45 protein-coding genes and 6 pseudogenes are annotated in these 48511 nt (G+C 42.3%); 18 read left to right on the top strand and 33 right to left on the bottom strand.

The genetic code is table 11. From position 1 onward, the window contains the following. Positions 1–217: 217 nt before the first annotated feature. A complete protein-coding gene (locus tag L693_RS0115960; protein ID WP_025718206.1) occupies positions 218–943 on the bottom strand; it encodes an RNA polymerase sigma factor in 726 nt (241 codons plus the stop codon). A 197-nt stretch (positions 944–1140) separates the two neighbouring features. On the opposite strand from L693_RS0115960, the gene clpP reads away from it, so the two are divergent. The 3 genes from clpP (at position 1141) to L693_RS0115975 (ending at position 2780) form a co-directional block, all read left to right on the top strand. After that, on the top strand, positions 1141–1737 hold the full coding sequence (clpP, locus tag L693_RS0115965) for an ATP-dependent Clp endopeptidase proteolytic subunit ClpP (RefSeq protein WP_025718208.1): 597 nt from the start codon (positions 1141–1143) through the stop codon (positions 1735–1737). Between the two features lie 58 nt (positions 1738–1795). Continuing rightward, positions 1796–2002: a hypothetical protein gene (locus tag L693_RS0115970; protein WP_025718211.1), complete on the top strand. Its 207-nt coding sequence runs from the start codon at positions 1796–1798 to the stop codon at positions 2000–2002. A gap of 112 nt (positions 2003–2114) precedes the next feature. Next, positions 2115–2780: an MBL fold metallo-hydrolase gene (locus tag L693_RS0115975; protein WP_025718213.1), complete on the top strand. Its 666-nt coding sequence runs from the start codon at positions 2115–2117 to the stop codon at positions 2778–2780. Between the two features lie 131 nt (positions 2781–2911). On the opposite strand, the pseudogene ytaF reads toward L693_RS0115975, so the two are convergent. Continuing rightward, positions 2912–3558 (bottom strand): annotated as a pseudogene (gene ytaF, locus L693_RS0115980) (sporulation membrane protein YtaF). 135 nt (positions 3559–3693) lie between these two features. Here ytaF and L693_RS0115985 point away from each other — a divergent pair. Then, on the top strand, positions 3694–4365 hold the full coding sequence (locus L693_RS0115985; RefSeq protein ID WP_025718214.1) for a DUF1232 domain-containing protein: 672 nt from the start codon (positions 3694–3696) through the stop codon (positions 4363–4365). A 196-nt stretch (positions 4366–4561) separates the two neighbouring features. On the opposite strand, the gene L693_RS0115990 is transcribed toward L693_RS0115985, so the two are convergent. From L693_RS0115990 to L693_RS0116035, 10 genes and pseudogenes are all read right to left on the bottom strand, one after another. After that, the gene (locus L693_RS0115990; RefSeq protein WP_231503670.1) at positions 4562–5902 is read right to left on the bottom strand and encodes an acyl-CoA thioesterase/bile acid-CoA:amino acid N-acyltransferase family protein; all 1341 of its coding nucleotides are present in this window, start codon (positions 5900–5902) and stop codon (positions 4562–4564) included. Next, positions 5903–6463 carry a MarR family winged helix-turn-helix transcriptional regulator gene (locus tag L693_RS0115995; protein ID WP_025718219.1) on the bottom strand — a complete coding sequence of 187 codons (561 nt, stop codon included), beginning with the start codon at positions 6461–6463 and terminating at the stop codon, positions 5903–5905. Between the two features lie 527 nt (positions 6464–6990). After that, positions 6991–7323 carry a hypothetical protein gene (locus tag L693_RS0116000; RefSeq protein WP_049825182.1) on the bottom strand — a complete coding sequence of 111 codons (333 nt, stop codon included), beginning with the start codon at positions 7321–7323 and terminating at the stop codon, positions 6991–6993. A gap of 14 nt (positions 7324–7337) precedes the next feature. Next, positions 7338–8558 (bottom strand): annotated as a pseudogene (locus L693_RS32130) (WXG100 family type VII secretion target). 141 nt (positions 8559–8699) lie between these two features. Further along, positions 8700–8972 (bottom strand): DUF6809 family protein, encoded by a 273-nt coding sequence (locus tag L693_RS0116010; RefSeq protein WP_025718223.1) that lies wholly within the window; start codon positions 8970–8972, stop codon positions 8700–8702. A 242-nt stretch (positions 8973–9214) separates the two neighbouring features. Further along, entirely contained in the window at positions 9215–10057 is an 843-nt protein-coding gene (locus L693_RS0116015; RefSeq protein WP_025718225.1) for an alpha/beta fold hydrolase, read from the bottom strand. Positions 10058–10172: 115 nt separating this feature from the next. Next, a pseudogene (locus tag L693_RS29360) lies at positions 10173–10375 on the bottom strand (3-methyl-2-oxobutanoate hydroxymethyltransferase); the annotation flags it as partial. Positions 10376–10382: 7 nt separating this feature from the next. Beyond that, positions 10383–10856, bottom strand: a pseudogene (locus L693_RS29365) (helix-turn-helix domain-containing protein); the annotation flags it as partial. 735 nt (positions 10857–11591) lie between these two features. Further along, on the bottom strand, positions 11592–12284 hold the full coding sequence (locus tag L693_RS0116030) for a pseudouridine synthase (protein WP_025718227.1): 693 nt from the start codon (positions 12282–12284) through the stop codon (positions 11592–11594). Between the two features lie 97 nt (positions 12285–12381). Continuing rightward, positions 12382–12579, bottom strand: a complete 198-nt coding sequence (locus L693_RS0116035) for a DUF3934 family protein (protein ID WP_025718230.1) — start codon at positions 12577–12579, stop codon at positions 12382–12384. 210 nt (positions 12580–12789) lie between these two features. On the opposite strand from L693_RS0116035, the gene L693_RS0116040 reads away from it, so the two are divergent. Further along, complete coding sequence (locus L693_RS0116040; RefSeq protein ID WP_025718232.1) at positions 12790–13224, top strand: VOC family protein; 435 nt, start codon at positions 12790–12792, stop codon at positions 13222–13224. Positions 13225–13289: 65 nt separating this feature from the next. On the opposite strand, the gene L693_RS0116045 is transcribed toward L693_RS0116040, so the two are convergent. Beyond that, positions 13290–13562 (bottom strand): Imm63 family immunity protein, encoded by a 273-nt coding sequence (locus L693_RS0116045; protein WP_025718233.1) that lies wholly within the window; start codon positions 13560–13562, stop codon positions 13290–13292. 144 nt (positions 13563–13706) lie between these two features. Between L693_RS0116045 and L693_RS0116050 the strand changes: the two genes are divergently transcribed. Beyond that, positions 13707–14138: a hypothetical protein gene (locus tag L693_RS0116050; protein WP_025718234.1), complete on the top strand. Its 432-nt coding sequence runs from the start codon at positions 13707–13709 to the stop codon at positions 14136–14138. Positions 14139–14214: 76 nt separating this feature from the next. Here L693_RS0116050 and L693_RS0116055 read toward each other — a convergent pair whose 3' ends face one another. The 7 genes from L693_RS0116055 to L693_RS0116085 form a co-directional block, all read right to left on the bottom strand. Further along, on the bottom strand, positions 14215–15132 hold the full coding sequence (locus tag L693_RS0116055; protein WP_025718235.1) for an aminoglycoside phosphotransferase family protein: 918 nt from the start codon (positions 15130–15132) through the stop codon (positions 14215–14217). A 314-nt stretch (positions 15133–15446) separates the two neighbouring features. Further along, positions 15447–16322 (bottom strand): N-carbamoylputrescine amidase, encoded by an 876-nt coding sequence (gene aguB / locus L693_RS0116060; protein WP_025718236.1) that lies wholly within the window; start codon positions 16320–16322, stop codon positions 15447–15449. Between the two features lie 29 nt (positions 16323–16351). Then, positions 16352–17383, bottom strand: coding sequence for an agmatine deiminase family protein (locus L693_RS0116065; protein WP_025718237.1), 1032 nt, complete (start codon positions 17381–17383; stop codon positions 16352–16354). 166 nt (positions 17384–17549) lie between these two features. Further along, positions 17550–18101, bottom strand: coding sequence for a phosphodiesterase (gene yfcE, locus L693_RS0116070; RefSeq protein WP_025718238.1), 552 nt, complete (start codon positions 18099–18101; stop codon positions 17550–17552). Positions 18102–18431: 330 nt separating this feature from the next. Continuing rightward, positions 18432–18812: a VOC family protein gene (locus L693_RS0116075; RefSeq protein ID WP_025718240.1), complete on the bottom strand. Its 381-nt coding sequence runs from the start codon at positions 18810–18812 to the stop codon at positions 18432–18434. Positions 18813–19176: 364 nt separating this feature from the next. Further along, positions 19177–20592 carry a glycoside hydrolase family 1 protein gene (locus tag L693_RS0116080; RefSeq protein ID WP_025718243.1) on the bottom strand — a complete coding sequence of 472 codons (1416 nt, stop codon included), beginning with the start codon at positions 20590–20592 and terminating at the stop codon, positions 19177–19179. Positions 20593–20805: 213 nt separating this feature from the next. Beyond that, the gene (locus tag L693_RS0116085; protein ID WP_081752154.1) at positions 20806–21714 is read right to left on the bottom strand and encodes an ROK family protein; all 909 of its coding nucleotides are present in this window, start codon (positions 21712–21714) and stop codon (positions 20806–20808) included. A gap of 456 nt (positions 21715–22170) precedes the next feature. Here L693_RS0116085 and ybaK point away from each other — a divergent pair, with 456 nt between their 5' ends. The 4 genes and pseudogenes from ybaK to L693_RS28205 form a co-directional block, all read left to right on the top strand. Continuing rightward, on the top strand, positions 22171–22650 hold the full coding sequence (ybaK, locus tag L693_RS0116090; RefSeq protein WP_025718247.1) for a Cys-tRNA(Pro) deacylase: 480 nt from the start codon (positions 22171–22173) through the stop codon (positions 22648–22650). 78 nt (positions 22651–22728) lie between these two features. Next, positions 22729–23916: an oxalate decarboxylase family bicupin gene (locus L693_RS0116095; RefSeq protein WP_025718249.1), complete on the top strand. Its 1188-nt coding sequence runs from the start codon at positions 22729–22731 to the stop codon at positions 23914–23916. Positions 23917–24087: 171 nt separating this feature from the next. Beyond that, positions 24088–24843, top strand: a complete 756-nt coding sequence (locus L693_RS0116100; RefSeq protein ID WP_025718251.1) for a COG4705 family protein — start codon at positions 24088–24090, stop codon at positions 24841–24843. 264 nt (positions 24844–25107) lie between these two features. After that, a pseudogene (locus tag L693_RS28205) lies at positions 25108–25404 on the top strand (hypothetical protein); the annotation flags it as partial. Positions 25405–25788: 384 nt separating this feature from the next. On the opposite strand, the gene L693_RS0116110 reads toward L693_RS28205, so the two are convergent. Then, positions 25789–26508 (bottom strand): YebC/PmpR family DNA-binding transcriptional regulator, encoded by a 720-nt coding sequence (locus L693_RS0116110; RefSeq protein WP_025718253.1) that lies wholly within the window; start codon positions 26506–26508, stop codon positions 25789–25791. Positions 26509–26727: 219 nt separating this feature from the next. Here L693_RS0116110 and L693_RS0116115 point away from each other — a divergent pair, with 219 nt between their 5' ends. Further along, entirely contained in the window at positions 26728–27339 is a 612-nt protein-coding gene (locus tag L693_RS0116115) for an undecaprenyl-diphosphatase (RefSeq protein WP_025718254.1), read from the top strand. Between the two features lie 52 nt (positions 27340–27391). Here the strand turns inward: L693_RS0116115 and L693_RS0116120 are convergent, their stop codons facing one another. Next, positions 27392–28810, bottom strand: coding sequence for a HAMP domain-containing sensor histidine kinase (locus L693_RS0116120; RefSeq protein WP_025718256.1), 1419 nt, complete (start codon positions 28808–28810; stop codon positions 27392–27394). After that, on the bottom strand, positions 28810–29478 hold the full coding sequence (locus tag L693_RS0116125) for a response regulator transcription factor (protein ID WP_025718258.1): 669 nt from the start codon (positions 29476–29478) through the stop codon (positions 28810–28812). The genes L693_RS0116120 and L693_RS0116125 overlap by 1 nt, the downstream gene beginning before the upstream one ends. Positions 29479–29680: 202 nt before the next feature. Between L693_RS0116125 and L693_RS0116130 the strand changes: the two genes are divergently transcribed. Together L693_RS0116130 and L693_RS0116135 are read left to right on the top strand one after the other, a co-directional pair. Continuing rightward, positions 29681–30604 (top strand): alkaline phosphatase family protein, encoded by a 924-nt coding sequence (locus L693_RS0116130; protein ID WP_231503674.1) that lies wholly within the window; start codon positions 29681–29683, stop codon positions 30602–30604. A 27-nt stretch (positions 30605–30631) separates the two neighbouring features. Further along, entirely contained in the window at positions 30632–31396 is a 765-nt protein-coding gene (locus tag L693_RS0116135) for a spermidine synthase (protein WP_081752155.1), read from the top strand. On the opposite strand, the pseudogene proS reads toward L693_RS0116135, so the two are convergent. Beyond that, positions 31369–32621 (bottom strand): annotated as a pseudogene (gene proS, locus L693_RS0116140) (proline--tRNA ligase); the annotation flags it as partial. The gene L693_RS0116135 and the pseudogene proS sit on opposite strands and share 28 nt — an antisense overlap. Before the next feature lie 129 nt (positions 32622–32750). After that, on the bottom strand, positions 32751–33794 hold the full coding sequence (locus L693_RS0116145) for a carbohydrate kinase family protein (protein ID WP_025718263.1): 1044 nt from the start codon (positions 33792–33794) through the stop codon (positions 32751–32753). A 356-nt stretch (positions 33795–34150) separates the two neighbouring features. Between L693_RS0116145 and trhO the strand changes: the two genes are divergently transcribed. After that, positions 34151–35044 (top strand): oxygen-dependent tRNA uridine(34) hydroxylase TrhO, encoded by an 894-nt coding sequence (gene trhO, locus L693_RS0116150; protein ID WP_025718264.1) that lies wholly within the window; start codon positions 34151–34153, stop codon positions 35042–35044. A 225-nt stretch (positions 35045–35269) separates the two neighbouring features. Next, positions 35270–36193, top strand: coding sequence for an AEC family transporter (locus L693_RS0116155; protein ID WP_025718265.1), 924 nt, complete (start codon positions 35270–35272; stop codon positions 36191–36193). A gap of 78 nt (positions 36194–36271) precedes the next feature. Here the strand turns inward: L693_RS0116155 and L693_RS0116160 are convergent, their stop codons facing one another. Genes L693_RS0116160 through L693_RS0116170 form a run of 3 tightly spaced genes read right to left on the bottom strand, consistent with a single transcriptional unit; the run spans position 36272 to position 41489 of the window. Continuing rightward, positions 36272–36496 (bottom strand): hypothetical protein, encoded by a 225-nt coding sequence (locus L693_RS0116160; RefSeq protein ID WP_025718266.1) that lies wholly within the window; start codon positions 36494–36496, stop codon positions 36272–36274. Further along, complete coding sequence (locus tag L693_RS0116165; RefSeq protein WP_049825183.1) at positions 36497–36775, bottom strand: DUF5132 domain-containing protein; 279 nt, start codon at positions 36773–36775, stop codon at positions 36497–36499. Positions 36776–36812: 37 nt separating this feature from the next. After that, positions 36813–41489 carry a cation-translocating P-type ATPase gene (locus L693_RS0116170; RefSeq protein ID WP_025718270.1) on the bottom strand — a complete coding sequence of 1559 codons (4677 nt, stop codon included), beginning with the start codon at positions 41487–41489 and terminating at the stop codon, positions 36813–36815. Between the two features lie 152 nt (positions 41490–41641). On the opposite strand from L693_RS0116170, the gene L693_RS0116175 reads away from it, so the two are divergent. The 3 genes from L693_RS0116175 to ppk1 all read left to right on the top strand — a co-directional run bounded on the left by L693_RS0116175 (position 41642) and on the right by ppk1 (position 44670). Continuing rightward, positions 41642–41857: a hypothetical protein gene (locus L693_RS0116175; protein WP_025718271.1), complete on the top strand. Its 216-nt coding sequence runs from the start codon at positions 41642–41644 to the stop codon at positions 41855–41857. Positions 41858–41948: 91 nt separating this feature from the next. Continuing rightward, on the top strand, positions 41949–42341 hold the full coding sequence (locus L693_RS0116180; RefSeq protein ID WP_025718272.1) for a hypothetical protein: 393 nt from the start codon (positions 41949–41951) through the stop codon (positions 42339–42341). A 190-nt stretch (positions 42342–42531) separates the two neighbouring features. Continuing rightward, the gene (ppk1, locus tag L693_RS0116185; RefSeq protein WP_049825184.1) at positions 42532–44670 is read left to right on the top strand and encodes a polyphosphate kinase 1; all 2139 of its coding nucleotides are present in this window, start codon (positions 42532–42534) and stop codon (positions 44668–44670) included. On the opposite strand, the gene ytfJ is transcribed toward ppk1, so the two are convergent. The 5 genes from ytfJ to L693_RS0116215 form a co-directional block, all read right to left on the bottom strand. Then, a complete protein-coding gene (gene ytfJ, locus L693_RS0116190; RefSeq protein WP_025718275.1) occupies positions 44664–45071 on the bottom strand; it encodes a GerW family sporulation protein in 408 nt (135 codons plus the stop codon). The genes ppk1 and ytfJ overlap by 7 nt on opposite strands. A gap of 75 nt (positions 45072–45146) precedes the next feature. Continuing rightward, positions 45147–45926, bottom strand: coding sequence for an ABC transporter ATP-binding protein (locus L693_RS0116195; RefSeq protein ID WP_025718277.1), 780 nt, complete (start codon positions 45924–45926; stop codon positions 45147–45149). A 173-nt stretch (positions 45927–46099) separates the two neighbouring features. Beyond that, complete coding sequence (locus tag L693_RS0116200) at positions 46100–47131, bottom strand: cupin domain-containing protein (protein ID WP_025718279.1); 1032 nt, start codon at positions 47129–47131, stop codon at positions 46100–46102. 93 nt (positions 47132–47224) lie between these two features. Continuing rightward, on the bottom strand, positions 47225–47932 hold the full coding sequence (locus L693_RS0116205; RefSeq protein ID WP_025718281.1) for a DUF421 domain-containing protein: 708 nt from the start codon (positions 47930–47932) through the stop codon (positions 47225–47227). 240 nt (positions 47933–48172) lie between these two features. After that, positions 48173–48511, bottom strand: a 339-nt coding sequence (locus L693_RS0116215) for a YheC/YheD family protein (protein WP_025718282.1), incomplete at its 5' end; no start/stop codon positions are given.

Here is a 48511-nt window from a genome sequence, read left to right on the forward strand (position 1 = left end):
CTAAGTGGGAAGTGATTATAAGCATGCAAACTAAAATAGGCCCCCATTCTGCAAGCGAAAATACTAATGTCCTCCCGGGATAGCTATAAATATCTTATCCGATTCACCGCCCCACAAAATTGCCGGAATACCCTCTATTTTCAACTTTTGCTTTATCATTACTTTATCCTCGCTTAAAACAGCCTATTGTAAGTTACCTTCCGGGTCAAAAAACAAACTACGCCGCCATCATACTTATTGTATGGGATTCAACTCGTTTTTCTGAGGTGTGACTCCAAAGCAGCTTATTATTGACGATACCAATCATCACGTCTGGCTCTACCACATCCTGATAAGAGAGCATAACCAATGTTGCAATATCTCCCATCTGATATGCAGCCGTCAACGCCCTTAGAAAAGTTTTCGATTTTTCACTGTCCGGTAAGGATAAGTCTCCTTTTAGAAATTCCTCCTGAACGGCTCCTAGCGATTTTCGTGCCCGATGAAGTGCAACTTTTACCGCTCCCTCCGTTGTACCCAGTATGTCAGATGTTTCATTAATCGAATATCCAAACACATCTCGCAGCACAAAAACAGTCCTCTGAAGCGGAGATAAATGTTTTATTAAAGACTGTAACGCGATTTCGATTTCAAAAGATCCATGTTCCGGCGCAGTTACTTTCGCTTCTTCCTTGTTCAATATCCGAGTGAAGACTGCTTTTCTTCGCATATCATCAATCCAGGTATTTTTAGCAATCCGCAGCAAAAGCGCTTTGGGATTTGTGTGTTCGAATTTATTTAACTTTCCTAATGCTTTTACCCAAGTGTCCTGAGCCAGTTCTTCCGCATCCCAATTTGACTTCGTAAGTGACAGACAGTAGCGCTTCAGGACCGCCTGTAATTCCTCAAAGTTGTGGATGCTCATTGTATTGTCAGTCATATGAATAGAATCATCTATGTTCATAGGCCTTCTCCTCCACGGTCTTATTCTCCCTTTGCTAAAGCAAAGCCATTTGCTACCTTCATTGTAAACGAACAAGAAGTTGGAGAAGTTACACCATCTACGCAAATCGTTTTCCCATTAAAACTCCGTATCTTTTTACGATCTCGGTTCGTTTACAAGAAGAAATCAACTGAACCAAGAAAATGGGGGTATCACAAATGAGTGCTTATGTTCCTTATGTTGTTGAGCAAACTGCTCAAGGTGAAAGATCGTACGATATCTATTCCAGACTGTTAAAGGATCGTATTGTGTTTGTAGGAGCAGCCATCGACGATCAATTAGCTAACAATATTATTGCTCAGTTATTATTTCTGGCGGCAGAAGATCCGGAAAAAGAAATTTATATGTATATCAACAGCCCAGGGGGCTCTACCTCCGCAGGATTTGCCATTTATGATACGATGCAGTACATCAAACCCGAGGTGCATACGATATGTACAGGGTTTGCCGCTTCGTTTGGCGCAATTCTTTTGCTGGCTGGCGCCAAAGGGAAACGTTCGGCACTGCCGAACAGTGAAATTATGATCCATCAACCGCATGGCGGCGCACAAGGGCAGGCCAGCGATATTGCGATCAGCGCAAAACGAATTTTATTAATTCGTGAAAAGGCAAACCGCATCACAGCTGAACGGACCGGCCAACCTTTGGAAAAGGTCGAAAAAGATATGGACCGGGATTTTTACATGTCCGCTCAGGAGGCATTGGAGTATGGGATCATCGATCAAGTGATAACTTCTTTTGAAGAGTATGCATAGGACTTGATGATTCCCTGATCCAGCTAAGAAACTACAAGAAAAAATACGAGGTGATTTCATGTTAGCAAGCTTGCAAGGCAAGGAAGTTACTATTCATTTCATCGATGGAACATGTGCATGCGACGGGGTATTGGATCAGATTGACGACAAGTTCGTTAAATACCTTACGCAATATCAGATGCTTGTCATTCCAATCACGTCCATTCGTACCGTATCCATAGACTCTAAAGAAAGACAGCCATATAGAGTTGGATTTGCCCCATAATTCTATTTTAACATTACTGGCACTCGCCGATCCGACAAGTAAAGTGATCCTTTCATGACTTGTGGAATCAACGAACCGCATGGGTGTAAATTATTTATGGAGGCATGATATTATGGAAATCTCAAAGGGAGTAGAAATGCTTCAGCTAGATTTTCATGGGAATATGATTCACCCCATTCTTTTATGGGGTCAAGAAATGGCTGTTTTAATAGACACAGGATTCCCTGGACAAATGGAAGATTTACGCTTGGCTATGGAAAAGGTAGGCGTATCGTTCGACAAACTAAAAGCTGTGATTTTGACACATCAGGATGTGGATCATATAGGTTGTCTTCCTGAGATTTTGCAGGAGTGTGGCAACAATATTAAAGTATATGCACATGAGCTGGATAAGCCGTATATTCAGGGAGAGCTCCCTCTTTTAAAAGATAGTCATCTTGAGAATCCTCCGAAGGGTAAAGTGGACGTTACCTTAATAGACGGCCAGGAATTACTGTTTTGCGGAAGGATTCAGATCATTCATACGCCTGGACATACACCTGGTCATATCAGCCTTTATTTAGAGCAAAGTAAGATTCTCATTGCTGGGGATTCGATGTATAGTGAAAATGGGATTCTCGCGGGAATTCATGCACCGACCACACCGGATATGAGAGAAGCTCGTATCTCATTGAGAAAGTATTTAGAACTCGACATAGCATCGGTAGTTTGTTATCACGGGGGATTAAGTAATGTACATGTGAATGACCAGATATTAAGACTTAGTCAAGGATTATAAAGTTAAAATTAAAGTTCCGGCAAGCTACAAATAAAAGCGATCATGCATACTAAGCATGGTCGCTTTGTTATTTCACCATTGCAAAAAAAGTGTCCGTTATTATTATGGAATCCTCCTTTCCAACTCTACACTTACCCAGAGAAAGACTTACAAGCAATCAAAATAATAATAACTCCGCTTAAGACTGTGCTGAACTGACCTAATGTGAAAGAGCCGATACGTATCGCCGACACTTTTTGTCCCAGCATCACGCCAAGCCAGACCGTGATATAGCTTCCAATTGCCGCAGTCAGAGAGATCGCAAGCGGGGACAGTCCCATCAGGCCGGCACCGATCCCATTCGTAATGGCATTAGCGGCAGTGCAATCCCCAGCACCGCTGCCTCAAAGTATCCTATAGACCCTGATTTATCTTTATCTACCATTTCAGGATTTTGCAGAATTCCTTTGAGTGATCCGTCTGAGGCAGCCTCCCTAGCTCCTTCACCGTCCTGGCTAGATGCTTGTTTTTTACGCGGTACTGCCAGCAGAATGATGCGGACACCAACAATGAACAGCAATAACGCTCCAATCAGGACGGGTAATACGCCCGGAAGAATCTTCGCTAGCCACTGGCCGGATATGATCCCTGTCATGCTAAGGATGAAACAGATAACCGCAATGATTAAATTTGATAAATAGTTAATACGGATACCCCGAATCCCATAAGATATTCCAACACCCAAATTATCCAGACTGGATGATATGGCAAAGCCAAAAATTAAAAGCCAAGCAACCATGGGTCTCTCACTCCTTGTTGTTTGTTTACAGCCATACTATTGAGCATATTGCAAAAAGGTGCTCATCATCTCTAAAAATGTTGAGATTCCCTCAACATTCGATACAACATCAACACAAAGTGAGGTGAACTGCAAATGTCCGATGAGAAAAGAAACGTTACACTGGGCGAGACACTGGTCTCCTTGCTGAAAGAACGCTCTTTATCTATGCGTAAGCTAAGCGCCGCTACCGGCATAGATACGGCCACAATATCGCGGATTGTTAACGGGAAGCAAAGAGCCAAGCCAGAACATTTGGAGGCTTTTGCCCTTCATCTTGATGTTCCCTCCGCTCCACTCTTCCAAGCTGCTGGTTATGGCGCCTCCGCTCCACCAATTTATCATAACCAATCAAACGATATTTTCTCCTCCATCAACAGTATTAAAGAAACCCTTCAAGCCTCCAACCTCATGGACCACCAGTTTACTGCCGACCAGGTTCAGAAGGAACTGAGCAAATACGAGCCCTATGTCCTAACCGAAGAAGGAGCGCGGATTATCCACAATGACTTTCCCGGTAAAGTAAAAAGCGTTAACGGCGCAGGCCCATTCATTGAAGAGCTCAAAAGAATGTATCAGCTCTACAGTAGCGATAACATTACTCCGGAGGAGCGCTCGATTCTCGGCAGCGGCTTGCTTTACTTTGTCTCTGCCACAGATATCATCCCCGATTATGTTTTTCCATTAGGCTATTTGGACGATGCAATCGCCGTACAAATTGTACTGGATCGCCTCCAGGATACCAAGAACAACAAGCCTCAGCCTTGACCCATGACCTGTTAGAGTATGATTGATCGTTCAAGAACTTATGCATGGGCTAACAAAAAGAGGCTCCTCTTTGCAGAAAATACTCCGCATAGGGGACAGCCTCTTTTTCTTTATCATACTTTTTGTTCCACATACGGTTGAAAACTAAAATAGGATCACCATTATGGTTTGGCTTGCCTAAGTTTGGAGACACGCCCTAATTCATGAAAAATTCTATTGTTTTCTGCCAAGAATCTGATTGACCAAAAGAATTTCCTTTTAAAGTACCACCACAAGTAAAAACGCCTCCACCCATTTTTAAGTTCAATGTTTCGCTTAAAGGTATTACAAACGGTATTGGTAATGGGTGACCTAAATCCTTATAGTCTAAAAGATTGTATTTGTATTTATAATTGTTTTTTTTCAAAATACTCATTATTTCTACACATGCATCGTGAGTATTCCAAATATTATCTTGCTGACCTGCAATCAGCAATAAATTTGCATTTGCATTCTCTATTTTTATTCGAGCCTCCTCTTTATTTCTTGCCCTTTCCACACTTTTTTTATATGTAGTAGTAAACCCAAAAGGTATATTCTTTGCTAAGCAATCACGCTGATGCTCATAAAAAATGTCATTATCAACTGGTATAAATGGTAATGATCTCCCTTCATATGACCATGATGAAACATTTTTACCACTCATCAAACCATCCAACGCTTGAAAACAATATGCATGAGGTGCAGAAGCCACAACTTTAGCAATGAAATCATATCGTGATGCCAAAAGTAACGCCAATTCTCCACCTTTAGATGTACCATGTACATATATTTCATTAGTACGTGTTAATGGATTCCTTTTAAGCCAAGAGAACACCTTTTCAAAATATTCAAGGGGAATTTCCTCGAGTTTTTTAGGCAATCCCTTTTCATTGAAATATCCAACGGTTAAAACATTAAAACCTCTAGATGCCAATGGTCCTGACAAAAGCGAAAGACCATTTCGTTCACCATCGGATCCACCCAATACTACAATCGTTTTATTATTTGAGTTTTCAGTGTAAAACAACTCTCCCATAAATTCATCAGTAATCTGTTGACTTTTCACTTCCGGTAACTTAAACATACGCTCTAGTCTTATGCATTCTCGATCTTGTCCATTTTCACATACTATGTCAATAAATACACTATCATCTATTGAAATATCAAGAGCGATATTCCCCCCCTCACTATTAATCTTCTGTAAAGAAGCTATAAGCCCCATAGTATCTATATAATCATAAGTTCCAGAATCAGGTTTGTGTTTTGATAAATCAACACTACCGTTTGAATCCGCAGTAAACCAAGCAAATGATTGATACTTTTCACTGACTGCCCATGGAAAATGCATGGATGCAGTTATTTTCAATTTGCTCTCTGGTGGTAACCCTGTGACACAAAAATCGATTTTTTCATCAATAAGTGCAACTCTTGATTGTACTTTTAATTTCATCTCGCAACCCCCAAAGATAGTATAGGATTTTGATGGAGAAATGTTATCCATTTCAATTCCCATCATTTAAAAATGTTTTCTCCGTATAATAAAACTATCTAAAGCTCGAATTTGTGCTTCTTGAAACCCTTCTAAGTCTTCAAATTTATAATTTACATCTTCCTCAAAACCAACGTACTCTTCGTTGTTGGTACCATATATTCTTTTCAATAAACTCCATAACACTTCCAATTCTTCAGTTGTGAATTCATTAAAAATATCTGCCATTAGGCATATTGCTTTCTCACCACATTCCAGCATGACTCTTTTCCCTAATTCCGTGATTTCTACGTTAATGGCACGTTTGTCCCGTTTGCTCGGTGTCGTAATCAGGTATCCTTTATTCTCTAAATTGACTATAAGCTTTTGTGCACTTTGTTTGCTTGTTTCTAACTTTCTTGCAATATTAACAAGTGTTGTTTCCTCCTCTGGCAAATGAGCTATTGCCAGCATGATCATGTACTGTCGTGATGTTAATTTCTCAAAATAGTTATCGCCTTGTATTTGCAATTTATTAGTAACGGAAAAAAAAGTAGTGTAAGTTTGCTGCATTAGATGTAACTCTCTAATAGCTTTAGAATATTCCATAAATATATCCTTTCTTTTTATTGTCACCATACTGACTATGCATATAATAACAACATTCTACATCATAGTCAACATGGTGACTATAATGTAGAATAGAAATTTCAAATATTTAATAAACAATTTCTATTTTAGTACTGGGTTCCCTAATCGTTATGAACGGTCATTCCGCTCATGTATCTTTTGCCTTGGCAACCATTTGAGAGTACAAGTTAAATATCATTAGGTCCTCCACTCTCGCCAGCAATTAGCTCATAATCAAACATTTATCGCAGAAAGATACACCTAGCGTTCCACTCAATATGCCGTAATAATCTGTTACTTATTATGGTTATCCTCTAGAGAGACGTATCCAGCAATTCTGACCTTAAACAAACTCTCAAAATAAATTGAGACAAATGCACTACAGCCTGATTAAGCATCCTGTTCATTTGTTTTTTCTCCATTTAGATATAAAAAACTTATTTCTCCTCATCGTTCGAGGTGAAATAAGTTTTGACTGAGTACATTTATCCAGATGAACAGGAGACTTACCAATCGACCTCTTCAAGTAGACGGCATAGCATCTTTTTTTCAAATTCATCTAAAATTTTAAAACCAGATATTTCTTCTTCATTTTCTCCAAGTTTTATCATAGTAGCAATTGCTAAGTCTCCCACCTTATAATTGCCTAAAAGCTTATCTTGAGGTTCCCTTTTTAAAGATAATCCATTTAACTTTTTTAATATTTCCTCTGCTCGAATACCTTCTTTTCCGATATGTGTCATTGCATGATATAAAACTATGGGGTTCTTTTCTTCTAGCAAATTTTCTAACTCATTTATTGAACATTTTCCTTCTTCTATTTTTTTTACTATATTCATTTTTTCCTCCTGAATTATTTTAAATGACTTGTTAGTAATTTTCTTTCTTGAATATAATTTTCAAATAACATATTTGCAATATCATTACGTCCCAAATCTTCAGCAATTTTTATTTCTCTCATATATGCATTTAATTCCATCTTCACACGATTTATCGTTTGAAAATGGTAACTCATTCCGGGGAATCCTTGCTTTGAATCGTCCAGGTAATGTGTATACTCATGAATTAACGCTCCTATAGAAGCGTCTTCATCTATTATTAGTTGGCCAGGCCCACTTTTGCTAGGAGAATAAGCCATTGTGTTGCCTTTATAAATAACTTCTACTCCCTCTGAATGTAATTCGTCAATAATTTTATTCCATTCTTGTGGATGTGACTCTCTTCCGGGTCCAATAACTTCTTTTAAAGGATCATCGGGATTTTTTCTAAATTTATCATCAATATCCCTATAAAATCCCCTTCCAGGAGCAGGGTGCTGTTCACCTTCTTTCAAGATATTGTTAATACTTTTAGCACCTTCATACTTAACGGATCCCTCCAAAATATTTTTGGGCTTAATTAGCGCTTTGGTCGATGTAGAACCTATCATCAATCCTGCTGTACCGATCATATTAGCCCAGTGTTCCTTTGACCACGCATTGGTAGGATTGAATGCACCCTGAATCATGCCCGTTACTCCAAATGTACCGAAATTGAGCATGTCATTCCATGAATCGTTTTGTTTGGCTGCTCGTTCCATGTATCCTTGATACATTCCTTTGGGAATACCGTACGTCATATAATCCATGAAGCTCCAGAATGAATCAAATTTTTTCTCATATCGTTCTGAATTAGCTGATACAAAATCCTGACCAAGCTCTGCTAAGCTATCCGCCGATTTCTGGAACGCATTTCGTGTATCTGGAGCAGGAATAGCACATGAATTAGGTGGAGGTGGTAAACAACTAGCGTCAATATTACCTGTTTCCAATAAATCAGTTAATTTAAACTTATCCGCATGATGGCGCAATTCTTTTGCAATAGAATCTGTAAGTGTAACAAAGTCATTCATATTCTTCTGAGATGTTTGGAATCTGTAATAAAATTACTCTTTTATTATACCCTCCCAGAATCGTTCCATAAACGAAATTTGCTGCAATAATTGACTATTCATCTGCATCACCGTTTGCTGCGCAAGCTCAAATTTCTTAGAGACAGTTATAAGTTGTTCAGGTGTCACTTTAATGGTTGTCATAATTTACCTCGGTTGAGTTCATTAAGACATAATAGCATTAGTCAAATTTATGGAAAACCATCTTTATTACTAATTTGTTACTTGAATTACATTGTTTTACACCTAAGACCACAGACTTATATGTCATTCCACGGTGCTTCCTCAAATGATTTTAACATCAATGATTTCCATTATCGTCAACGCCCCTGCTTTGTACCCAGAAATATAATCTGAGGCGGATAATATAGAAATTAAAACATCATGTAAATCGGATAGTTCTTCAACTAATTTATAATCTTGTTCCGACAATCTTGCTTTTAGAGTTTCCATAGAAGCGGATATTTTCTGATGGACTAGCTCAAGCTCAGGGTTTTTAGGTTTGGTTCGTTCGCTTGGGTACCATTTTCCATAATATAAATCCTCCAAGATACTCATATATTCATCTTCTCCCTTCTGTTCTGATAAAGAATTTGTGTAATTTTCAGATATGTAGATGCATTCTGTTTCCTAAAAAAGAATATCCTAATATAATGTCATTAGTAGTTTTTAGCGAATATTTCACTACTAATCATTAAAAAGCCCTATCCCGTAGGATAGAGCTCTACATTCATGATGACAACTTTCATAGTTGCATTTTCTACTCTAATTTACCTGATCTAATTGTTCGGCGGATTAAACTAATTTGGCATCGAAGTGTGTTTTGAGATAGAATCGATTATTAAATCCCAGTCGTCATAGTGAAGCTCATGCCCGGCACCTTCCAATGTCAGTAAAACTGCACCTGGAATTTCGTTAGCAAGATTTATTCCGTGTTCATAAGGGATAATCGGATCTTCAGTACCGTGAATCACCAGAGCAGGGACGTTTATTTCCCCTGTCCTAGCCAGATAGGATTCTCCACCTGACAGCATTGCGTGATTGTTCATGCTGGCTATATTGTTGCTTCTTTTCCATTCTTCTTTTGCTAATTTATAAACTTTATTCTCATCGAAAGGGTGTTTTGAACCTACTAAAATTCTTGATCTACCTATCACAAAATCGACGACCGATTGTTCGTTCGTCCAATCTATTGCCCCCATATTCGAGAAATAGTCCATAACCTTTTCCTCCATCGGTGGAAGATCTGAAGCAAAATTGGACGTTGCTAAAAGGGTAATGGTTAGAACTCTTTCTGGATGTCGCAGAGCTATCATTTGAGTCAGCATTCCACCCATGGACATCCCTACGATATGCGCTTGCTCAATCTTACAAGCATCCAACACTCGAATAGCATCATCTGCCATGTCTTCGAAAGTATAGGCCGGTTGACTAGGTTCATAGGTTGTAGAACGTCCAACATCTCGGTTATCATAGCGAATGACAAAGCGACCTGTCTCAGCTAAACGCTGGCAGAATTCTTCCTCCCACCAGACCAGTGAGGATTGAGCCCCCATAATCAGTAATATTGCCGGGTTAACTCGCTTTCCGAAACTGTCAGTACAAATTTCTATTCCATCGCTTTTTATGAGTTGTTCGTTCATATAAAATTCCTCCCCTCAATGATATATAAAACAAAAAAACGCAGAATATTAGTCTGTGTTTACAGTATAATCGAAAAATAATTTAGAAATGAACACAATAGTGATGGATTCGCAGTCACTTAACTCCATAAAGTACCTTCAGTTCCTCTTCCTTCATCGTAAATGTATGTTTTTCTTCACATCAGCAGTATAAGCTTGAATGGACTCCAATATAAACGGATTCAGCGAATGGTATTGTTTCACAAACTTAGGGAGCCGTTCAACACCATAGCCTAAAATATCATGATATACGAGAACCTGGGCATCCACATCCAATCCCTCCTCCTCAATTTAAATGTGACATATATTCAAATGCGGTTGTCCCATATACACTTTTAAAGTGTTTATTTAAATGGGTTAAATCAACAAAACCACATTCAGCTACTGCTGAGTAAGTATCTCTATTTTTTTCTATTAACTGCTTTGCACGTTCGATCTTGCAGTTAAGAAAATATTGGTATGGTGAAATTCCGGTATGAGCATTGAATACACGGATAAACTGAAATTTCGATAAATTTAGCTCTTTACATATCTCGTCAAGTTAAGTACATGTTCTAAGTTGGTATGAATCATATCCTTCGCTGTTCGAATTTGAACCTTCTCTTTCTTAATTGTCTGTAGAAAGATTGGTTTAAAAAAGGCTATCCGCCAAGGATAAAAGTAATTCGCTACGCAAAGTCTCATCTATTTCGCTTAAGACAGCATTAGAAAGACTTAGTATTTTTTGTTCAACTCTATAGTCATACACAATTGGCGTTGAATTCATGAGGAAAACTCCTTTTAGCGTATTCTCATGAAATATTACATCTGAAGATAAATGGCATATAGTATATTATTCCATGTATTGAATCCTTCGTAGCAACTTCGGCTGGCCCTAACTAGGCCCCAGATATGGATTTTAGTGTTTTCGTAGTTAAACCGATGTTTTCAACAAATAAAAGTACCCCTATGTAATTACATCTACTTTACGGGTGGTCTCAGCTTCGCTGGTACTATCTCTGATAACGAATTTGTCCTTATCATACAAAGCTTTCAAAAAAAGAGAATAGACACACAATTGGTTTCTTTCATGCTGTTTGCTATATCAGAATATCCCTTATCCAAGAGTTGCATCGTCAGTTTCTTGTTGTTCGCAGCTGTTCAAAAATTACTTAGCCCGAATCCTCCACTATTGAAGATGTCATTGACCTTCTCGCTTCGTTCAATTTGTTTGCCTTTCCCTACCTTGAGGCAATTCTGTATCTTTTTTTGCACAGTACATCCCTGATCCAAAAAAGTTGAGAAAGACAGTCTTTTTTTATTTGGCCAAACATGCAATTTTTAATCAAGTTTTTTCAGTATGGCCTTTTTACGCCATGATTTTCGGTATTGTGTTTCCTTTTGTGCTATGGCTGGTGGGTAAGGTAGGCGGCTCGTTGAAATTACGTAAAAAGTATCACTAAAGTGCGTTGGCTGTATGAACATACTGTCCTCAAATAAACTTTTGTTGTACTCATTATTGCAATTTAGCAAAAAGTAACTCCAGTTCCTCCCTCTCAAGATGTCTCCATTGCCCACGTTCCAGATGATCTAAGGTAATATTCATAATTCGAATACGTTCCAGTTTTAGCACTCTATACCCCAAGGCCTTGCACATTCTGCGAATTTGCAAGTTCAGACCCTGCGTCAAAATAATGCGGAACTCGTATTCACTTGTACGATCAACCTTGCACGGTTTGGTAAAGACGTTCAATATTTCAACGCCACGAGACATGGCCTGCGTAAACTCGTTTGTAACAGGTTTGTCTACAGTCACTACATATTCCTTCTCATGACCATACTCGGAACGCATCATTTGATTGACAATACTGCCATCGTTGGTTAATAGAATGAGTCCCTCTGACGCTTTATCCAGCCTGCCAATGGCAAAAACACGTGAAGGATAATTGACATAACGAATAATATTGCCCTCCACTTGTTCCGCTGCCGTACATACAACGCCGATAGGCTTATTTAGCGCCAAATATACAGGTTCACTACGGTTAACTGGAATAGCTTCCCCATCAATTAACACGATATCCTGTGGCTCTACTTCCGCACCCGCTTCACATACGCTGCCATTAATTGTAATTCGTCCTGCTGCAATCAGCCTGTTCGTTTCCCGACGTGAGCAGAATCCTGTCTCGCTGATGTACTTGTTAATTCTCATGATCCACCTGCTTCTGATAGTAATTAATTAAAAAAACACCTGATTGTTCTTGCTTAATCAGATGTTCGCCGTTTACGACAACTTATACTTTCCCGGCTTATTTGCTACTGTTGCCGCCGCTTTTATTCCTTGTTGGTCTAGCAGTACCGCCTTTTGTGCCACTTGCCGCTTTGCTTCCCGGTGCGCTTGTAGAAGCGCTTTTTGTCCTTACTGGCTTCGCTGTTTTATTCCAGCGTGTCCAACCCTTACTACCTGTACCTCTGCCGGTCCCGCCGCCCTTGCTTTTTCCACCCATATGATCACTCCATTACTTGTCGTTCAGATTTAACTAAGCTATCATACCATTACTTTGATCATAATGCCCATTTGTTTTAAAAATTGAACATGTTAAGCCGCAAATACTTTCGCAAAACGGATCATATTGTATTTTTGTTTGTTTGCAGGTAAATAATGAAATAAGGTCGTATAGTATGGAAAAATGATGATCCTTGAAGGAGTGAAACACATGTCTGTTGATGTTTATCTTAACTTTAATGGAAACTGTCGTGAAGCAGCGGAGTTTTATGCAGAGGTTTTTGGGACTGAGAAACCACAAATCATGACGTTCGGTGAAGCACCGCCCAACCCCGAGTATCCTCTACCGGAAGAAGCTAAAAATTTGGTCATGCACACGCGACTTCATATTGATGGAAGTAATGTGATGTTTTCAGATGTTTTTCCTGGCATGCCTTTTATTGCGGGAAATAACATCAGCCTCGCCATCGTTAATAAGGACGAAGAGAGAATTCGATCGTACTTTCATAAGTTAAAAGAAGGTGGGACCGTAAACATGGAGCTTCAGGAAACATTCTGGAGCAAATGCTATGGTAACCTGAAAGATAAGTTCGGAATTGAATGGCAATTGAGCTATGACAGTGAAGCACTACGCGATGAACACTAAAAAAGACGTTAACCCTGTCTTATTTTGCATGGGCATGGGTTAGCGTCTTTTCATTCATCGTGCATTTAACTGGCTTTCGACAACAAGTAAAGAAAATAAGGGGGAGTTGTATGATCCACTTTATATTTGCGAAGCAGGTTCAGATGAGCAATGATGTGAATGGTATCTTCGATGATACAATACATCACATCCTCTACATCTGTCGTAAGCTTATTGAGCATTTGTACGCCTCTTTTACACATCTGAAGCGTATAACCCTGTTTACCAACCTGCACATAGGGACTTAGGTCATCATAAATCGAGGTTTGTTCAAGCAGCTCTGCATGTATAACTAGCAAATATCATTACATCATAAGTGATGCAATAAGAAGTAAAATTCATTTTTTACCAACCATTAACAATTGTTTGTGTAGCATACGATAAAAAGATTAGAGGGGGTTTTCCCTTCGATATCTCAAACTGAAGGAGACAGGAGAATGAGAATGTATAGAACGTGGACGAAAGCATCGGCTATTCTATTCGTCGTGGTATCCCTGTTATTCAACGGAACGTATGCGCTCGCAGCATCGGCAACATCAACCTATGTCGTAACGTTTCAGCAGGCAACCCCGCTATCCAATGATCATGTTGGCAACGATTGGGCAATTGCTGCTCAGGTGGCTGGCAAATCCATTAGTGAAGATAACAGCGTAAAGGTGAAGGTCAAATCAGGTGGCAGCATCAAGCTGTATGCGTATGCTGAGGAACAGGACAAGGTTCCTGACGAAGGCGAAGCCAGCAAAAATGTAAAGGTCTCCACGATCTCTGCCAAAGGTTCTACCATTAAATTAAAGGTCACGGTTACTGAAAACCGTGGACGTTATTCAGGTAATCAAGCTGTTTGGGAATTTACGTACAAGATCAAGAAGCAATAATGTAACATGTATAAATAGACCGTCACTCTTTGGAGCGGCGGTCTTCATTTTTTAAAAGGGAACTTTTGCTTTTTTTTTAATCGCGGTAACTCGGCAAATACCATTTGGGGATATAGGTTTGAAAATCATCATATGCATTCAGTACCTCTTCAGCCCGCTGAACCATATCGTCAACCTCTTTTTGTCCAAACGAAATTGCCCAGTGGATGGATGAAATTTGGTTGCTTGCAATATACAAAGCCATTAATTTAAAAAATAAATCAGGTACATCGTTGTTAAAGTAACCGTTGATACGACCCGACGCGAATGAAGGGCTTAATGCCGCACACCAGGTAATACGATTGAATTCCTCCCAAGGGTCTCCATAATCCAATCTATTAAAATCAATGATCCCCAGTTCATCGGATTGCGTAACTACCATATTGCCTACATGATAATCACCGTGCTGAAACGTTTGAGGACGATGTTCTAATAGATGGCGATGCTGCTCAATAAAGCGAATGGTTTGATCTGCTCCCTTAAAAGGAATGCCGCTTCCCTTATAGTTGCTAATGTATCTGCTGATTTTGGCGTTATAATATTCGGCCCATGGCTCTTGGTCTTGCTTCGCCGGGTTTTCGTGCATTTTTCTTAGTATTTCTCCTGCTCGAAACCCGAATTGGTACTGGTCGTTAGCGTTTAAGGTGGGAATAATCTTCTCTGCATTTTCTCCCTCAATCCAGGTGAATAAAGAGTATACAGACTGTTCGTTGTTGCAAATCCCAAAACCAAGCGGCCGGGACATTAAAATTCCCTCCAAATGATCCAGCTTTTTTACGGCTTCAAACTCATGTTGTTTTCTTTCAAATTGGGTTATGTCTGATATTTTCAGCAGCAATTCTCTGTCGTCATTGGTTTGAACATAATATTTCTTATCGTTTGACCAGCCTTTATGAATCTCTTCCACATGGCTCCACGTCCTGGAGCCCGGAATGTCACTAAAGATTTGATTCACATGACACCTCCCACTGTTCCCCCTATTCCTCCATAGCTTACCTTTAATTTCGCAAGAAAATCAATACTTTCAATGATAGCGTGCACCCAATAAAAAAGGTTGAAAAGACAATGCTGTCTCGAGGTTTTGCTGAGCACGATCATTCCTTATGGCTTGATTTTTTATCCTACAATGCATAAATTCTAACGCTATTTTATGTACTAAGTCATAGTTTTAATCTATAGGTCCAATGAAGTCAGACATAAAAAAGGAACAAACCTGTGAGGAATGTTCCTTATTATGCAGACAAAGATTATACTTCTATTTTTATTCCACTACAATTTCAATTCACCATCATAGGTCGCAATCATTTTGTATAGCTCTGGGCGACGATCGCGGAAAATGCCCCATTCAATCCGTCCCACTTCCAGCTCATCCAAATCAAATTCGGCAGTGAGCACTTCCTCATCGGTGCGGCCAGCCTCAGCAATCTTGTTACCTTGAGGCCCGGCAATAAAGGACGAGCCGTAGAAGTTGATACTCGAATCCTCATCTGTTTCAGTTCCAATACGATTGGAGGCAATGACGGGAATCAGATTGGAAGCAGCATGACCCAGCATGCAGGTCTGCCAGTGATCCTTGGAGTCAATGGAAGAGTCCTGCGGCTCTGAACCAATCGCTGTCGGATAGAACAAAATTTCTGCGCCCATCAGCGCCATACAACGAGCTGCCTCAGGATACCATTGATCCCAGCACACGCCGACTCCAATTTTGGCATAACGTGTATTCCAGACTTTAAAACCGGTATCGCCCGGATTAAAATAAAATTTTTCCTCGTACCCCGGACCGTCCGGGATATGGCTTTTGCGGTATTTACCCAACACTTCACCGTCCGCATCAATTACAGCCAGGCTGTTGTAGCGCGCGTAGTTTTTCTTCTCATAAAAACTGATTGGCAGCACCACCTGTAATTCCTTGGCGATCTTTTTGAAATGGTTAATCGCCTTATTGTGCTCCAACTCGGTTGCATATACATAATAATCAGACTTTTCCTTCTGGCAGAAATACGGAGTCTCGAACAATTCCTGCAGCAAAATAATTTGCGCGCCTTGCGCCGCCGCTTCACGTACGAGCTTTTCGGCTTTGCTTATATTTTCTTCGATATTGGTAGAGCAGCTCATTTGGGTTGCTGCTACTTTTACTTTTCTCACTTTAGTCCTCCTCTTTGATGTTGTATTGCTTAACGTTTTACAGCAGGCATCTGCTGAGTTGTGCAGTGTACGTTTCCACCTTCACGGATAACTGCCATACCATCTACGGTGCGAATCTTGCGATCTGGAAAAACCTTTGCCAACACCTGCTGGGCTGCAAGATCGCTCTCAACGGCAGTGCCGCCAAACACCGGCAAAATAATACCACCGTTCACAAAGTAGAAGTTAATATAGCTCAGTGTCAATCGGCTATCTTCATAATCCACTCGTGGCGGCTGACCGATCCGAATTACTTCCAGCTTGCGACCCTTGGCATCTGTTGCTTGCTCCAGAATGCGCAGATTTTCTTGTGTAATTTCGTAATTTTCATCCTCAGGATCATCGCATACTTGCATAATAACCTTGCCTGGAGCAGCGAAGCAAGCAATATTGTCCACATGACCATCTGTTTCGTCGCCACTCAGTCCGCGTTTCAGCCAGATGATTTTCTCGGCACCTGTATACTCGCATACGTACCGTTCAATGTCTTCTCTGCTTAGCTCCGGATTACGGTTCGGATTTAACAAGCACTCTTCTGTTGTAATAAGTGTGCCTTCGCCGTCTACGTGCAAGGAGCCGCCTTCCATCACAAGCGGTGCATCAAACCGCGGAATGCCAAGCTTGTCCAAAATTTGCGGTGCAACCTGATCATCCAGGTCCCAAGGAGCGTATTTGCCGCCCCAGGCGTTAAACTTCCAGTTCACACCTGCCAGCTGACCATGCTCGTTCGTGAGAAAGGTAGGACCGTTATCGCGCAGCCATGCATCACTGTGCTCAATCGGCAGCAGCTCCACCCTTTCCCCGAGTTCAAGCGCCTGAACGCTCTGCAGATCAGCCGGATTTACGACCACAGTAACCGGTTCAAATTCTGCCATAGCGCGTACTATTCCGGCGTAGCCCGTGCATACATCGACATGCATATCCGGGTAAACCATAGAAGACTGTACTGGCCAGGAAATATACGTACGTTCATGTGGCGCCCATTCAGGCGGCATCTTATAATGTGAATCCTTAATTTGCATGGATTGAAGCTCTCTTTCTTTTTCATAATATGGAGCCTTATCTATAGCTGAACAACGATGTCTAATAAACAAGACGGACAGACTCCGCTCCTATCATACAATAATATGATCTTTCTCTCAATCAGAGGCAAAAAGTTTTGAACGTTTTACATTCATATGGGAGTAATTACTTTGAAAATGTGATGGCTTTCACCGTATTTCCTTCAAAATCCTTTACTGTAAACTGTGCTTCTTCCAGTACAGCATAAGATGGCGGATAGTTTTCCTTTGGCAACGAGATAGAGCCCGGATTTAGAATAAATACGCCTTTTTCTACATCCGCTACTGGAATATGGGTATGTCCCTGAATGAATACATCCCCCGCTTCCAGTGGAGGTAAGTTCCCGATACTGAAGCCATGTCCATGGGTGACATAGATGCGCCGCCCTTCATGGTATAACAAGGCATAATCGCCCATCATCGGAAATTCAAGCAGCATTTGATCCACTTCTGCATCGCAATTCCCGCGGACAGACACCGCAATATGCGGCTTGTACTGATTCAGCAAAGCAGCCACTTCTGCTGGGTTATATCCTTCGGGCAGCTGATTGCGCGGCCCATGGTACATATAGTCTCCGAGCAGGACAAGACGGTCAGCTTTCTCCTCCCTGAATTTTTCCAGCGCCAATTGCAACCAGTGCAGCGAGCCGTGAATATCTGATATACACATCAATTTCATGATTGTTCTTTCCTTTCTGAATAGGCTGTTGTAATTTGCTGTATAGTTAGAAAATATCCCTCTTAAGCCCATTATTACATTATTCCCTGAACAAATCTGTGCAAAAATGTTTCTTCCGTTGGGTAATATTCTTTTAAGACACAAAACTACAGCTCCGAATGAGCTGTAGTTTATTATTAATTCCTTCTATACTTGTGCTTATCATCTTATTTCTAGGATGGAGATGATTATATTCATGGCAGAGACCTTTGGCGTATAAACGCTCCTCAATAACTCTTTATCATAATAGCATTGTACAGGAGCCTGTCCTTACTCCGTTTATATTAGATATTACATTGAAATTTCTATCAAATTACCCTCTGGATCTTTAATTACGCTTTCATAATAACCGTCACCTGTTAATCTTGGCTGACCCACTACTTCATATCCTGCATGCATGAGCTGCTCTGTCTTTTCATTCACCAGTTCTTTACTTCCAACGGAAAATGCCACATGAGCCCAGCCTGTAGTATTGATCTGTGGCGAATGATCTACTCCTGTTTGACGCATAACCTCTAACCTTGCTCCATCCTTAAAGGTGATAAAATAGGACTCAAATCCTTTTGTCGCATTATAATACTTATCGTTAGATTTCCCGTCAAAGTATTGCTCGTAAAAGCTCTTCATTTTCTCCAAATCTCTGACCCAGATCGCTACATGCTCAATCTTCACTATTTTCCTCCTTCTGTGGCCCTCATCATAAAACTTCATTTATACTGGGCTCAACTTTTCAATGCTTTTCAGTAGCTTTCTGCGAAATTCATGGTCTACTTCTCGTGGCCTATATAGTTATTATTAATGTTTTAATAAGTCCTAATATATATCAGTAATTTACTTTTGTCCAATCTATTTATCACCAATTATCAATAAAATGTCGCTTACGAATCATTCATGAAAGCTCTGTCGCACTTAGCTTGACAATTCGGTTGCTAATGCCCTAAAAAATTAGCGACCGCTTCCCGTAAAAGAGCAGAAGCGGTCGCTACGTATAACCTTCGTTGTATGTTTAAAACTTAATCACTAGTTTATTTATAAATTAACGTTTAAGGCTTTTGCCGTTCGTGGCAATAACCTCTTTGTACCAGTGGAACGATTTTTTGCGATATCTTTCCAGTGTACCGCTGCCATCATCATGACGGTCTACATAAATGTAACCATAACGCTTTTTAAGCTGAGCAGTCGATGCGCTGACAAGGTCGATACAGCCCCAAGACGTGTAGCCCATAACTTCTACTCCGTCCTCAATCGCTTCTCCAACTTGAACCAAATGATCATTCAGGTAATTGATGCGGTAGTCATCTTCAACGGTTTTCTCGCCTTTTTCATTGGTGATAAGCTCGTCAACGGCGCCCAAACCATTTTCAACGATGAATAGTGGTTTTTGGAAGCGATCGTAGAACGTATTCAGTACATAACGCAGACCCTGCGGATCAATTTGCCAGCCCCACTCACTAGCCTCAAGATGCGGGTTGCTAACACCACCGAGGATGTTACCTTCACCTTTCGTTTTCTTGGCCTCGTCTGCTGTTTCACAAGTGCTCATGTAATAGCTGAACGAGATAAAATCAACGGTATGCTTCAAATTTTCAGCGTCATCTGGTTCAAAATGAATCGTGATTCCTTTTTCTTTAAAGAAACGTTTCATGTAGCCTGGGTATTGACCTCTTGCATGAATATCCGCGAAGGCCATGTTTCTGTGATCAAACTCCATTGCAGCGATCACATCGTCTGGACTAGGTGTCAGCGGATACGTAGGCATGCTCAGCACCATACAACCGATTTTGAAATCAGGGTTGATTTGATGACCGATTTTTACCGCTCTTGCACTCGCCACAAGCTCATGGTGAATGGCTTGATAAAGATCTTGCTCACTTAGCTGATCTTTTGGTGTGCTAATCCCGCCACTCATGAATGGTGCTTCAAGAATGGAGTTAATTTCATTAAAGGTCAACCAGTATTTTACTTTATTTTTGTAGCGTTTAAATACAGTTGTAGCATAGCGCTCATAAAAATCAACCAGCTTGCGGTTTACCCAACCGTCATATTCTCTGGACAGATGTAAAGGTGTTTCATAGTGAGACAATGTAACGAGAGGTTCAATCCCGTATTTATGAAGTTCGTCAAACAAATCATCATAAAATTGCAAGCCCTTTTCGTTAGGCTCCAGTTCATCCCCTTTAGGGAAAATACGCGACCAAGCGATGGACGTACGGAACACTTTAAAGCCCATTTCGGCAAAAAGCTTGATATCTTCCTTATAATTATGATAAAAATCAATACCAATCAGCTTCATGTTATCTTCTGTTGGCACATCCGTAATCGGTCCCCAACCACCGCGAGGAGTTACATCCTGAATGGACCAGCCTTTTCCATCCTCTTGATAAGCGCCTTCGAGCTGATTCGCAGCAACTGCTCCGCCCCACAGGAAATCTTTTGGAAACTGTGTACTCATATTTTCTCCGCCTTTGCTGATGTTTTTTCATGAACTAGGATAGAAATACGTTACCTCTATGCTGATGTGTTATAAAGTACTTCCAATTGAATCTTAAGATTTGTAACGCGTTTCATGTCAAGTATTTTTTTTCAGCGGCGGTGATTATCACAGTACATGTGAACACTACACTTTCAGAGCCTATAATGGTATGATCTCCAAAATTTCACTTCTCTATTTTCTTTTTTCCACTAATTGCAAATGGTATGTCAGACTTTCGAGGGTAACCGAAATCAACCCGTTCATGTACTCTTCATAGGTATCGTTTTTCACAAAAATCTCTGGCATATGTTCTTTGGGGATGTCCTTTAAACAGCCGTTATAAATATCGTCCAGCAAAGCCGGCTTGGATAGCTCTCCGGTCAAAGCGATAGATACAGGATCAATAATCGCAATAATGGAAGTTATCGTTTTGACTGCCAGTGGAACAAACCCTTGAGTGCTATTAAGCTGTTTAAGCTGTTCTTCTCTCGTCACATCAAAAGGTAAAAATGAAACTTCCCCGGCAAATTTGGTATTTCCCTTTAACAAATGTCCGTCAACAATAAAACCTGCTCCCGGAAAATGGTCCTTGGGAAAGTTAACAATGGCGAAGGTTTTATCCTCATCATAATTTTGCATGTTATAAAACCCGTAAACTGTCAGATTCATATCATTTTCCACGGTAACTTCCAACCCATATTTGTCTTGAAGACGCGGCCCTACCGGGACTCCGATGAGCAGGTCAATATCACAAACATCAATCACCCCTTGATGGACAACCCCTGGAACGCCAATACCAATGGCTTTGACATTTCCATAGTTATGAATCAGTTCTCCAATTTGGGTTTCTATTACCTCGTAATCAATCTGAGGCACAATTGAGGTCTTTTCTGCAATGATCTCACCCAGTAAATTGGCAACAGCGTAAGTAAGAGAAAGCACTCCGCCTTCCGTTTTTACGTTTAAACAGATGATATAGGAATAATCGGCGTTATATTTGTACCGTCTTGCCGGACGTCCACCGTTGGATTCTTCCAATTCCATCTCTAATACTTCTCCCGTTTGAAGCAGCTCTTTCAAAATATTCCCGCAGGTTGCCACACTAAGTCCTGTAATGCTGGCTATGGACGATTTGGTCGCATATTCCTTGGATTTTAGTGTGTTTTTGACTAACTCTACATTTATTTGTTTGACCCGAATGGTATTATTGGAGACTGGCTGGATTGTAATACACTCCTTTTCAAGGTTTTATTAAAACGGTTATAATAAGCTGTAATATAGCTTTTGGTTTACAAAAAGTCAATTTGCAGTCTTATTTGACACATATAGAGATGTGCATCTCCCTAGTCCTTTAAATCATTTGCTATACTATTCAGAAGTAACTGATGTTCAGTGTGCCATTTCTGAAGAAATCAAGTGAAATAGGGGGAATTCTGGTGTCAACTTTGAGAACAGCCAGGGATCTCTCTTTAAAAGAAGCAAAAGACTACGTGGATGCCTTGGAACGACTCTAGTTGCAACGATTACCTCGCACGAGTTAGGAAAGGAAGAAATAAGATGAGTACCAGCAAAACAAACGCTATGCGCATATTGGACGGGCAGCATATAAGCTACAATATTTTGAGCTATGATCATCAAGATGGCAAAATAGACGGTATGAACGTAGCCGAAAAGATCAAAAGAGCGCCGGAAGCGGTTTTTAAAACGTTGGTTGCACACAGCAAACAAAATTTGTTTGTTTTTGTAATTCCTGTACATAAAGAGCTTGATCTTAAAAAGGCTGCCAAGTCCGCGGGAGAGAAAAAAATCGAAATGCTTCCTGTTAAAGACCTGCAAAAGCATACAGGATATATTCGCGGCGGCTGCTCGCCGATCGGAATGAAAAAGCTCTATCCTACTTTTATCGACCAGCCCGCACTTGAATTGGAAACCATTGTTGTAAGCGCCGGGAAAATTGGAACCCAACTGGAGTTGAATCCGCAGAATTTGGCTCAAATTACTCAGGCACAGTTTGCAGATCTGACGCATACAGCATAAAACTCACCATACGGTCATAAAATCTTTATGCGTATTTTCTCTTATCCTTAGCTTCAACCTGGAGAGGAAGATCAAATCATGCATAATGATGGCTTGAAAAATAGCGGAGTCCCACAGCCCATCAGAAGCGATGGGGCTGGAGGCATCGACAAGGGCCCCCGTGATGTGATGAGGGATTTGCAAAATCCCGATATGCTGGTTCCACCCATAACGGATAATGGACTCATTCCGAACATGAGATTTTCTTTTTCAGACGCCCATATGCAGCTTAATTATGGTGGTTGGTCCAGAGAAATAACTGTCAGGGAATTACCGATTGCGACAACCCTAGCCGGGATAAATATGAGTTTGACGCCTGGAGGTGTCCGTGAGCTTCACTGGCATCAGCAAGCAGAATGGTCCTATATGCTGCTGGGAAGTGCCCGTATTACAGCAGTCGACCAGGACGGACGTAATTTTATTGCTGATGTGGGCCCAGGCGATCTCTGGTATTTCCCACCCGGCATTCCCCACTCTATACAGGGTCTAGAGGACGGCTGCGAATTTTTGCTGGTCTTTGATGATGGCAGCTTCTCGGATTTAAACACCCTATCCATCTCCGATTGGTTCGCACATACCCCCAAAGATGTACTGTCTGCCAATTTTGGTGTTCCAGAAGCTGATTTTGCGTCGATTCCTCAAGATCAAGTATACATCTATCAGGATGCCGTTCCCGGTTCTCTTCAAAGCCAAGCGGTTTCCTCTCCCTATGGTGCGGCACCTCAATCCTTTAAGTATAAATTACTAGCTCAGCCCCCGATTAAAACACCAGGGGGAAGCGTACGAATCGTCGATTCCTCCAATTTTCCAATATCCAAAACCATCGCCGCTGCTCTTGTTGAGATTGAGCCAGGAGCTATGCGGGAAATGCACTGGCACCCTAATAATGACGAATGGCAATACTATCTTGCCGGGCAAGGAAGGATGACTGTCTTTGGCGGTAATGGTGCAGCCCGTACGTTTGATTTCAGAGCCGGGGATGTTGGATATGTGCCTTTTGCTTACGGTCATTACATTCAAAATACAGGCTCCAGCACACTTTGGTTTCTTGAAATGTTTAAAAGTGACCGTTTTACAGATGTTTCCTTGAATCAATGGATGGCTCTTACGCCAACAGAACTGATTCAGAGCAATTTACATGTTGGCACCGATGTGACCTCTCAATTGCGCAAGGATAAATGGCCTGTCGTCAAATATCCGGGGTATTCTTTTTATCCGAAGGGGTAACCCCTGAAGAAGCCGGTGAACGTGCGTCTTGTGCATGCACTCAGAAAAAAACATATCCTCATTCATTTCTTACTGCTTTCTAATGCGAATTTAATGATCTCCGGATATAGTTACGCAAATGGCATTTTATAAAAATAAAATGCTGTAAAATTCGGGGAGTGAGAAATAAAGATGCAAAAAATCGCACAAGTTACGGCCATTTTTTGGATTATGAAGATTTGCGCTACTACGCTGGGTGAAACCGCAGGTGATTTATTGTCACAAACTCTTAATGTAGGCTATGCCATTAGTTCCATGATTTTGTTTAGTATTTTTTTAATTAGTCTTATTTTCCAACTTCTTTCCAAGAAGTATCATCCATTTCTTTATTGGACTGTTATTCTTACAACGAGCACTGCTGGTACAACCATGTCAGACTACATGGATCGTAGCCTAGGGTTGGGTTATGCAACCGGATCATTCATTTTAATTTGTATATTGTTAGCCATTTTTTCATTTTGGTATTTTAGTGAGCGATCATTGAATGTCAATAATATTACTACACGGAAAGTAGAAGTAATTTATTGGATTGCCATCTTGTTCTCGAACACTTTGGGTACTGCTTTAGGTGATTTTTTGGCGGATAGTTCCGGCCTTGGATTTGTAGGAGGAGCGGTTTTAATAGGTAGTTTGCTGGGTATTATTTTACTATTAACTTATTTTACAAATTTTTCACGAGTATTTCTATTCTGGATAGCATTTGTATTAACACGTCCTTTTGGAGCGACATTTGGAGACTTTCTTACCAAATCACACGCAAAGGGAGGTTTGGATTTAGGCACTATGGGATCTTCGCTGGTACTGGTTACAATTCTTATAGCTTTAATTATCTATATTACTCTAAATGCTTCTAAAATGAAAGAATCACCGGAGTTAAACGCAAGTTAATCATTTGTACCGATTCGTTATCCATAGCTGCTTTATATACAAAGATATAGGCCTCCGGCTTTAGCCGAGCCTATATCTTTTTTAGCATTGTCTGTTCACAATATAGTAATTCGCATCACTACTCCTCATCATTTTCTAATCTAAATTTAAATTTTTTAGGTTTTTTCACATCTAGTTCTCACTATCGGTTCATGTTCTTTATGTACACTGCTCAGTAGGAACAAGCATTTAATAAGGTTCCCTAGTTCATAAGGAGGATTAGAAATGAAAAATGAGGACTCATCCATTAGTTTGCAAATGCTGAACAAGGTGCCGGAGATCACCATTTTCTTTTGGATCATTAAGATTATGACGACTACCGTGGGAGAAACAACCGCCGACTTTCTTAACTTTAATTTGCATTGGGGGTTGACTCGTACAACTTTGATCATGGTTGTTCTCTTACTTGTCACACTTCTATTTCAGTTTAGGTCACGCAAATATATACCCGGAATCTACTGGCTCGTGGTGACTCTCATCAGCGTTGTGGGCACGCTCGTCTCAGATAACCTTGTGGATCATAAAAAAGGAGAGCTATAGATTCCTTCACACTGCCAGGTTGACTAAGAATGCGAAGCACGGCTTCTGTTTTTTCTTGGGTATAGTGCTTGATCGCAGACAGAAACAAATCATACTTCGTTCCATAAGTATCATAAAGACTCTGACGAGCGATGCCCAGCTCTTCCAACAATATCGTCAGTGAGGTTCCCTCGTAGCCATACTATCAAAATACAGTCATGGCTTTACGGAGAACGTGTTCTGTATCAATTCTTTTGCTCTTCCCAACTGCACATTCACCGCCTTGCCTAAAATAATACTTTTATCAGACTGATCAGTCAGAAAAAACTGTATAACAAAAAAACATCGTATCGAAATACAATGTTTTTATAATCTGTTTAACAGAAGCTATTCCCCGGAATCTACATTGTGGTATACCTGTTGAACATCCTCCAAATCTTCTAATGCATCAATCAATTTATCAAATTGCACCTGTGCATCCTCTGGAAGTGAGATGTCATTTTGGGCAAGCATGGTAAGCTCGGCCACTGTAAACTCAGTCACTCCTGCCTGCTTGAAAGCTTCTTGCACAGCGTGGAATTGGTCAGGCTCTGCATATACGATGACGGCTTCATCTTCCTCAATGATGTCACGTACCTCTACGTCTGCCTCCATCAGCAGCTCCAGCACTTCATCTGCCGTTTTGCCTACCAAACCAATAACTGCTGTTGAATCAAACATGTAAGCTACTGATCCACTCACACCCAGGCTGCCACCATTTTTAGTAAAAGCAGAACGCACATCCGATGCTGTACGATTTACGTTATTAGTCAGTGCATCTACAATAACCATAGAACCGTTAGGCCCGAAGCCTTCATAACGAAGCTCTACGTAGTTTTCATCGCCGGCACCTTTTGCTTTTTCAATAGCGCGGTCAATGATCGCTTTCGGTACATTGTACGTTTTTGCACGTTCCAATACGACTCTTAACACCCGATTAGATTCAGGATCGGGCTCACCCTGTTTGGCTGCTACATAAATTTCCACACCGAATTTAGCATATATACGACTCGTATTAGCATCCTTGGATGCCTTCTTTTCTTTAATGTTATTCCACTTACGTCCCATAATATCCCGCTCTCTTCCTGTATGAATATACACAACGAACTTCATTATATCCTTGTATATTATATCTCCTAAAGGACACCTGGACAAGTTCCAACGATGTAGTCATGTCAAGAAAGCGTTTTCTCATGAAATTCTAATTTTCATCTAAAAGTCCTCCCATATTAATAAGTTAAGATCATATTACTTTCGAATCACATTAGAAAAGGAGTAATCCCTAACATGTTATCCAACCTGGACTATCAAATTTTTCACCTCATCAATGAACAAGCGAATACTTTTGCTTTTCTGAATGGAGTCATTCGTTTTTTCGCCGAAGATTTCCAATATGTATTCGCCTTGGCTCTAATCCTATACTGGTTTTCAAGAAATAAACTCAACCGGAAAATGATCGTGTCCGCAGTCGTATCTACATGTCTGGGCATGGGGATCAGCTTTATTATCGGGCATCTCATGTACCGGGATCGTCCCTTTGTCACCCACACCGTCATTCAGCTAATCAAGCATCCGGCTAACGCTTCTTTCCCAAGCGACCACGCTATTGGAGCTTTTGCGCTGGCGGTCACGTTTTGGCTATATGGTAAGAAGTTTAGATTGTTCTGGCTCGCCGCAGCTTTACTTATCAGCTTTTCTCGTATCTGGGCTGGTGTCCATTATCCGTCGGATATTGCAGTTGGTGCGCTGATCGGTACCTTATGTGCAGTTAGTACCCGCTATCTGCTCCTGCATTTCAAACGTCCTCAGCAATTGGCAAACTTATGTCTGGAGCTGTACGAAAAAGCAGAACATAAAATTTGGAATAAATCAACCAAACCACAATCTGACGATGCTTGAGTGTGAAAGAAGCTCCGTAAACCAATATCCATGGTTTAGGAGCTTCTTTCATTTATCCAACATATCTAGACTCTGGCATTGGAAAAGCAAGTGTTACGGTTGTCCCGATATTTTCAATACTGCTCACTCTGATGTCACCGTTATATCGCTTGACAAGCTGCTTGGCTATAGCCAGGCCCAGACCTGTTCCGCCCTGTTCGCGGCTTCTTGCCTTATCCACCCGATAAAATCGGTCGAACAAATAAGGCAAGTCCTCTGTCGGAATCCCGATTCCGTAATCAGTAATATGAATGCAAACCTCGTTTCGTTCCAACGTGCCGGTTACAAGAATTTCTTTTGAAGAGCCTGCATATTTGACGGCGTTATCCAGCATGATCAGCAACAGCTGTTCCAAATGCTGTGGCGTGATCTTGACCTGTATCTTTTCGAGGGAATTCAGTTCCTCACGGAATTTCATATCAGGATGCAGCATCGCAAAATTGGTGAGCGTATACTGAACGGTGTGACGAGTATCTATTGCAGGCACATCCTGGTCTGAGGTTCTTGACTCGGCTCGGGTCAACTCTAGAAGATCGTTTACAATACCTTTCAAGCGTTCAAGCTCCAGAATGGACACACTAAGCGACTCGTCCAATATGGCCGGGTCGTGTTTACCCCAACGGTTCAATAAGGAGATATGACCTTCAATAATCGAAATGGGTGTGCGTAATTCATGGGAGGCATCTTCGACAAACTGTTTTTGCTGTAAGAATGAACGCTCTAACTGGTCCATCAGCCCATTAAACACTCTTCCCAGATTTGACAGCTCGTCATTGTTATCGGATACTTGCACACGTTCCTCGTGTATCCCTTTTTTCCGTATTCTTGTCATCGTATCCGTCATGGATTGAATCGGACGAATTAACTGGCGTGAAAGAAAAATTCCTCCCAAGGCGCTCAATAGAATAGCACCTATACCTCCTGCAATCATGACACCTTTTATTTTGTCACTCACCTTCTCTAAATTTTCCATGTTGTTGATAATTTCAATCGTTCCCGTAAAACGGCCTGAATGCAGCGGACTTCGCATGATCAGGACCTGATCCTCCAAATGCCAGGCCGTCATAATCCGGGTGCTTTGAACTGTTTGGGGCAAAAACCAATCCTCAGGCAGCTCGTTGCTGACGCTGAGCAGTGGGATTCCTTGCTGGTTCAAAATGCGAATGATTTGATGCGGATCATTCATATCCTCAACAAATCGCCGACTGTTCACTATTTCCTGTGCTGACATCTGTTTTTCCTGAAAAAAGCTTTGGAGTTCATTCATACTCTTGCGGATGCTCACTTCTCCCTCACTGACCATCCACTGGTTAATCGTAAAATATTGGACACTATTGTACAACACAAACAAAATACATAACAGCAACGAGGACCACACCGCCAATTTCCAACGGATGGGCAGCCTTGAGAATACGGATTTTAAAGTTGCCATTATCGAATCACATATCCTAGTCCGCGTAATGTCTGAATAAAGCTTGGTTCTCCAGGCTCGTCGATTTTGCTGCGCAAGTAACGAATATACACGTCGACAACATTCGTTTCGACCTCCGAATCATAGCCCCATATAAGCTCCAGCAGTCTCTCCCGAGTCATGACGCGTCCAATGTTATGCATCAATATTGAGAGCAGATCAAATTCACGCTTCGTTAATTCAACAATCTGTTGGTTTTTTGTCAAAATGCGCGCCTCGCTATCCAGTACCAGCTCTTTGTAGGTAATTTGCTTGGTATCCTCAACACTTCCACTGCGTCGGAGCAAAGAACGCATCCGTGCCAAAAGTTCTTCAATAGCAAAAGGCTTTGGAATATAATCATCGGCCCCACTGTCCAATCCCATCACTTTGTCCATCACACCGTCTCTTGCAGTTAGCATAATGATCGGGGTTTGCTTTGTTTTGCGAATCCGCCGGCACACTTCAATTCCATTGATGCCTGGTAGCATTAAATCCAGCAGAATGATGTCCCATTCCTCGCTTAACGCAGACTCCAACCCTTTCCGCCCCTCGTACTCGACAGTCACCTCGTAAGATTCATGCTTTAGTTCAAGCTCAATGAAACGGGCCAAGTTTTTCTCATCCTCAATCAGGAGTATCTTTTTCATAGCTTTCCTTTCCAGGCGCAAGAGCGTCTTTTTCTAAACGCTTGATATAGAAATCAGTTTACTCTATGTACATTAAAAAATAATGATCTTTTCAATTTATTTTTCTCATGATATTTTAATGTGCCCTGTGTAAGCTGAGTCATGACTCTATGAACATGGCTCTGTTAGCCGTTCATCATGAAAGAAGGTTGTATTCTTGAAAATGAAAACACTGATAACCGCCATCACTCTATCGGTAGCTTTCTGTATGTTGTCTCATGCCGGTAAGTTTACTGTCCGTTCTGATGCTATGGCGGCTCAAGCCTTAACCCGGGCTGACTTGTCTGTGAAGGTTAAAGCATCGCAGCCCAATGCTATCGAATCTCCGCAACGTATTGACCATATTGTTATTGTGGTAGAAGAAAATCATTCGTCGAAAAAAATCTCAGGTAATCCCTCCGCTCCATTTATGAACGATTTAATGAAAAACGGTGTCAATTTGATGAATCATTATGCGATTGAACATCCAAGTCAACCCAACTACCTGGATCTATTTTCCGGTTCTAATCAGGGCGTCCACAATGATTTGACTCCAAAGAAAATGAACACCAGCAATCTGGCTTTAGAGCTTATACAGCATGGATATACGTTTGGGGGCTATTCGGAGGGGCTGCCTCGAACCGGATTTACCGGTCCATATGATCTGGAAACCCTGTATGCGAGAAAACATAATCCGTGGGTAAATTTCAACAATCTGCCTGCCTCAATCAATATGCCTTTGACCCGTTTCCCGCAAAACTTTAATCAGCTGCCGACGGTTTCCATTGTCATTCCTAACCTGCAACACGATATGCACGACGGCACAATCCGGGAAGCTGATCAATGGCTGCAGGCCCACTTATCTTCTTATGCTCGATGGGCACCGCAGCATAACAGTCTTTTGATCGTAACATGGGACGAAGATGATATGAGCAGCAACAACAAAATTCCGACTATGATCATAGGCGCTCATTTGAAAAAGGGCCTGTATAATGAAAAAAGCAATCATTTTTCCATGCTACGCATGATTGAACAATTTTACGGATTGAACTTGCTCGGCAAGAGCAGAACGGCCCCGCCGCTGAATCTATGGACAATAGGCTCATAAATGTCTAATATGGTGGTGAAGTACGACTTGAAGGAGATTAGTCACTTGGATGTATTGTATAGCAAGCGCAGTAATAACCATGAGATTATGGTGTACGACACCCCGGAACTAGACGGTGAAAAGGGGTCCTTCCGTGTGATGCAATTTTCGAATGCGGCTGTCCAAGGTGCGTTGGATTTGAATGATCCGCAACGTATCCTGTTCGAATACCCGAGGGCTATCATCCATCTGATGGAGCTGAACGATCCTTCATTCGAGGACGTATTTGTCATCGGACATGGAATCGGAACGATTGCGGGCCATTTTAGAGAAAAACACTTTAAGATTGCAGAGCTGGATGCCCTGGTCGTGAAGTTAAGCCAAACCTTCTTTGGGTACGATAAAGACAATGTGACGATTGGGGATGGACGTCACATCTTGGAGCAAGAAGCATCGGATGCTTATGACTATATTATTTTGGACGCCTTTACGGAGCAGGGTACGCCATTGCATTTAGTATCCAGAGAATTTTTTAAGCTGGTCAAAGAAAAGCTGGATACCGAGGGCTCTATTATCATGAACTTAATGGGTAAAAGGGAACACGATCACGTGATAAATGCCATTCATACGACATTACGTGAGGAATTCGCCTATGTTACTGCTTTTTCGCTACCCTCGGAAGGCACTGCTGATATTCAAAATGTCATCATCATAGGGCGGCACAAACCGATCCGTTTTCAGACACGTCAAATGGTCGGCTTTTATGAGATTACACTTGGTGAAGGTCATATTTTACGAGACACTAATGCTTGAATGTCCAAAATCCGTTTGCTTGCTTCCGTGATATGAATCGTCTCCTTGTTGCTGGCGCCTCGCTCTATCCACTCTATTTTTCCATGCTCAGCATCTTTACCAACGACGATCCTCACTGGAATACCTATCAAATCTGAATCTTTAAATTTAACTCCTGGGCGTTCCTCCCGATCATCCAGCAGCACCTCTACGCCTTGATCCTGCAACTGTTATATAATTCCTCGGCAATCTGCATTTGCAGGTTGTCTTTCACAGAAACCGGAATGATATGAACTTGAAATGGAGCCAGCGCTGAAGGCCATATGATCCCGTTTTGATCATGATTTTGCTCGACTATGGCTGACAGAATTCGGGAAATACCGATACCGTAGCACCCCATAATCATCGTCTGCTTTGCTCCCAGCTTCTCACTGTAAAGGGTACCGATTTTAAACACATGTCCAAGCTCAATACCACGATAAAGCTTCAACTCCCCTTCGTCACAGCGAGGGCATCTGTCCCCTTCTGTGACATTACGTAAATCCGTCACATGGCGAAGATCCATATCGCGTCCTGGATTCACATGCCGATAATGGGTTTCCAGCTCGTTCGCGCCGGCGATGCTGTTCGACATTTGAGCAACTGCGCAATCCACCCATACAGGAATCCTCAATCCAAACGGGCCTATATACCCGGAAGGGGTCCCGGTTACCGTTGATACGATATCTGCACTTGCTATTTCGAATTTTTCACTACCTAAAATATGTTGAGCTTTCACTTCGTTGACCTCATGATCTCCTCTAACCACTATAGCGATGGGTTGATCATCAGCCATGTAAATCAGTGTTTTGATGATGTCTTTTGCCTCTATATGAAGCCCTTCAACCAGTTGATCTATCGTGCGCAGACCTGGAGTATGAAATTTCTCCATTGGCTCTGTGCTGAGAGAAGAAGAATAGCTGACATGTTCCTGTGACTCGGCTTTTTCAAGATTGGCCGCGTATTCACAGCAGGTACATGCTGCTATCGTATCCTCTCCTATGTCAGCAAGCGCCATAAATTCATGAGTTCCTCCTTCACCGCCAATAGCGCCCGCATCTGCCTCTACTGCGCGAAAGTTTAGACCGCAGCGTGTGAAAATACGATGATACGTCTCAAACATGGTCCAGTAGGTTTGGTCTAATCCCTCCCAATCCGTATCAAAAGAATAGGCATCCTTCATCAAAAATTCCCTGCTACGAAAGAGCCTCCCTTTAAAAACAAATACAGGCAGAACAGCGGTAGAAAAACGATGGCGTATCTCAGATGATTCATTAAGCAACCTGCTCCCTTTACAGTTTCAGCAACAAAAAGTGGGTAAGATTCTTTTCTTTATTTATGTATCTTTCTCCTTAAAATACAGACCTTTAAAAAACACAAAATTTTGCGGATGTGTGCCGTACAGCTCCTTGAACATGGAATGAAGCTTATTTAGAGAAATAGTCTCTGAAACCGTCCGATCTGTTTGAATGGTTAAGGCGACACAGCTGATTCCGAATTGGCATACCTGCTCCATTGGATATCCTTGGATAATTCCATATATCATTCCGGCAATAAAAGCATCGTCAGCACCCGTGACATCAATAACTTCCTGATCGTGCTGTATAGAAATTTGTCCATGCGCTCCATCCTGGGAGGTAAATAGGACACTGTCAGTTCCCCGGATCAGAATTACGTTTTGAACCCCGAGTTGGTGAAAAATTCGGGTTGCGTCCAGTAGTTGCTGATCATCTGTAAGTTGTATTCCCAAATAGGATTCAGCTTCCATCTGCTTACATACCAGCCAGCCTACCCCGTTTAAATTTCGAGGAAGTTTTCTCATTTTGAAGGCTGATACGGAAGAAACGACAAGCGGAATTCGATGTTCTTGGCATAGCCGTATGGTTGAAGCAATTACGTTCATTGAGAAATTAGTATCCAACAGCACCAGCTGAGATGAGGTGATTAAGGGGATATTTTCAAGGATAGCTGAAGGACGAATCTGATCATAAATCTCCATCTCTGCTGTCGCTACAATCAGCTCACCACACTCGTTCAGCAAAGCGGTGTAAACCCCGGTTGACGGTTCTCCCTTGACCTGCAGCGGAATCACATTCATGTAAAGTCTAGACTGCTCGACTATAAATTCACCTTCGGCATCATCGCCAACTGCGGTCAACAGGCTGACCTGCTGGCTTAGCCTCCCCAAATTTTCGGCTACATTTCGAGCCACCCCACCGCAGGATTGCTTTCTGGTGCTGCTCGGGTTGGAGGTGTGAAGCTGAAATGTACCTTTAATCATAATTTTACGGTCTAGATTTGCTCCCCCGATACATAGTATTTGTTGTCTAGTGGGCCAAGGCTCGTTCAGTTCATTATTGCGGTTCAGTTTTAATTTCATCATTTGACCCCTTTCGCGAGTCTGTTCGCGCCGGATGGTTTAAAATTTGTAAAACAATAGGTACTCTATAAAATTAACATGTTCCAAATGTCAATTTCCCAAGAACCGTGTCGAATCCGTAAAATATCCTAAACATATATCTACTCTCTATAACAAAAAAATCACCCTATCGCAGATACCATCCTTACGGTAGGGTAATTTGGTAAAATACTGCTTATATCCTTCGTTACATCACACTATTTTAAAATACCCTTTTTATTTCCACTTTTTATACATTTATGTTGACTAACTTAAAGAATCTGGTACATTTAAAATTGATGTTAAAAACTTTGACTTGAATCAGAGGGTGATTTTACATGTGTGAGCATGCTTATCGAATTTTGTTGTTTTACAAATATGTAAATATTGAAGATCCTGCCACCTTTACGGCAGAGCATCTGGCTTATTGCAAGGAGCTAGGCGTCAAGGGAAGAATCTTGATTGCTGAGGAAGGTATTAACGGAACATTGTCTGGTACGGTAGAGCAAACAGAGCAGTATATTCGTGATTTGCGCGCCAATCCGAAATTCCACGATATCGTTTTTAAAATAGATGATTCTGACGGTCATGCGTTCAAGAAAATATTCGTACGTCATCGTCAGGAGCTTGTTACGCTGCGTCATGAGGATGAGCTCGACCCTAATGAAATTAGCGGCAAGCGTTTGTCACCGAAGGATTTTTATGAGCAGCTTCAAGATGAAGATGTAGTTGTTCTGGACGGTCGTAACGACTATGAATATGACATCGGACATTTCCGCGGAGCCATTCGTCCGGAAGTTGAATCGTTCCGTGAATTTCCACAGTGGATTCGCGACAATATGAGCCAGTTTAAGGACAAGAAAATCCTGACGTATTGCACCGGAGGTATTCGTTGCGAAAAGCTGTCCGGTCTTCTGATCAAAGAAGGCTTTAACGATGTAGCCCAACTGGATGGCGGCATTGTGACTTACAGCAAGGACCCGGAAGTACAAGGACGCTTGTTTGACGGTAAATGCTATGTGTTTGACGAACGGATTTCGATTCCAATCAACCACACCGACGAGGACGTTATTGTCGGCAAATGCTTCCATTGTGAAACGCCAAACGATCATTATATCAACTGCCCGGTATGTAATCTCCAGCATATCGTATGTCCAGACTGCGAAGAGCAGCATCAACACTATTGCTCTGATGAGTGCCGGACTAAAGCGGAAGCTGTTGTTTCTGCTTAACTCAGCAGGAAAATTTGTTTTCATCATAATAAAAGGGATGTTCCACCAGCCTTTCAACATGGCTGTGGGCATCCCTTTTGTTGTTCTACTCAATGCATATTTAGAATAACTACCAGAAGCTTCATAGTATATACCTATGAGCTTAATCGTATTTACATCTTGGACGGGCTAGAAAGCCGCATCTTATAATAAAAATTGTTATTACAGAAAGGATGAGTGGATTTCATGATTCAAATTGTACTTTCAACTCTTTTATCTGTTATCGTTCCGCTGTCCCTTCCAGTGATTGCCGGGTTTTTACTCGGCAAATTCATGAAGCTGGAAACTAAGCCGCTCTCAACTTTATACTTGTACTTTTTAATTCCTGCAGTGATTCTGGACACGCTGCTCAAGGCTCAGCTTTCCTGGCATGATGTGGAGCAGACTATCGCCTTTTCCATATTGAATCTACTGTTGTTATGGGGAATTGCTCAATTAGCAGGGAAAATCTTAAAGCTGAGTGCTCCTGAAACCGCTGGACTTACCCTGATCTCCACACTGACCAATAGTGCGAATTATGGGTTGCCGCTCATTTTACTTGCCTTTGGGCAGCTTGGATTGGATAAGGCCTCTGTGTATGTGGTCATACAGATGATCCTGGTCAATACCCTTGGAGTTTACTTTGCAGCCCGCTCTGAATTTTCTGTTCAAAGCGCCGTCAAGTCGGTATTCTCACTGCCTGCGATCTATGCGGCCCTACTTGCCCTGGGGCTTCGGCTGCTGGATTGGCATCTGCCCTCCGGGATTCAATCGGGCGTCTCGATGATTGCTGCAGCCTATTCTCCGGTCGTGCTGGCGATCCTTGGCACCCAGATGGCTTATGTAAAAATCTCCAAGCTGGAGCCGTCTATTAAAAAAGCCAGCTATGCAGGACTCATCATCCGGCTTCTGCTCTCTCCGTTTGCAGCCTGCCTTTCCATGCTGATACTGGGGATATCTGGCCTTTTATTCTCCGTTCTTTTTATTCTGGCCTCCATGCCGGTTGCCGTGAATGCCGTCATCTTAGCACAAAAATTCAATGCATCGCCCAAACTCGTGTCCACCTGTATCCTGTGGAGCACGTTAGCCTCATTCCTGATTTTGCCTATCCTTATTATGATCGTAACATGATAGCTAGAAAAAAAGACTCTCTATGGTGTAGAGAATCCAGTATGCAGCCTGCTGTTGAATGAGGCTGCATACACTCTATTAGCGTATTCTTGGAAAACTGATCCAGCCCAGCAGATTTAACCTTGATTTTTTTCCCTTTTCCCGGATTTGTCCCATAAACTCCCCAAGAAATCGTTCCCACTTTAAACCTATTTCTTTTTTCGCGCTATCATTCTCAAGCACGCATCTTACGCTTTGGTTTAAGGCCAATTCCAGGTGTGTTAAGGCTTCGCGTAAATGATTATCTATATTTTGTTCGCTCATCTATCCATTCTCCTCATTTTTGGGTTCGTCAAGCAATGCGATTTCTTGGTCCAACTGCTTTTTCATTCTTTCAAATTGGGCTTCGGCGATGATATCTTCCATTTCCTCCCTTGCTAATTGAAGGTAAGATTTGCCCCGGTTGATCAAGCTGACTCCGCCTTGCTTTCCAGCTTCGGCAAGAGGACGAAAAGTAGTTTTAGCAATGGGAAGCAAAGCGGAAGCGGCAAAGGCAAGCACAGTGCCAACTACAATTTTATTAATATTGTTATTTTGCAGCATCGTGATCCTCCTTGTAATTAAGTATTACTGCGGCCGTTTAAGCCGCAGCAAAGGTTTGGTTTGCATGAGAAGCCCTGATTGCCTGCTTTTTTGTAATCAGAGCCAAAATCGGTTTGGACAAAAGAGATACCGAGCTGGCTACGCCAAGGATGGGAGCCCAATATTGGAGCGGCAGACGGGCGGTATGGAAAAACCCGGCCAATGGCGGGATATATATGGCTCCTAGTAGAGCCAGCCAGGAAACGCAAAGGGCCCCGATCAAAAAGCGATCTTTTGTCCAATCGCGTACTGTTTCTTCAGAGCCTTCCTGACGCCACGAAAAGGTTTGTATCAATTGCCCCGCAACCAAGGTTGCAAAAGCAACGCTTCGGGCCACAGGCATAGGCGCACCGACTGCTCGGCTTGCGGCAAACAAGCCGAGCGATCCCAATCCCAGCAGAACCCCTCTTGTAATCACTTTCTGGTACAGGTCTTTATCGACGATATCCGTTCGTTTCTGCTGCTTCGTTTTCTGGCCTGGATTGACAGCAAGAACCATTGCTGGCAAAGCATCGGTCAACAAATTCATCAGCAGAATTTGAATAGGAACCAGAGGGATCGGCAATCCAACCATCACGGCAACGCTCGTGACGATGATCTCGGCCAGATTTCCAGTTAATAAACAGCCAAGTGCCTTACGAATATTTCCAATAATTGTTCGGCCTTCTTTGACTCCCTCTATAATCGTGCCGAAATGGTCCTCCGTTAGCACCATATCCGCAGTTTCCTTCGTTACCTCCGTTCCTGTTCTTCCCATTGCGATACCAACGTTGGCTTGTTTAATAGCAGGCGTATCGTTGACGCCATCGCCAGTCATGGCAACGATTTGTCCTCGTTTTTGCAGCGCCGTTACAATGCGAAGTTTGTGTTCAGGCGTGACCCGGGCAAAAATGGATACTTCGTCCACAATTTGGCTTAACTCTTCGTCTGTTATACGGTCAAGCTCATGTCCAGTTACAACACTCTGCGTATCACTGTAAATTCCGAGTTGCTTCGCAATGGCAATGGCTGTAATCGGGTGGTCACCGGTAATCATCACAGGCTTTATCCCGAGTGCAAAGGCTTCCTGAATATTTTGTTCTACTTCAGGTTTGGGAGGGTCCATCATGCCGGTCATGCCGACATAAATTAATTCACATTCGTCGTCAATGGACTCATTGTCGATGCTCTCATCCAAGGGTCGATACGCGAAAGCAAGCACACGCAACGCTGCGGCTGAAAACTTTTCATTTTGCTGTATAATGTGCTGCTTCTGTTCTTCAGATAGAGGCAGTATCTCCCCGTTCTTTTGATATCGATTGCAATGGCCGAGAATCGTCTCTACGGCTCCTTTGGAAAAGAGATAGCATTCCTGCTGCGACTGAATGTCCTTGCAAACCACGCTCATTTTCGCGGTTTTCGAATCAAATGGAATTTCATGTCCACGATGCCAATGGGTCATATCTTTAAGCCACAGTCCGTTTTTGGCCGCGAGCGTCAAAAGCGCGCCCTCAGTCGGATCCCCTTTGGTCATCCACTGTCCTTCCTGCTGCTCAAGCTTGCTGTTATTGCATAACAAGCAGATTTGCAGCAAGCGAGTCAAATCAGGATGGGTTGAGGGGTTTTCGTAACTTTCAACATTTTTGATCCCCGCAGCTGCAGCAGCAGCCTCGGGAGCAAGCTCTTCCAATGCTCCCCTCGGTTCGTAGCCATTGCCTGTTACAGTCCACGCGCGATCCGCGGTAGAGAGCGCTTTTACCGTCATTTCATTTTTAGTTAACGTGCCTGTCTTGTCTGTGCAAATAATTGTAGTTCTCCCTAATGTTTCCAACGAGGAGAGCTTTCGGATCAGCGCGTTTTTCTTCGCCATACGGAAGATGCCTGCGCTGAGGGCAATGGTGATGGTAACCGGAAGCCCTTCAGGAATGGCAGAGGCTGCCAGTGTGATCGAAGTCGAAATCATTTGTGGAAAAGGGATGCTACGGAGCATACCAATTGCGAATACGATTCCGCCCACGATGAGAGCGCCTTTCACAAATTTTTTGCTAATTGACGTTACTTTTTCCTGTAAAGGGGTTACTTCTTTTTCCTGCTGCTTCAAAAGGGACATTAAATGCCCCATCTCGGTATTCATCCCGGTTTGTACAACAATACCCATCCCCTTGCCTCCGCACACGTCGGTTCCCATAAAGAGCATGTTGGTTCTCTCAGATAAAGCACAATCTTCAGGCAAAGAGGACTCGTTCTTTTCGACGGGAAGAGATTCCCCAGTCAGGGTCGACTCGTTCACTCGCATATTCCATGAGCTGATCAACCGGATATCGGCTGGAACGCGGTCCCCTGCTTCCAGGGAAACGATATCGCCGGGCACCAATTCCACAGCGTTTAGCTCTACGTGCTGGCCCTGTCTGATGGCTTTACATACCGGGGGTTGAAATTGATTCAGCTTGTCCACAACTTTTTCCGCTTTGCGTTCCTGAATTGTGCCAATTGCGGCATTCGCGAGCAGAATTGCCCCCATTGCAAGTCCATCGAATAATCCACCTGTAAGAAAGGCCAGTGCACTTGTACCAAGGAGAATCAGAGTTGTGAATTCCTTGAATTGACCCAAATATGCAATGAGCCAAGGAGTAGGCTTTTTACTCTCAAGCTGATTTGAACCATATCGGCTTCGAATTGAAAGTACCTTATCAGACGTCAACCCGCTTTGTAGGTTTGTTTGAAACTTCGTGATAATCTGTTCGCCAGGCAGCTGATGCCAGGCAAAGGCTTCGGAAGCAACCGCAGCCTCGTCCTTATATGCAATTCCCGTTGGACATGGCAAGGCTTCACTCCTGTTTTTGGTTCTGGATGTAAAAACAAGTGATAAAGCATCCCCGATCAAACTGGCCAATGGCGCACTGATCATGCCTAATGTAGCAAAAGCGGACCCTATAAGATTCCACTTTTTAGCGATTGAAGCATGCTCGTTTACGATTTGCTCTGTTCTTTCGGCGTACAGAGCGCTTTCCTGAATAGGTTGCAGCTCATGAATGGAAATCGTCTGGACTCCAGCTTCCTTATAAAACTCATTGAGTGGATTTTGCTCCAGACCGGCGACAAATAAAACCTCTTCGCCTTGCTGCTTGAGTACTGCGATCCGTTCAATCACTTCGCCTTGTTCAAAAGAGGACCAGCTTGTATCCATACCGTATTGCGAAAGCTCGTCAGCACTGATATGCAGACTGTTATTCAACAGTCCAAGCCTCCAGCCTTTTTCGCTGAATGATAAGGCGGTAGAGCTGTATTCGTTAACCGTTGATGGCCGATGTCTGGCAATTAACCCAAGACATTCGCCTTTGCCATTTCCTTGGCTTCCGACAAAAAGAACATCGTATTCTTTTCTTGCAAGCCTCTTTGATTTAAGCTCATAGGAACTGAAATCAATACCGTGCTCCTCCATATATGTGTAGCTGCCAATGATAACCTGTATATCATTGACTTTTCCTTTTATACCCTGTGGCTCTTCTGCCACATGAAAAGCTGTGCGGATCGTCCGGCAGGTTTGTTTTGCCTTGCTAAACACCTCTTCTTTCCATGGATGTTCTGTTTTCTCCATTAATGAAGCCGCCAAACATATCACTTTATCCGCATCTTGCTCCTTCTCTGCCATGCATTGAATTTCTTCAATCTCCGGACGGTTAAACAGGAGTGACGAGTCTTCGAATAAAATCGTTTTCGTTCGAGCGAGTTGGGATAATGATCCTTTTTCCGGAACTACGTATTTTCTTTCTTCTGAAACGAGCTCAGCCTGCTTCCAGGCATACTCGGCAGGTACGGTCACCACGCGCGGATTTGCTGCCAGAAGGACGGCGATTGCACGGAACGGGTTCCGGGTAACGGCCCAAGTCATTCCGGCTGCAATAAACCCTAATTTGCCTGCTTTATCGCTATATGCTTGAATTTCCGGTGACAAAGAAGCCCCTTGCTGTCCATTTAATGCAGAGTGGCTTCGCTTCCAGTTCACATATTGCAAAATGCTGTGTCCTGCAAGTGCTACAAGATTTTCGCCCATAAGTGCAAGAGCGAGAGCGCTTGTACCTAATATGAGATCTGAGTTTATTTTTCTCTTATCCGAATAGGTCTGAATTCCTCGCTTGAGAAAAGGGTAGCCGGTTACGACAGATACGAGCGACGATAAAAAGAACGTTGCCGGACTCCTTGCCAGGGCTGAACGTCCTAAAAAGATCTGCTTGATTCCCAATACGGCTAAACCGCTCATGGAAACAGCCAATCCAATGGGTATTTTTTCCTTTAGCTCCCTCGTATTGGTCTTAGGTGCCGTAGGGTTAATCGGGAGAGGGAGAGGAATATTCAATTCAGCTTGAGTAGCAGCAGCTTCGCGCTCCGCTTCCTTCGACAAGGTAGCCTCGTTCCGAATATCCGGGCGGGGTGTTAAATTAGCCGAACACATCCGTTCTTCTGTTTCACAGAGTATATGGATCATGTGCTGCTCAGAAACAAGCTTTACATCATAATGCACCAGCACTCTGCCCGTCACTGTACATGGTTCCGCTCTGTTAATTCCACTACAAGCTGACAGACTTTTGGCCAAAAGCTCTGCGGCAGCTTCGCTTCCCTGCAAGCCGTAGATTTCCATTCGTATCCTTCCTGGTAGAACATGAAGAAACCTGTTCTTGTTTCGCAGCGTCACCATATTTAACCTCCCTTGTCCATAATTAAAATCAACTCCACTTATGATTAACAACAGTTAACAAAATATGCATTTTGTTTTCTGAATGTAATCTGGTATAAAAATTTCATATTAAGGAATTATTTTATTAACAACTTTTTGAGGAGAGGATTTTTGTGGCCAAATCACCGCTTGGTATTATTTTTGCTGCTGCGGCCTTAGCACTTGCTGTGTCCCCCGAAGCCCGAAAAGCTGCACGTAAACTTGCCGTTAAAGGAGCAGGAATTGCGCTTGAGCTCGCAGATCAAGTCAAAGACCGTACTAAAGAGCCGCCATCCGCAGAAGCAATAAAAAATGAGAAAAAAAATACAGAACATCATTTGCTACCGTAACAGTTGGCAAATGTTCAATAATTTAAAAAGTGCATAGTGGGGAATTACTATCCTGGAGTAACAAAATAAATTAAACAAAGGAGAGATCAGCATGCTACAAGGCAATTCATTATGGGGAGGTCTTATTTCTGGAGGTATAACCCAGCTGCAGGATACCATTAGCTTGACGAAAGGACAAATGGATAACAAAGATTATATGGTTCATACGTCAGGGAATTTGACTGGAGCACTCGGGGTCATGGCCGGTATTGAGTATGGGGCAATCCTCGGAACTTCGCTGCTGCCAGGCGTAGGGACCGTACTTGGGTCCGTTGTTGGTGGGCTGTTAGGGAACAGTGTGGGTCATACAGTGGGAACGCAAGCAGGCAGTATGCTTGTTAACAGCCGTTTGGTGTGCAACCTGACACAATCCGCAGCAAAAGGAGCGGAGTCAACACCAGGCCCGGTCGTGGATGCAATGCAGACAACAACATCTCACGAATAAATAAAAAATATTCATATCGCTCGCTAACCTCGTTTAGCGAGTTTTCCCTATTTTAATAACGAGAGGAACCTAACCATCATGACTAAAAACGATGAGAATATTCCCGACACGATCACGATTCGCCTCAGTGCAACATGGCAATTGTTCCAAAAAATACGGTATTTATTATTTAGAAAAAAAGAATAGGCAGATGGAGGCGTGCGCCGTGAACTATATTAATCGTGAAATAAGCTGGCTTCAATTTAACAGACGTGTTCTTGAAGAAGCACAGGACGAAAGCACTCCTCTGTTGGAGCGAACAAAGTTCATATCAATTGTTTCCACCAATCTGGATGAGTTTGTCAGTGTCAGGGTCGCAGGACTTATGGATAAAATTAGAGCTGGCAATCAAGAGGTCGATTTCACTGGCTTTACTCCACAACAGCTACAACATAAAGTAATTGTCATGATTGAGCAATTAGTAGCAGATCAGTATTCAACCTATGCCCGGATTATTCAACTGCTAAAGGAAGAGGGCCTTGCTTTTACCACTTATGGCGAGCTTAATTCTGTGCAGAAGAGGGAAATGGAGACCTATTATCTTGAAAAAGTATTTCCCGTGCTAACTCCTCTAGCTATTGATAAAAGCCGTCCTTTCCCTCTGATTCGTTCAAAAAGTGTATATTTGGCCGTCGGTTTGAAGCCGCCTTCCGATGCATCGGGTAAGGAAGTTTATATTGCCTTGGTTGAAATTCCATCCAATCTGCCTCGTTATATTAAAGTTCCGTCTCTATCGGATCATGATCAATGGCAGTTTATTTTGCTCGAAGATTTGATTAAGCAGCATATTCACACTTTGTTTACTACCTATACGCCTATTACTTTCCATACATTCCGTTTAACTCGAAATGCAGATCTTGATTTAAATGAGGAAGAAGCGGAGGATATCCTTGATGAAGTGGAAAAAGTATTGCGCGCAAGAAAATGGGGCACTCCGATTCGTTTGGAAATAGAAAAGGGTTTTGATCCTTTTGCATTGGAATGGCTAGAAAAAGAACTGGAAATAGAAAGTCAGTTTTTAATTACGAATGATGGGCCTATTGACTTGAGCTACTTTATGTCATTCGCCAATTCGGTTGAGGGCTTTGAGCATCTCAAGCATTCAAGATTTGATCCTCTTTATCCGTTGGAGTTTACGAAGACGGACGATTTTTTTTCAGTGCTGCGAAAAAGAGATGTTCTCTTACTTCATCCTTATGAATCGTTTGACGTTGTTAACGATTTTGTCGAACATTCAGCGGTCGATCCATCCGTTATGGCTATTAAAATGACCTTGTATCGCGTAAATGGTAATTCACGGATTATCCGATCTTTGAATCGAGCTGCCGAATTAGGAAAGCAGGTCACAGTAGTCGTTGAGTTGAAAGCACGCTTCGATGAAGCCCGAAATATCGAATGGGCAAAAGAATTGGAAAAAGCAGGATGCCATGTCGTTTATGGCCTGCCCGGGTTGAAAATTCATGCCAAAATGGTTTTGGTTGTACGTAAGGAAGCAGATACTCTTAGACGTTACATTCATGTCGCCACTGGAAATTACAATGAAGTGTCGGCACAAATATTTACAGATATCGGACTGTTCTCTTCCTATCCGGAGATCGGCGAAGATGTCTCCAATTTATTCAATAAAATCACAGGATTTTCCGCCCCGAGCCAGTGGCATTACCTCAGTGTAGCTCCAGCGCATTTGAAACAACAGTTGGTAGACTGCATTCAGCGTGAAGTGGAAAATGCATTGAGCGGTAAACCTGCAAGGATTATAGCCAAAATGAACTCGTTATCGAATAAACAGTTGGTCGACCAACTATATTCTGCTTCCCAGGCAGGCGTCCGAATTGATCTGATCGTTCGTGGTATCTGCTGCTTGCGTCCAGGAATTCCCGGACTGAGCGACAATATTACCGTTCGCAGCATTGTCGGCCGATTTTTGGAGCACTCCCGCATTTTTTATTTTGAAAATGCTGGCACGCCCCAATTGTGGCTGTCCAGTGCAGACTGGATGACCCGAAATATGGACAAGCGGATTGAATTAATGTGTCCGCTATTAAATGAAGAGCATCAATCTGTCATCATCCAATATTTATTGCTGTTGCTAGATGATAATATTAAAGCCCGACAGCTGCTTCCCGATGGCCAATATGTCATGGTGCACAATGAACAGCCTCCCTGCTGTAGCCAATTAGAGGCCAAAAATCTTGTAATAAGGAAAAATAACGCTTTTCCAATTCAAAACGACCGCATAACCCCGTTGGCAGCCTTTGCATACACAAACGAGTCAGACCTGATTCACTGACTATTATCACCTTTTTCTGTATGGTATTCCTTGATAAGTTTATGCAATTTATCCAATAGATGTGGCGCCATGTCCAAAATCTTGTCATATACCGTAGGAGAGTTATCCAGATAGACTGTTTGAACGCCCATTTTGCCGATAATTATAATGGCGAGAGGTGTTACAGACGCACCTCCGCCCATACCTCCGCCGAATGAGGGCATCCCCCTTGTGGATTCCTGGTTGCGTTTGTCCAAATCGCGGCCACCTGCCGCAAATCCATAGCTTACTTTACAAACAGGGATGATAATGGTGCCGTCAGACACGACAACCGGTTCTCCAATGGTCGTATTGACGTTCACCATGTCCTTTAAGTGATCTTTGACCGTTTCTATAAAAGATTGTAATGGATGCTCTGACATTCCATTCACCTCTCTACAATGATTCTCTTATGTCATTGTAGTCAGGATTGGAAGAGAATAAACCGAATTGACTCTCTACACCATAGATAGCCATGCACGCTCCTGTCTCCATTCTACTTGCACAGGGGTTTCAAAAAAGGCACTAAGCGTTTCACTGCTCAGAATGTCTGTCGTTTTACCTTTAGCGAAAACAGTCCCCCGGCGTATCAGAATCGTATGCGTGTACATTGGTAAAATTTCCTCGATATGATGTGTGACATATAATAAATTCGGGGAACCTGGCGATTCGGACAGCTGATGAATGCTAGTTAGTAAGGATTCCCGGGAAAAGAAGTCCAAGCCGTTACACGCCTCGTCCAAAATCAGCAGCTTGGGTGAGGCCGTGAGCGCGCGGGCAATAAGCACTTTTTGCTTCTCCCCCTGTGAACATCCTTGATACAATCGGTCCACGAGGTGAGCACAGCCCAGTTGGGTCATGAGGTGTACGGCCTGCTCAAAATCCGAATCCGTTGTTTGATCATAAAGTCCAATGGAGGCAAATTTGCCGCTAATGACAACATCCTGCGTGCGCTGACTACCATTGATTCTCTCCTGTAAAGAGGAGCTGACCCAGCCGATAGATTTGCGCAGCTCCCTCAGATCCACGTCCCCGAACGTATGTCCCAACACACTCACACTACCTGTAGTTGGCCATATGTAACCATTGATCATATTCAGCATCGTTGTTTTACCCGATCCATTCAGTCCAAGCACAGCCCAGTGCTCACCTTCGGCTACCTTCCAGTTGATTTGATCCAGTATGGTACGATTGTCTCTTTTCCAGCTCACATTGTTAAGTTCAATGACAGAACACATGTTTATCCCTCCTATTGATCATATCATCTGATGTTTATGGGTAGAGAAACTAAATATTTACTATATTATTCTCTATTAATACATAAGGATAGCATAGAGTTACAGGTTGTTCAATTAGCCCGCTTTCTGCTCCCCCATATATGGGGGAACAAAAAGCGGGCTGTTTCGCTGACTTATGATTTAGATTTTGGAGCGATGAAGACTGATCTATGAGGCAGTTTATTCGCTATTTCTCTCGGAAGGCTCAGATTCGTTGCTAATACATCAACTGGGTTACCAGCCATCCACTCACTCAAATCAATGGCTTCGTAATGACCGCTGTTAAAACCAATCAAAATACGGCATATCTCTGATCCGGTATTTTTAATATAATGCCCGGCTCCCATGGGTACGTATCCTACATCTCCGGCTTCAAACTGCTCTGTGACGGCATTCCCTTCAGCGAGAAACACAGTCATTTCTGCATGACCATCCAAATAGTATTGCCATTCGTCCGCATTGGGATGCCAGTGCATTTCTCGTAATCCGCCCGGCTCCAGCTCAATCACAGATCCTGCCATTGTCGAAGAAATCGGAAAATCTTCTACCGTAACTGTCCGCTGTGTCCCACCACCCGGTGCTAATCTGGGCTGTTTGGCCATTAAAGGATACCGATGTTTAGTGATCAGATCGGAGGAAATGCGAGGAAATGCATCATGAGATCCGTTAGAAGGTACAGGTCCTTTTGCAAAATAGGCTTCCTTATCTGGCAAAAGAGCCAGTTCGTCGGCTGCAAGTCCCAGGTTCTGCCTTACAACCTCTGCAGGAGTCTGTGCTATGAAATCAGTTATACTGAACGTGTGATCCTCCGAAAAATCTCCATTATCAAAAATCAATATAAAATGACACTCTCCAGGACCAATACCTTGAATTGAATGACCATAACCACGCGGAAAATACCATACATCACCTGGATTGAAAATATCGACATACGAAGAACCGTCCGGATGGATAACTGTTGTCCGGCAGGAGCCGCTAACCACATAGGCCCATTCAGCCGCATTGGCATGCCAGTGAAGCTCACGCATTCCACCCGGTTCCAAACGCATGGACACCCCTGCTATTCCTTCCGATACAGGAAAATCATGGACCGAAGCCCCACGTGTGATGCCTCCCGGTCCGGTTCTGGGTTCCTTTTTCTCCAATGCATACTTAAATGATTTCATAGCGATTCCTCCTTAAAATCATTTCATATGTCTATGTTTACTTAATTGTGTATACCTATTATATACCTTTAATGTTAATGAAATCAAATTCATTCATTCTTTATCAACCGGATGCTTGATTCGATCCTTATATTCATCAAAAAATATACTACCATCAGAACTGATTACGGCATAATTGATGTTCTCAATCGAAAGCCCCTTCTTTTTTATCTGTGCATGCAGCCAATCTGTTGTAATGTTATTGTCCTTCAAATTAGCTTCAATGATGCTCCCGTCCATCATCAATTCAATAGGAAAAATATGCTCGGAACGATCGTCCAAATGCAAATCTTTTCTGGTTACAGGTTTACTTTCCCACTTGGGTAATACGGAAATGGCTCCATTCATTTCGAGTACGGCATAATGAACGTCTTGAATATTAAAAATATTTTTACTTCTTAGCTCCTGATTCAGTGTATCCAGTGTAATCCTAAGCTTTTTCATATTACTCTCCAAAATTTTCCCTTCCTGAATTAACACGGTTGGTTTCCCCGATAACCAACTTCTCAGCTTTCGGTTCTTCATGGCGAGAAACATTAGCAAGTAAGCAATTCCTGAAAATATAAGTAAAGAAGTTATTAAATTCCATACCCCTACTGAGCTATTAAAGGAAAGATTCGCGGTAATGGAGCCCAATGTAATGGCAGCCACAAAATCATGGTAGGTCATTTGGGAAATAGTCGGTTTGCCCAATATACGTGCTACAATCATCATTAGGGTAAATGCAAATATTGATCTTAACATGGTTTCCCATAATTCCATATACCAAGACCTCAGTTCTGATTGTTTTCATATAGTTTTTCCAATTTCACTGTTTTCATTACATTCACAAAACCGTTTCGAGCGATTCCGGGTATCGTCGTAAAATTTCCAGCGTCAATCGGCATATCGCAGATGTGAATTCGGGTACCCCCGCTATTTATGTAAGAAGGATGAATCAATAAGATATTCATCCTTTTATTTCTTCAGTTCAGAGCTTCAGTCACTGAACCGATTCCTCACTTATGAGCTTTTTGCTTTTTTAGAGCCTGTAATTTTCACCTTGTCTTTTAACTTATCTTTATCTTTATCTTTATCTTTATCCTTATCTTTGCTCGGACCTGTAGCTTTATTCTTTTGATTGGCTAGTCGCCAATAGCTTAATACTTTGCGGTACATCGACTTGTCTTTTAACTGGTTAAAAATATACGGGTCAGGCTTCGTGTTCACCTCAATAATCCATGGGGTCAAGCTGCGATCGAGTCCAATGTCCACTCCAATTTGCCGGAAATTGGGATATGTTTTTTGCAGTTGGACGGCAATGGTAGTGCCCAGGGCATTCAGTTTCTTTACCAGCTCAGA

Origin of the sequence: Paenibacillus sp. 1-18, from assembly GCF_000520755.1 — a bacterium.
GTDB lineage: Bacteria > Bacillota > Bacilli > Paenibacillales > Paenibacillaceae > Paenibacillus > Paenibacillus brasilensis.

Bases quoted from the DNA above. Each gene is read 5' to 3' on its own strand.
- L693_RS0115960 (WP_025718206.1), bottom strand. From the start codon at position 943: ATGAACATAGATGATTCTATTCATATGACTGACAATACAATGAGCATC.
- clpP (WP_025718208.1), top strand. From the start codon at position 1,141: ATGAGTGCTTATGTTCCTTATGTTGTTGAGCAAACTGCTCAAGGTGAA.
- L693_RS0115970 (WP_025718211.1), top strand. From the start codon at position 1,796: ATGTTAGCAAGCTTGCAAGGCAAGGAAGTTACTATTCATTTCATCGAT.
- L693_RS0115975 (WP_025718213.1), top strand. From the start codon at position 2,115: ATGGAAATCTCAAAGGGAGTAGAAATGCTTCAGCTAGATTTTCATGGG.
- L693_RS0115985 (WP_025718214.1), top strand. From the start codon at position 3,694: ATGTCCGATGAGAAAAGAAACGTTACACTGGGCGAGACACTGGTCTCC.
- L693_RS0115990 (WP_231503670.1), bottom strand. From the start codon at position 5,902: ATGATGGGAATTGAAATGGATAACATTTCTCCATCAAAATCCTATACT.
- L693_RS0115995 (WP_025718219.1), bottom strand. From the start codon at position 6,463: ATGGAATATTCTAAAGCTATTAGAGAGTTACATCTAATGCAGCAAACT.
- L693_RS0116000 (WP_049825182.1), bottom strand. From the start codon at position 7,323: ATGAATATAGTAAAAAAAATAGAAGAAGGAAAATGTTCAATAAATGAG.
- L693_RS0116010 (WP_025718223.1), bottom strand. From the start codon at position 8,972: ATGAGTATCTTGGAGGATTTATATTATGGAAAATGGTACCCAAGCGAA.
- L693_RS0116015 (WP_025718225.1), bottom strand. From the start codon at position 10,057: ATGAACGAACAACTCATAAAAAGCGATGGAATAGAAATTTGTACTGAC.
- L693_RS0116030 (WP_025718227.1), bottom strand. From the start codon at position 12,284: ATGAGAATTAACAAGTACATCAGCGAGACAGGATTCTGCTCACGTCGG.
- L693_RS0116035 (WP_025718230.1), bottom strand. From the start codon at position 12,579: ATGGGTGGAAAAAGCAAGGGCGGCGGGACCGGCAGAGGTACAGGTAGT.
- L693_RS0116040 (WP_025718232.1), top strand. From the start codon at position 12,790: ATGTCTGTTGATGTTTATCTTAACTTTAATGGAAACTGTCGTGAAGCA.
- L693_RS0116050 (WP_025718234.1), top strand. From the start codon at position 13,707: ATGTATAGAACGTGGACGAAAGCATCGGCTATTCTATTCGTCGTGGTA.
- L693_RS0116065 (WP_025718237.1), bottom strand. From the start codon at position 17,383: ATGCAAATTAAGGATTCACATTATAAGATGCCGCCTGAATGGGCGCCA.
- yfcE (WP_025718238.1), bottom strand. From the start codon at position 18,101: ATGAAATTGATGTGTATATCAGATATTCACGGCTCGCTGCACTGGTTG.
- L693_RS0116080 (WP_025718243.1), bottom strand. From the start codon at position 20,592: ATGAGTACACAGTTTCCAAAAGATTTCCTGTGGGGCGGAGCAGTTGCT.
- ybaK (WP_025718247.1), top strand. From the start codon at position 22,171: ATGAGTACCAGCAAAACAAACGCTATGCGCATATTGGACGGGCAGCAT.
- L693_RS0116095 (WP_025718249.1), top strand. From the start codon at position 22,729: ATGCATAATGATGGCTTGAAAAATAGCGGAGTCCCACAGCCCATCAGA.
- L693_RS0116100 (WP_025718251.1), top strand. From the start codon at position 24,088: ATGCAAAAAATCGCACAAGTTACGGCCATTTTTTGGATTATGAAGATT.
- L693_RS0116110 (WP_025718253.1), bottom strand. From the start codon at position 26,508: ATGGGACGTAAGTGGAATAACATTAAAGAAAAGAAGGCATCCAAGGAT.
- L693_RS0116115 (WP_025718254.1), top strand. From the start codon at position 26,728: ATGTTATCCAACCTGGACTATCAAATTTTTCACCTCATCAATGAACAA.
- L693_RS0116120 (WP_025718256.1), bottom strand. From the start codon at position 28,810: ATGGCAACTTTAAAATCCGTATTCTCAAGGCTGCCCATCCGTTGGAAA.
- L693_RS0116125 (WP_025718258.1), bottom strand. From the start codon at position 29,478: ATGAAAAAGATACTCCTGATTGAGGATGAGAAAAACTTGGCCCGTTTC.
- L693_RS0116130 (WP_231503674.1), top strand. From the start codon at position 29,681: ATGAAAACACTGATAACCGCCATCACTCTATCGGTAGCTTTCTGTATG.
- L693_RS0116145 (WP_025718263.1), bottom strand. From the start codon at position 33,794: ATGAAATTAAAACTGAACCGCAATAATGAACTGAACGAGCCTTGGCCC.
- trhO (WP_025718264.1), top strand. From the start codon at position 34,151: ATGTGTGAGCATGCTTATCGAATTTTGTTGTTTTACAAATATGTAAAT.
- L693_RS0116155 (WP_025718265.1), top strand. From the start codon at position 35,270: ATGATTCAAATTGTACTTTCAACTCTTTTATCTGTTATCGTTCCGCTG.
- L693_RS0116160 (WP_025718266.1), bottom strand. From the start codon at position 36,496: ATGAGCGAACAAAATATAGATAATCATTTACGCGAAGCCTTAACACAC.
- L693_RS0116165 (WP_049825183.1), bottom strand. From the start codon at position 36,775: ATGCTGCAAAATAACAATATTAATAAAATTGTAGTTGGCACTGTGCTT.
- L693_RS0116170 (WP_025718270.1), bottom strand. From the start codon at position 41,489: ATGGTGACGCTGCGAAACAAGAACAGGTTTCTTCATGTTCTACCAGGA.
- L693_RS0116180 (WP_025718272.1), top strand. From the start codon at position 41,949: ATGCTACAAGGCAATTCATTATGGGGAGGTCTTATTTCTGGAGGTATA.
- ppk1 (WP_049825184.1), top strand. From the start codon at position 42,532: ATGGAGGCGTGCGCCGTGAACTATATTAATCGTGAAATAAGCTGGCTT.
- ytfJ (WP_025718275.1), bottom strand. From the start codon at position 45,071: ATGTCAGAGCATCCATTACAATCTTTTATAGAAACGGTCAAAGATCAC.
- L693_RS0116195 (WP_025718277.1), bottom strand. From the start codon at position 45,926: ATGTGTTCTGTCATTGAACTTAACAATGTGAGCTGGAAAAGAGACAAT.
- L693_RS0116200 (WP_025718279.1), bottom strand. From the start codon at position 47,131: ATGAAATCATTTAAGTATGCATTGGAGAAAAAGGAACCCAGAACCGGA.
- L693_RS0116205 (WP_025718281.1), bottom strand. From the start codon at position 47,932: ATGGAATTATGGGAAACCATGTTAAGATCAATATTTGCATTTACCCTA.